A 57671-nucleotide genomic window follows, 5' to 3' on the forward strand; every position below is an offset into this window, starting at 1 on the left:
CGATCTCCGGCTCGGTGAAGTCGTTGCGGTACGGCACGGAATCCTTGTCGCGCTGCTTGAACTTGATCAGCGTGTTGACGCCGTACAGGGCCACGCGGCGGTAGTCGCCGATGATGCGGCCGCGGCCGTAGGCATCCGGCAGACCGGTGAGGATCTTGTTGTGGCGGGCGATCTTGATCTGCTTGGTGTACACGCCGAAGACGCCGTCGTTATGGGTCTTGCGGTACTTGGTGAAGATCTTCTTGATCTCCGGATCCGGCTCCTTGCCGGCCTCCTTGATGGCCTGCTCGACCATGCGCCAGCCGCCGTTCGGCATCATGGCGCGCTTGCACGGCTCATCGGTCTGCAGGCCGACGATCACGTTGTCGACCTCCGGGGACTCGATGTAGCCGGCCGGGAAGGCGTCGATGTCGGCCGGGGTGTGAGTGTCCACGTCGTAGACGCGCTGCTTGCGCTCGACAGCCAGGTAGTTGTCGTCGAGGTACTTCCACAGGTGCTTGGTCTTCTCGGTGGCGTTGGCGAGGAACGACTCGTCGCCGGTGTACGGCGTGTAGTTCTTCTGGATGAAGTCGCGAACGTCAATGTCCTTCTGCCAGTTGCCCTCGGTGAAGCCGGCCCACGCCTGGGCTTCGAGTTCCTTCTGAGAGACTGCATTCTCAACTGCTGTCATGTCACTCCTTGGTGTCGTGGCGGTGCAACGCATCCTTGTCGTTGCTGTTTCATTTATGCATTGTAGTTGAACGAATCTGGGAAAGCGCTGGAATCAGCAGTGAGCTATCTCACATTCCATCGTGGCCGCTCTTGTCATAACCGTCAGGCCGCCGAAGCGGATGAGGCGGAATGCCGGAATATGCAAGGGGGAAGGCCGCATTCCTGCCAGCCTTCCCCCTTGCATGGGATCTCATCAATCCCCGTCATCCGCGGACGAGCCGGATCCCCATTTGTTCCATTCGCGGGTCTGCTCGTCCCACACGGTGTTGCGCTCCTTGACGATCTTCCATGCATCGAGCGCGTCCTGACGGGTCTTGTACGGTCCCATCCGCTGTCCGATGGGCGAGAGCTTGCCCAGTTCCGGCTGTTCGGTGACAGTGTTGAAATACCATTCCTTGTCGCTCATATGTGTTCCCCTTCTTGTCGCCAAACGGCCGCGCACATGCCCAAGGTCAGGAACGCGCGCGGCCGAATCATGCTGCGATCGTTCTATTCGCGGAACGCGTTCGTCACCGGCAGACGGCGGTCGCGGCCGAACGCCAGCGCGGTGACCTTCGGCCCCAACGGATACTGGCGGCGCTTCCATTCGGCACGGTCTACGAGCCGCATCACGGTGTCCACGGTCTTCTCGTCGAAGCCGTCGGCCAACAGGTCGGCGCGGCCGTGCGCGTGCTCGATGTATGCGGCAAGCACCTTGTCGAGCAGCTCGTATTCGGGCAGCGAATCGGAGTCCTTCTGGCCGGGGCGTAGTTCGGCGCTCGGCGCCTTCTCGATCGAGTTGACCGGGATCATCACGCCGCCGGGCAACGGCTTGCCGGGGTCGCCCTGCTCGTTGCCGACGACGTGCAGACCGCCGATGCCCATGCCGGCCGCGGCCGCGCGGTTGCGCCAGCGGCTCAGCTCCCACACGCGCGTCTTGAGCAGATCCTTGATGGGCGCGTAGCCGCCGACCGCGTCGCCGTAGATCGTCGAATAACCGCACGCCAGTTCGGACTTGTTGCCGGTGGCCACCGCAAGCAGTCCCTTCGAATTCGAGTAGGCCATGACGATGACGCCGCGGATGCGCGCCTGCAGGTTCTCGGCGGACACGCCTTCGAGATGGAGCTGCCGCTGGTAGGCGTTGAACAGCGGTTCGATCGGCTGGATGTCGTATTTCGCGCCGATGTTGGCCGCAAGGTCGGCCGCGTCATCCTTCGAACCGTCGGACGAATACATGGACGGCATGGAGATGCCCTGCACGTGTTCGCCGCCTACCGCGTCGGCGGCCATCGCGGCCACGAGCGCGGAGTCGATGCCGCCGGACAGGCCGAGACACACGCCGTGGAAATGGTTCTTGGCCATGTAGTCCTTGAGTCCGAGCACGCAGGCCGTGTACACCTCCTCGTCCGGATCCATCGCCGGCACGATCTCGCCCGCCTGCTGGCGTTCGGCGGTCGTGTCGAGGTCGAAGAAGGCGAGATGCTCCATGAACATCGGCGAGCGCACGAGCATCGTGCCGTCGGCGTCGACGACGAAGCTGCCGCCGTCGAAGACGAGGTCGTCCTGGCCGCCGACCTGATTGACGTAGATCACGGGCGCATGCACTTCGGCGGCGCGGCGCACGGCGAGTTCGTGGCGCACGTGCGTCTTGCCCTCCTCGTACGGCGAGCCGTTCATGGTCATGAGCACGTCGATATCGCGGCCGGCGAGTTCGGCGACCGGGCCGCCGTCCTGCCAGATGTCCTCGCAGATGGCCACGCCGACGCGCGCGCCATCCACGTCGAGCACGACGGATCGGTCGCCGGCCGCGAAGATGCGGAATTCGTCGAACACGCCGTAGTTGGGCAGGAAGTGCTTGTCGTATCCGGCCCAGACCACGCCGTCGTGCAGAACGACCATGCGGTTGCGCGGCTTGTCGGAGGCGTGGTCGGTGCCGACGGTGCCGACCGCCACATACAGGTCGCCGAGTCCGTCGGCGGCGAGTTCGGTGGCGAGCCAGTTGGCCTTGTCCCATGCGGCCTTGCGGAAGGTGCGGCGCAGGGCGAGGTCTTCGATCGGATAGCCGGTGAGGGTCATTTCGGGGAAGACGACGACCTGCGCGTGGTGCTGCGCGGCGCGGTGGGCGTATTGCATGATCTTGTCGGCGTTGGCGTCGAGGTCGCCGACGCAGGTGTCGATCTGGGCGAGTGCGAAACGAATCTGTGTCATGGTGCCTAGTGTAATGCGCGTGTTTTACCGCAACGCGATGGATGCCGGCTTTATCGTTTCCGCTATGTCCGACGCGGCTGTTTCGTCTGTCGTCATCGCAGTTCGTCAAGCACGCGCAGTGCGGCGTTGACGTAGAAGTTCATGGCCGGTTCGATCGCCCCGTCCAGTCCGACGAAATGCGGGCTATGCCAGTCGGCGCATCCGGGTTGCCCGTTCGAGCCGATGAACGCGAAGACCAGCCGCGATTTGACGCCGAACTCCACGAAATCCTCTCCTGCCATGCTGGCGCGGATCGGCTTGAGCGTGGCGTACTGCGGCACGTCGGCGGCGACCGCCTCGGCGAGCGACGTGTCGTTGACCAGCGGGATCTGGATGCAGTCCCAGTCCACGTCCGCGTCGATGCCGTACGCTTCGGCCGTGTGCTTGACCTCGGCCTCGAAGCGGCGGTGGACCAGTTGCTCGTCGCCGGTGTCGAAGAAGCGTACGGTGCCTTGGAATCCGGCTTCGGCGGGCACCACGTTCCATACGTGGCCGCCGTGCACTTCGGTGATGGACAGCACGACCGCGTGGAACGGCGATATGTTGCGGCTGACGATGGTCTGCAGCGACAGGATCATCGTGGCGAGCGCCTCGATCGGGCCGGTGCCCTTCTGCGGGTAGCCGGCGTGGGTGCCCTGCGCGTGCAGGGTGACCTTGAATTTGACGCAGCCGGCCATCATCGGCTCAGCTCCGATGGCGATCTGGCCGGGCGCGTAGTTCGGGTTGTTGTGCGTGCCGATGATCGCCTCGACGTCATCGGCCACGCCTGCGGCGATGACCCTGCGCGCGCCCATGCCGAGCTCTTCGGCCGGTTGGAATACGATTTTGATGCTGCCGGCGATCTTGTCCCGGTGGTCGGCGAGCCAGAATGCGGCGCCAAGCAGGCCGCTCATGTGCAGGTCGTGTCCGCAGCCGTGCATCACGCCGTCGTTGAGCGAAGTGAATGGCAGTCCACTCTCCTCATTGATCGGCAATCCGTCGATGTCGGCGCGCAGCGCGATACGCGGACCGGGGCGTTCCCCTTCGATCAGGCCGACGCAGCCGGTTTCGAGCGATGTGTCGAGCACGGTGATGCCGTGGTCCTCGAGCTGCCGTTTGAGATACGCGGTGGTGTCGTGTTCCTCGAAGCTGCGTTCGGGATGCTCGTGCAGGTAGTGGCGGATGGCGATCAGGTCGTCGCCGATGGTGATGTGTTCGGTCATAATGCCCCCTATGACTTGGCAGCCGTCCATTGCCCTTGTCGGCTGCGGATTGGCGTTTGCCGCAACGCCCCCATCATACGACGTGCCGCCGCATCTCATCTCGGGACGGCTGGACCGTACACTGGACGGTAGGTTTTTCGTTACGTGAGGCGGAGGTGTGCCATGACCATGATCGATCCGACTGTCGGTGTTCGGCTTCCCGATGGCGGCGGCATCCGCGCCGCATTCTTCGACATCGACGGCACATTGACGAGCTTTATCACGCACATCGTGCCGCAGTCGACCATCGACGCACTGCATCAGCTACAGGAACGCGGCGTGAAGGTGTTCATCTGCACCGGCCGCGCGCCCTCGCATATGACGGTCGTGCTCGACACGATCCCGGTGAAGTTCGACGGCATCGTCGGCCTGAACGGCCAGTACTGCTTCGACGACCACGGTTTTCTGGAGAAGCAGTCGCTGGATAGGCCTGACATCGCGACGATCATCCGCTGGCTGGATGCGCATCCGGACGTGGTGGCGAACTTCTGCGAGAAGGACTACGTGTACTTCAACCAGATCACCGATGCGATGCGCCGCACATGGGCGCAGCTGGGCAAGACCGCGCCGGCCGTGCATGTGGACGATCCGCACGAGCGGGCGATGAGCATTGAGACGTTCCAGATCAGTCCGTACATCACGCCGGAGCAGGAGGCCGAGGTGACCGCCCTGTGCCGCAATGTCAAGGGCGTGCGATGGCATCCCGATTTCACCGACCTGATTCCCGCCGACGGAGGCAAGCCAGAGGGCATGAAACGGTTCATGCGTCATTACGGATGGACCCGCGAGCAGACGATCGCGTTCGGAGACGGCGGCAACGATGCGACGATGCTCGAGTTCGCGGGCATCGGCGTGGCGATGGGCAATGCCACCGAGCCGGCCAAGCAGGCCGCCGACTACATCACCGACGACGTCGACCACGACGGCATCCTCAATGCCCTGCTTCATTTCGGCGTGCTCTGATAGCGCCCCTCACCGTCGTTGACACGCGGCTGCGGAAGCCAGTCGCCCATCCGTACGTTTTCGTCTAACTCGTCAGCAAGAACGTACATTGCGCGCGTCCCCATGTACGTTCTTGCTGAGGTACCGGCGGAAACGTACGCACAATTCTTTCTCATATACGCTTTTGCCGACTTTTGCCGACAGTTTCTGCAAAAGCGTACGCTACGGGAGGCTGTCTGTACGGTTTTGCAGATGATTTCGCATAACCGTACAGACATCCTTGCCGCCTGTACGGTTATGCAGACGCCGAGGATGGGCATTGAATTGTATGTGGAGGCGAGTTATCCACATAAAACGGTTTACCTAACAGCGTTCGACCACAGTGGTCGAATATCGCTCTTTCTCCCTGCCGTATGCCGTATCGTCCAATGCATGAGAATGAATCGACGAATCGAAGACATAATGGACGCGGCGCAACAGGAGCGGCGATGCGCCGTCGGCCTCACCGACCGGGATCGTCGTGCCCTGCTACGGCGAGCGCGTGAAGGATCGCTGGAACGTCCGCATCGCAACGTATATGTCAAGAGCGGCTACTGGCGTTCCTTGACGCCCCACCAGCAGCATTTGCACACGGCGCGCGCATTGGCCAAGTTGCATCCCCGATGGGTGTTCGCCGGGTTGACGGCGGTCTGCGCCCACGGATTCGAACATCAGTACGCACTGCATCGGAATGCATCCGTATTCGTAGCCGACCCGTACGTCGGACCAAGACGTTCATCCGGCATGGTGCATCGCCTGTACATGCCGGACGTCCCGTCAACCGTCGTCGATGGATTGTGCGTGACCGGCGCGCGGCGCACGCTGATCGACTGCGCGCAGCGATATTCGTTCCGAGAGATGCTGCCGATATTCGACTCGGCCGCGCGGCACGGCGTGGACCTAAGCGGACTGCCGGAGCTATGCCGTGAGATGGGACAGGACAGCGCAACGGTTGTCCGACTCTGCAGATATGCCGATCCCCTCAGCGAGAACGGCGGCGAATCGCTGGCGAGGGCGGTGATGGTCGACCATGGGTTCATGGTGCCGCAGTTGCAGCGGGAGTTTCCCAATCCCACGAACTTGGAAGCACCGTATCGCGTGGATTTCCTGTGGGAGTTACCGGACGGCTCAACGATCGTCGGCGAATACGATGGCATGGGCAAGTATGTGCTGAGCGACGCGCGACGCCGCACCATTCAGGCAAAAGTGCACGCCGAGCGGGAACGAGAAACCCACCTGCTGGCTCAAGGAGTGACTCGTATCGTACGGTTCGAATACGAAGATCTGATGCACCCGGAACGTCTGGAACGCAAACTCGTGGATGCCGGAGTGCCGAAGCGACGCTAGGAGCGTGTATTCCCGTCATTCCGCAGGATGACGTTCAATACCCACACGCATGTGACCGACGCGGAAGATCACCCATGCGGATGAGGGCGGCCGGCCTTGATTCAGGGAAGAATGGGGAATGTCCCCGATGGTGTGTCACGACCGAATCGGCCATGATGAAAACCGTTGGAAGACGAACGATCTTTAAGGAATCGAGGCAATCATGTGGTTCGCACATAAACGACGCCCCGCATTGGCTCAGGTGGCACGCACCAGCAACGCACGACGCTACGACCGCAACGGCAACGTCACCTCGCAGACGACAATGGAAGGCATCGTCAGGCAGTTTCGATCCATTCCGCAGTCGGCACGCGAACGGCTGACCGGCTCCCCCACGGTGTACGCCCGCTGACGGCGTGAATTGGTTCTGATATGCGACAAGCTCCCGACGGGCGGGAGCTTGCATGGTAGTCGGCCGCCGGAAAGTGGCCATCCGACGACTTACAGTACTTCGACTGATTCGATCATGGCCGGTTCGAGCGGGGCGTCGGAACGGTCGGTCGGCACGGCCTCGAGCTTGTCGACGACCTTCTTGGACTCATCGTCGGCGACCTCGCCGAAGATCGTGTGATGGCCGTCGAGCCACGGGGTCGGCACGGTGGTGATGAAGAACTGCGAGCCGTTGGTGCCGTGGATCTTGCCGTCGCGGCCGCGGCGCAGACCGGCGTTCGCCATGGCGAGCAGGTACGGGCGATCGAACTTGAGACCGGGGACGATCTCGTCGTCGAAGTCGTAGCCCGGGCCGCCGGTGCCGGTGCCAAGCGGGCAGCCGCCCTGGATCATGAAGTCCTTGATGATGCGGTGGAAGGTAAGACCGTTGTAGAACGGCTCGTGCGAGGGCTGTCCGGTGAACGGGTCCGCCCACTCCTTCTCGCCGGTGGCCAGGCCGAGGAAGTTCTTGACGGTGACCGGGGTCTCGTCGTCGAACAGGTTGATCTTGATGTCACCTTCTGAGGTATGCATGACGATAGTACTCATAGCGATACAGTGTCCCAGATGCCACCGACCGATGTTCGTCACAGATGGTCGGCAGCATCCGGGACGCGGACACCAGCGTCAGACACGCTACTCCTGCATCTTGCGCAGTCTCGGCTCCTGCGAGTCCTTGGCGCCGGTGATGCGGTACACATCGAACACGCCGTCGATCTTGCGCACGGCGGCCAGCAGCCGGTTCAGATGCTGCGGATCAGCCATTTCGAAGCTGAACTGGCTGATCGCCACACGGTCTCGGCCGGTGGCCTGCGCGCCGGAGATGATGTTCACGCCGTGATCGGCAAGCACGCGGGTCACGTCGCTCAGCAGATGCTGACGATCCAACGCCTCCACCTGGATCTTGACCATGAACAGGCCCTTGGTGCTGGTCCATTGCACGTCCACGACGCGTTCGGGCTGGCGTTTTTTCAGGTCTATCATGTTCTGGCAGTCGACGCGGTGCACCGACACGCCCTGGTTGCGCGTGATGAAGCCGATGATCGGATCTCCGGGCACCGGCATGCAGCAGCGTGCGAGCTTGACCCAGACGTCGCCCACGCCCTTGACCGAGATGCCGAGGGAGCTGGTGGTCTTCTTCGTGGATTCGACCTGCCGCAGCGGCAGCGCCTCCTGCTCGACCTCCTCGTCCACCTCGTCGCTGCCCGCGTCCTTGACAAGGTGCGCGATGACGTTCTGCGTGGAGATCTGGCCGTCGCCGATCGCGGCGAACAGGTTGTCTGGGTTGGAGAAGTTCAGCTCGTCGGACACGCCGACCAATGCACTCGGCGTCAGCAGTGTGGCGATCGGCAGATTGCGCTTGCGCATGGCACGCGTCAGCTCATCGCGCCCCTCCTCGATCGCCTCGGTGCGGCGTTCCTTGGAGAACCACTGGCGGATCTTGTTACGTGCTTTCGGGCTTTTGACGAAGCTCAGCCAGTCGCGCGACGGGCCGGCGGTCTCGGACTTCGAGGTGAGCACCTCGACGGTGTCGCCGTTCTCGAGCTTCGTATCGAGCGGCACGAGCCTGCCGTTGACGCGTGCGCCCATCGTACGGTGACCGACCTCGGTGTGCACGGCGTATGCGAAGTCGACCGGTGTGGCGTCGGCCGGCAGGGAGACGATCTTGCCTTTCGGCGTGAACACGTACACTTCGGCCGCGCCGAGATCCTCCTTGAGCGAGCCGAGGAACTCATTGGAGTCGGGGGTTTCGGAGGTCCAGTCGGCGAGCTGCTGGATCCACTTGAGGTTGTCGGCCTCGCTCAGCTCCTGGTTCTCGCCGCCGCCCCGCTTGAGATCGGACTTGTCCGGCGAGCTCAGGGCACGGCCGGCCTGACCGTTCTCCTTGTACTTCCAATGGGCGGCGATGCCGAATTCGGCGCGCCGGTGCATGTCCCAGGTGCGGATCTGGATCTCGACGGGTTTGCCTCCCGGCCCCACGACCGTCGTGTGCAACGACTGGTACATGTTGAGCTTCGGCATGGCGATGTAGTCCTTGAACCGGCCGGGAACCGGGCTCCATCGCGCGTGCACGGCGCCAAGCGCCGCATAGCAGTCCTGGATCGTGTCGACGATGATGCGCACGCCGACCAGATCGTAGATGTTGGAGAAATCGTGGCCACGCACGATCATCTTCTGGTAGATCGAGAAGTAGTCCTTCGGACGGCCGGTCACATATGCCTTGATGTGCTGCGCGTCGAGATCCTCGTTGATCTCGGCGAGGATCTGCTTGAGATACACGTCACGCTGGCCGGCACGACGCGCCACGAGCACGACGATCTCGTTATAGATCTTCGGATAGAGCACCTTGAAGCTGAGTTCCTCGAGCTCGGTCTTGATCGCGTTCATGCCGAGTCGGTTGGCGAGCGGGGCATAGACGTCGAGCGTCTCGCGCGCCTTCTTCTGCGCGCCCGAGGTCTTCACGTACCGCCATGTGCGCGCGTTGTGGACACGGTCGGCGAGTTTGACGACGAGCACGCGCACGTCTCGGCTCATCGCGACGACCATCTTGCGGATCGTCTCGGCCTGGGCCGAATCGCCGTATTCCATCTTGGAAAGCTTGGTGACGCCGTCGACCAGTCCGGTGACCGTGTCGCCGAATTCGGCGCGGCATTCATCGAGCGTGTAGTCGGTGTCCTCCACGGTGTCGTGCAGCAGACCGGCCGCCACAACAAGCGGGCCCATGCCCAGATCGGCGAGGATCTGGGCTACGGCCAGCGGATGAATGATGTACGGTTCGCCCGACTTGCGGCGCTGCGGCGCATGCTGGGTCACGGCGCGGCGGTAGGCGCGTTCGAGAATCGACAGATCCTCACCCGGGTGGTGGAATCGGCACGCCTCCATGATCGGCTTGAGCGGGTTGACGGGATCATCGCTGATTTCGCAACCCAGCTTGCGCGCCGCCGCGTAATCGTTCTCTGCGTTTGCCATACTCCCACCTGCCCTCGTGTATGTGCCTATCCTACCGTGTTCTTCGCGCGCCGTCGCGCCATGGGGTCACGACGACACGCCAGTCGATCCGAAGCCCTTCTCGGCCCTGTCCGACCCCGGCAGCACGTCCGCCGGAATGAACCTCGCCTCGGCGTAACGCTGGATGACCATCTGGGCGATGCGGTCACCGGGCTTGAATTCAACGGTGTGCTCGGGATCGAGATTGATCAGCGGCACCTTGATTTCGCCGCGATAGCCCGCGTCCACGGTACCCGGCGCGTTGAGCACCGTGACCCCCTGCTTGGCCGCCAGGCCGGAACGCGGGTGCACGAGCGCCACGTACCCGGCGGGCAGCGCGATGGCCACGCCCGTGGGCACGAGCGCCCGCTGGAACGGCTTGAGCGTCACCGCCTCGGTGGTGATGAGATCCGCGCCGGCGTCGCCGGCATGGGCGTAAAACAGTTCCGCCGGATGCTCCGGGTCGAGGGACTTGACCAGCACCTCGACGGTTTCCGGCTCGTTGTAGGTCTCGTCAATCGCCATCAGGCGGCGCACTCCTTGCAGACGGGCTGTCCGTCCTCGTTGGTGTACGCCAGCTGGCTGCGGTGCTTGACCATCCAGCATTCGGAGCAGAGGAACTCGTCGCTCTGCATCGGGATGACGGTCACCGAAGCGTCCTCGTTGCTCAGATCGGCGCCGGGCAGCTCATAGTCCTCGGCGATGGCGTTCTCATCGTCGTCGATGTCGCTGGAGGAGTTCTGCGATCCCTTGCCGAGCTCCTGCAGAGACTCCTCGTCCTCGTCCTTGTTACGAGGGGAATCGTAATCCTGAGCCATCGTGATCCTTTCGTCGAAGTGACTTCTTCTGCGCCATAGAATACATGACTTTTACGTGGCATAGGATACACGATTCGAAATACTCGTAAAATACGACACGTAGGGCACAATAGAAACGAGATGCCCGTTGAACGAGGAAAGTGGTGCGAATGCCTGAGAATCCGCTGGAGCAAGCCAGTTTCGACCATGTCGACAGCGCGGGCAACCTCGTGTTCGCGGTCGACGACGCGCGTTTTTCCGTCGCCGTGGACGACACGCTGGAACGGGCCATCCTCGAAGCCAAGCAGATCCGCTCCGAATCGCGGCCCGCGCAGCCGCAGGCTACGGCCACGCTGCCGATATCGCAGATCCAGTCGCTGATCCGGGCCGGCGCGGATCCGGCGAAGGTCGCGGAACGCTATCACCTGAGCGAAGCGTTGGTGAGGCGGTTTTCGGCGGCCGTCGAAACCGAAAAGCAGTACGCGATCGAACAGTTCCTGGCGGTTCCGGCGCCGAAGAGCAGCCGGCTGCATTCACTTGCCGACCTGATCGAGCATACGCTGGCCACGGCACGCATCGGCATGGAGTCGATCACCTGGCAGGCGACCCGTCGCGGTCTGGAACCATGGCGGATCGTGGCGAGGTTCATGTCCGCCAACCGCGAACTGACCGCCGAATGGACATGGAACATGCACGACAACGCGGTGACCTGCGTGAACGCGACCGCCAAACAGCTGCTGGGAGAACGTCCCGAGCCGAGGCGGACCGAGCCGCGCGGCGAAGCGGCCGTCCCCTCGGACGGCACGCGCGCGGCGAATTTGCCGGGTGATTCGATCCGATCGGCACGCATCGAACGTACCGTATCGCAGTGGAGCATGGCGCATCAGCCGTCTGTCTCCCCATTCGCGCATCCGTCGGACGACGCGAGCAAGGCAACGGCGCAATCCACAGCAGCCGCGTCGGGCGACGCCAGCCACGCTGATGCCGCATCCCAGTCGCAGGCCGACGCATCGGCTGTCCGTCATACGAATGAGGACGGCGACGAGACGACCGTGGAATCTGCCGCGGCGAGCGATGATCAGGCCGAGATATCGTCCGATGAGCAGTCCCGTCCGCAAACGCCGTCCGACGTTCCGCCGGCGTTTGCCAAACCGGAGAAGCGCAAGTCCGGCCGCTCCCCCATGCCCAGCTGGGACGAGATCCTGTTCGGCGACTGAAACTGCCAGCCCAACGGATCACGACGCGTGGGACCGAACCGAGTCACATGGGCAGAAGATCCGGCTACGCCACGTCGATCAGGCAGGGGATGTCCGATTCCAGCCAGCTGTGCGAGCCATGCACGCTCGGTAGCTGCATGGCCTTGTCCGATTGGATGCGCGAGTCCACGATCGTGACGGCCTGCCGGGCCGAAACGATCACATCGCCGAGCATCGGGCGGATGCGATCGTCCACCGGGCCGAACAGTCCCTGACCGATCGCCTCGTCCTTGGTACGCACCAGTGCGAGATCACCGAGACGGTTTCGCCATCGGGCCGCGATGCCGGTGGGATGCTCTCCGTCCTGCGCGTACAGCATCAGCGAGCGTGGCTCTCCCCCGACCACGGCGACGCCACGACTGAGTTCGGGTTCCGCGGCGATGTCGATCCGCTGGCCGGGGTCGGCCGTGATCATGCCATGGTCGGCGGTGATGACGATCAGGGTGCCGGCCGGCGCGCTGCGTTTGAGCAGGGCGAGCTGCGCGTCGATGCGCTCGAACACGGCGATCCACTTGTCGGAATCCCAGCCATGGCCGTGGCCGATCTTGTCAGCGTCGCGGATGTACAGGTAGGTCAGTCCCGGCGTCTTCGCCGCGTTGCAGGCCGCCATGACGCGGTCGCGCGGGGTGACGGAGCCGATGTAATCGCTGCCGCGCAATGCGGCTTCGGTCAGCGGCGAGTTCTTGAATTTCGGCAGACCCGAACTGGTGACGCGTACGTTTTGCGCGCGCAGCCGCTCGAAGACGGTGGGCTGGCGTTGCAGGTCGGCCGGGTCGGGCGCGTCGGTGAATTGGATGAGCTGGCAGAGCTTGCCGTTGTAGGGATTGAGTTGCGTGTAGCCGGCCATGCCGGTAAGTCCCGGACAGGTACCGGTGCCGAACGCGGCCATCGCGGCGGTCGTGGTGCTGGGGGCGCAGGTGGCGATGGACCGCTGGTTGGCCGGCTCGTTCATCAGCGAGCGCAGGTAGGGTGCGTGGCCGAGCCGCATGGCGATGTTCCAGTATCCGAGTCCGTCGACGAGCACCACGATCGCGGACGTCGCGTCGGGCAGTCCGAGCGCGCGTTGCGCCGCAGTGGGATCATGGTGGATGGCTGTGGCGATGGGGTGGCCGATGGCGGCGCTGACGGCGGGCAGCACGGCCGACAGGTGCAGTGCTCCTCCGCGCGTGCCCTCGCCGCCGTCATGACCATTCGCGGCATCGGCCGGGCCGGTTCGGCCGGGGTCGTGATCGTCGTATCGTGCGACCGGCGCGAATCGCAAGAGTTCTTCCATGTCCGGGACTTCCACACTCATGGCTCCCATTCAATCACTGCGGGGTGAATTTCTCGCGGCTTGGCGTGCGGGTCCGATATTATGGTGCGGTTGGCCGGTGTGAATCCGGCCTGTTCGGGACCATCGACATCCATCGACACAGTGGGGAGCACGTACGCATGGCATCGCATCGCAAGCCGGCACAGCCCGCCTATGATCTGCGCAAGGTCAAGGAGCATATCGTCGAAACGCCGTTGAACGAAGAGATGAGCAAGTCGTTCCTCGAATACGCGTATTCGGTGATCTACGCACGTGCGCTGCCCGATGCGCGAGACGGCATGAAGCCGGTGCAGCGGCGCATCGTCTATCAGATGGGCCAGATGAACCTTAATCCGGATCGTCCGTACATGAAGTCGGCGCGTGTCGTCGGCGAAGTGATGGGCAAGCTGCATCCGCATGGCGATTCGGCGATCTACGAGGCGATGGTGCGTCTTGCCCAGCCGTTCGCGATGCGGCTGCCGCTGGTGGACGGCCATGGCAATTTCGGTTCGCTGGACGACGGCCCGGCCGCATCGCGTTACACGGAGGCGCGTCTTGCGCCGGCGGCGCTCGGTATGAACGCGGACATCGACGAGGATACGGTCGATTTCACGCCGAACTACGACAACAAGCTCAAGGAGCCGACCGTGCTGCCGTCGGCGATCCCGAACCTGCTGGTCAACGGCGGTTCGGGCATCGCGGTGGGTATGGCCACGAACATGGCGACGCATAATCTCGGCGAGGTGGTCGCGGCCGCGAAGCATCTCATGAAGTATCCGACGGCGTCGCTTGAGGAGCTGATGCGCTACGTGCCGGGCCCGGATTGGCCGGGCGGCGGCATCATCATCGGCCGTGACGGCATCCGTGAGGCGTACGAGACGGGCCGCGGGTCGCTGACGACCCGTTCCAAGACGCATATCGAGAACGTGACGGCCCGCAAAAAGGCGATCGTGGTGACCGAACTGCCGTACATGGTCGGCCCCGAACGCGTGCTCGAGCGCATTTCGGAAGGCGTGAAGAACCATAAGCTGGAGGGCATTTCGGGCGCGATCGACCTGACGGACCGGCATAACGGCACGCGGCTCGTGATCGAGGTGAAGACCGGGTTCGATCCGAACGCAGTGCTCGCGCAGCTGTTCCGCAACACGCCGTTGCAGGACAACTTCACGATGAACAACGTGGCGCTGGTGGACGGTCGCCCTCACACGATGGGCTTGAAGGAGATGCTCTCAGTGTGGATCGACCATCGTCGCGTGGTGGTGCGCCGGCGCAGCGAGTTCCGTCGCAAGAAGGCGCTGGAACGGCTGCATCTGGTCGAGGGACTGCTGCTGGCGCTGCTCGACATCGACGAGGTGATCCAAGTGATCCGCACGTCCGAGGATGCGGATGCGGCGAAGAATCGCCTGATTGCGGTGTTCGACCTCGACGACATCCAGGCGCAGTACATTCTCGACCTGCGTCTGCGGCGTTTGACGAAGATGAGCCGCATTGAGCTTGAGGCGGAGCGCGACGATCTCAAGCAGCGCATCGAGGAGCTGGAGCGCATCCTCGCGTCCAGTGAAGAATTGGACCGCGTGGTGGTTCGCGAGATGGACGAGGCCGTGGCGGCGTACGGTTCGCCACGGCGCACGGTGCTGCTGGACGAGGGGCCGGACGGGACGCTGACGCCGGTGACGGCTCATGGCGATGACGCGGCATCGTCCGCCGCGCTGGAGGCCGCGCGTACCGCAACGAGGCTATCGAGCGCCGCGGCCGATGTGGCGGCGGCCGCGGCGGCCGCGAAGAAGGCCGGCGAGGACGGCGCCGCACTGACGGCGGCCGCGTTGCAGATCGACGACGAGCCGTGCGTGGTGATGCTGAGCGCATCCGGACTGATCGCACGCATGTCTCCGACCGCATGGGATGTGTGGGAGTCGCGTTCACTATCCGATCCGCGCAAGCCGGATGATCAGATCGTGTCGATCATCCGCACGTCCACACGTTCCTCGTATGGCCTGGTCACGTCGGCCGGCCGACTGGTGCTGGCGCATGTGGTGGAGTTGCCGAACCTGCCCGCGGCGGAATCGTTGAGCGTGACCGGCGGCGTGCGCGCGGACGAGCTGATCGGCATGACCGAAAGCACCGAGCCGGTGCATGGCGAGCATGTAGTGGCGGCTGTGGCATTGACCGGCACGCTGAACGGGGTGGAACAGCCCGAGTTCGCGGCCGGGCGCGACGCGTCGGGCAATGCGGTGACCGATCTGCCGCCGCTGGCGATCGGCACTCGCGGAGGCGTAGTGAAACGTTGGAACCGCGAGGCGCCGACCACGATGGATTCGTGGAACGTGATCGATCTGAAAGACGGGGATCGTGTGTTGACCGCCGCGGATGCCGCGGACGATGACCGGCTCGTGTTCGTTTCGTCCGATTCCTCGCTGCTGACGTTCGAAGCGAAGAACGTGCGTCCGCAAGGACGTACGGCGGCCGGTATGGCAGGCATCCGTCTGGCCGACGAGTGCGTGGCATTGTCGTTCAACGTGGTGCCGGCCGGCAAGATCGCATGGACCGGCGGTGATGGTGACGACGATGCGGCGGCCGGTTCCGGCACGGTGGTACTGACGGTGGCGGGAGACAAGGACGCGTTGGCCGGTACGGAGAACGGTTCGGCAAAGGTCACGCCGTTCGAACTGTATCCGACCAAGGGCCGCGGCACGGGCGGCGTGCGCTCGCAGCGGTTCCTCAAGGGACAGAACACGCTGATCCTCGCCTGGGTTGGCGCCTATCCGCTGCACGCCTCCACCGAATCCGGTTCCCCGGTGGCGCTGCCTGCTCCCGACATGCGTCGTGACGGTTCGGGAGTCGATCTGCCGGCCCCGATCACGTTTATCGCATAAACGCAGGTGCGCCGCATATGAAGGGAGGGATGACCGATTGGCCATCCCTCCCTTCATATGCGGCGGCTTTTGGCTGGTCTCGTGTCATGGACGGCATTCCCCTATGATCGTTTCCGCCATGCTGGTGGTTTACCGGTAGAGCTTCATGCCCTGAGGGCATGGCACGAATCCAGCGGCGTGCAGAATACGGGCGGTATCGCCGCGCTGGGTCAACGGCTCGCCGTTGAGGTCGGCGAAGGTGACGCCACCCGATATGGCACCGGGCACGCCCATTTGCCGTTGCAGGGTGTAGGCGAGTTCGGCGCAGGCGGGCCGCAACGTGTCTTCGTTTCGGTCAAAGGCGAGCAGATGGTGGGATCGCGGCGTTGCGTACAGTACCGGTTTGCCGTGGCAGAGCGTGATCATGGTGCCGGCCCTGCGGGTCGGTCTGCCGGTATTGGCGGGCCACGGAATGGCCGATCCGGTGAGGTTGGCAGGATCGGTAACGTCTAGCGCGACATCGGACTGGCTGTGCCATTGGCCGTTGTCTTCACGGAGCATGTTCACTGTGTCGGAGGCGGCAAACTGGGCGGCGCCGAAACCGGTAATGAACATGCCACGCGTCAGCAGACCGTGTTCCTCCATGCGTTTGAGCACCGGGTACAGTGCGGAGAATCCTCCTTCGATGCCGTCCTGTTCGATCAATGGCTGTGCGATGACGCCGTATCGGTCGAGCAGTATCTCCACCTGGGCGATGGCACGGCGTTCTGGCGTGATCGCCTCGCTGCCCATCGGCGCGGTGTCCCCTGCCATCAATGACGACGGCGACACGGCATCCTCTTCGGGAGCGGGTTGCGCGACGAGCGACCATAGCCCGCCAAGCGTCATGGGAATACGTGCCTGCACGCGGATGTGTCGTCGGACCGCTCGCGCCGGGGTGCGTACCGGCTTGTTTCCCGCCACCAACGCCCGTATCGGGTTCAGGGAGCTGTTGGTGACCTTGCCTTGCCAGACGAGCGACCAGAGGGCCTCCTCGAACTGGTGTTGCGACCATGCTTGAGGAACGATTTCACCGGTGTGCGGGTCAACGATATCCGTGCCAGCATCGTTCCACCGTTCCCGCGCGATCTGAGCCAACTGGTCGGCCCGGTAGGCGCCTCCGGACGACAATGCCGCAAGAATCGCCTCGGGGATGGTCAGTGATTCGCTGTCCTGCCGCGTTCCATTCCGATCGACGCATGGGCCGACCCCTTCCTGCGATTCCCGGCCGTACAGAATCGAATCCGCAGGATGGAAGATGATCCGTCCCGGTTCGCCGGCTTTGGTGTCCGAGCTTTTGTTTCCCTCCCATATGATTTCCCCGTCGGAGATTAGCTCGTCCAGCATGGCCGGCGCGTAGTCGCCCACCCGCGCGGGGAGCACCGAGGATTCCCACACCGTCAGCGGCAAGGCCACGCCCTCGAGCTGTTCGATGACGCGCATCAGCCCGTCCTGACCACGCCAGTGTGCTCCCCCGACCGGGCCGACGCCTTGCCGGTCAAGCAGGAATGCCTGGAACACGGCCGGTTCTACCGGTCGGATCGCCTTGCGTGCTTTGACCAGCGACTTGGCGCGAATACGACGGAAGACGCCCCGGTGCAGCCATTGCGTTCTCCCAAGGCCGCTCACGAACGTGCCGGTCAGCAGTTCGCCCCGCTGTTTGAGCCGGTCCAGCGCGTGCACGGCGTCGTCGGCCGCAACATGCAGATCGGCGATCATCCGGTCGGCGGTGAACGGCCCGTGGGTTTTGGCGTAGCGGGCGGCCCGGCCGTCGATGTCATGCTCGTCCAGTTCGTTCCAGAACGTGCGCTCGGCAAGCTGTTGTTCGACTTCTGCGATCACCTCCGGGTCGAGCACTGTGGACATGTCGGTGGTGCCGAGCAGTCGTTCCAGCACGTCCGGGTCCATCGACAGCATCTGCGTGCTGCGTTCGGCCTGAGGCACGTCGTACTGGTACATGACCGCGCCGACGAATCCGAACAGCAGGTTTTCCGCCAGCGGCGACGGTACCTGCGTATCCGTGACGTGCAGGGTGATGGTGCCGTCATTGAGTGAGGTCATGATCTCGCGCAGGGCCGGTAGATCGTAGACGTCCTGCAGACATTCGCGCGCGGTTTCCAAGAGGAGCGGGAAGTTCCGTCGCATTCTGGCGGCGTTGAGCAGCTGAGCGGCGCGAAGCCGCTGCTGCCAGAGGGGTACGCGCTTGCCGGGTTCGGTGCGTGGCAGGAACAGGGATCGCGCCGCGCATTCGCGGAACCGCGCGGCGAACAGCACGCTCTCCCCCACCTGCGTTTCGATGATGCGTTGCAGCTCGTCGGGGTCGAACCTGACGAGCTCCTGAACGGGTATGGCTCCTTCCCCGTCGGGCAGACGGATGATGATGCCGTCGTCGGCCGCATACACCTGCCCGTCGAATCCGTACTGCTGCTTCAACCGGTTGGTGATGGCCATCGCCCATGGTTCGTGCACGCGCCGGCCGAATGGCGAGTGCACGATGATGCGCCAATCGCCTTCCTCGTCGGGGCATCGTTCGATGACGATATCCCGGTCGCCGGGCAGGACGCCGGTTGCGGCCTGCTGCTCGGCGAGCAGTGCCGCGAGATTGTCGATGGCGTTGCCGTCAAGGCCGTCTTCACGCAGCCGACGCTCTGTGCCTTTGTCGAAGCGTGGCTTGCTTTCCGCCGATACGCTCCCGTTCATATCGCCGGCGCGTATCGAGGATCGCGTCGTGTCGGACAGCCCTCGAGCGATGTCGCGGATGAACCGGCCTTTGGCTTTGCCGAACCCGTAGTCGCGGCCGTTGCCTTCCCCGTGCCAGAACGGCAACCGTGCGGTGCGCCCCGGCGCGGGGGTGACGACGACCCGGTCGCGGGTGATTTCCTGGATCTGCCATGTGGAGGTGCCGAGGGTGATCACGTCGCCGACACGTGATTCGTAGACCATCTCCTCGTCGAGTTCGCCGACGCGTCGCGGTCCTGTGCCGGCGTCCGCTTCGGGAAGAACGACCGTGTAGAGCCCGCGGTCGGGAATGGTGCCGCCGCTGGTGACAGCGAGTCGCTGCGCGCCGGGCCGAGCGGAGATGATGTCATCCTCGCGGTTCCACATGAGCGGTGGGCGGAACGCGGAGAAGTCCTCGCTGTTATAGGCGCCGGTCATCATGCCCATGACCGCATCGAACATGTCACGTCCAAGGTCGGCGAACGGTGCGGCCTTGCGTACCGTCGCATACCAATCGTCCGGTTTAAGGTCATCCATCGCCACGGCGGCGACGGTCTGCTGGGCGAGGATGTCGAGCGGGTTGCGCGGTATGGTCAGCGGCTCGAGCGCTCCGGCCTTCATGCTTTCGAGACTGGCAGCGACGCCGATGATCTGTTCGCGGGTCAACGGATAGAACAGCGCATGGGAGACGCCTCCGACACGGTGATCGGCACGGCCCACACGCTGCAGACCGGATGCGACCGATAACGGCGGCGCGATTTGGATGACCAGATCTACCGATCCCATATCGATGCCGAGTTCAAGGCTGCTGGTGGCCACCACACAGCGCAGTTGGCCTCGTTTGAGCTGCTCCTCGATCTGCTTGCGCCGATCCTTGGAGACGGAACCATGATGGGCCATCGCGATCACGTCGCCCGGTTCATGCGATTGCACGAGCATGGTGGTCGACCCGACCACCGCGTCGTAATGACCGGCGAATCCTTCACGCCCTTCCGGAGAAGTAATGGGATGAGCGGTGCCACGCCGCTCGGCGTAGAGGTCGTTGAGCCGCGCGGTGAGTTTTTCCGCCAATCCTCTCGAATTGACGAACACCAGCGTGGTGTGGTGAGTGAGGATCTCGTCGAGCACGCTGCGTTCCACGACCGGCCATATGGAACCGGAGGTCCGGTCGCCGTTCGCGCCGACAAGATCGACGGTGTCGCCGGAGTCTTCCCGCGCAGCGGACGACGGTGCATGCCCGTCATGCGCAGGTCCCGCATCGGCCGTCAGTCCGCGTCGTTCGGCAAGCCGTCTCATGGCCGGCGTGACGCCGGAGATGGGCTGAGTACCGGCACGCTGGATATCCGAGCCTCCGGCGCGCGACGACGCGTTGGCGGATTGCAGGTCACGCATGTTAGCCAATGGTTCGATCACGCGCAGATCCATCGCCGGACTGGACGCGGGATTGACGATGTCGACCGGCTGCGCGCCGCCAAGGAACCGTGCCGCGGCTTCGGGCGGGTTAACGGTCGCGGATAGCCCGATGCGCTGCGCCGGTGAGCCGGTGAGCAGATCGAGCCGTTCGAGACTGAGCGCGAGGTGCGCGCCTCGTTTGGTGCCGGCGAGCGCGTGCACTTCGTCCACGATCACCGTATCGACCGTGTTCAGGATGCGCCTCGCCTTGGAGGTGAGCAGCAGGTACAAGGATTCCGGCGTGGTGACGAGGATGTCTGGCGGATGGGAGACGATGGCCCGCCGCTCCTGCGGTGTGGTGTCGCCGCTGCGGGTCGCTACGGCGATGTTCGGCGCATGCAACCCCATCGCCTCGCATTGGGCGGCAATGCTCTCAAGCGGCGTTTGCAGGTTTTTGGCCACATCGACGGCGAGCGCCTTCAATGGTGAGACGTACAGTACCGTGACGCCTCGGCGACCGTCCCGCCGCCTGCGGCCGGCCGCCGATGGACCGGATGGAGACAGCTTGGCGGCAAGAACCATCTCGGGCGCAGGACGTGCGGCCCGTTCCCCCATCAGCCGGTCGATGGCCGAAAGAAACGCGGACAAGGTCTTTCCCGAACCGGTGGGCGCGATGACCAGCACGTTCCTGCCTGATTGGATGGCCGGCCATGCCGCTTGCTGGGCATCGGTCGGCCTGCCGAACGCATGTTTGAACCATGCCTTGGTGGGCTCCGAGAACAGATTCAAGCATTCGTACATGCGTTCGATTATGCCCGAGGCTGCGGACGATGCGACACGTGACGCCCTTGCCTACGACGCCCCGTCCGCGTCATCATCGTCGACCCATTCGAGCACATCGCCGGGCTGGCAGTCGAGCACCTCGCAGATGCGGTCGAGCGTAGAGAAACGAATGGCCTTGGCGCGGCCGTTCTTGAGCACGGCCACATTGGCCGGCGTGATGTCGATGCGTTCGGCGAACTCGCCCACGCTCATCTTGCGTCTGGCGAGCATCACGTCGAGGTTCACGCGAATCGTCATCAGATCACCGCCTCAAGCTCGTCGCGCTGGGCGATGGCCGCCGCAAGCAGCGAACGCATGACGAGCATGAGCAGGATGAAGGCGACGATAAGCAGCAGCGCGACGACGCAGGCGAGGCTCAATGCAAACGCACCCATCGCCACGTCCGTCATCGCACCTTGATACGCATCGTAGTAGGCGTTATGGGCGAACGAGTTGTACAGCAGCACGAACAGCACCAGCACGCCTTCCGCGCCGGCGCATCCGATGATGACGTTGTCCCACAGGATCGCCTTGCCGGAGAATACGTCTCGCCGCTTCACCAGCGTCAGCAGGTTCCACAGTGGCACCAGCGCAACCTCGAAGCATGCGACGCCGAGCAGCCCGGCAACGGTGTACGGCCATCTCGCGGCCGCAAATTCCGGGTATGTCGTCACGAAATCGCCGGCCGCAACATACATGACGACCTGCCCCCATAGGCAGATCAGCTCGAACAATACGATCAGCACCTTGAGCGCGGCGATCGCCCGCGGATGGAATTCCCTCCACGTCCGCACATCGTCATCCACCGGAGGCACGGCGGATGCCATGCGACCTCGCAGCCGACTGACGTCTCCCATATCAGCACCGCCTTTCCACTCGGCAATCACTATCGACAATCGATTATCACTAATCGTAACTCGATAGTAATCTATCGTTTTTCGATATGCAAGTTTGGTGAAGAACCAGACGCCAGACAGCTGCCGACCCACAACGCGACCTTACGCTGGCGACATGAGCACTTCACGTCATGAATCAGCCGAGACCCAACCCGGCGACATGGTCGACACCCGGCCGGAGTCCGACATCACGTCAACGGGAAAAACCTCCGGACCGCAGCCATCCGACACGGCCTCAGTATCTTCCGACGCTCGGCCCACAGCAACGACCGGACAATCGCTCGAGCCGCGCACCATCCTGCTGTTCGCCGTATCGTTCGCCATTCCAATGCTGTTCGACCGCATAGTACTGGCCGGGCTGCAGTCGACCTACGGACGCCCCCGTATGACGAGTCTGCTGTTCGCCGCGTTCTGGCTGTCCTGCGTCGTCATCGTCACCGCGCTGCACTGGCGAGCCGCACGCCGACGTCCGCTGACGTGGTTCACCGCCGCCGCCATCGCCGCGCTTGCCGCTTGGCTGGTCATGTCGGAACGCGGCATCTTTTCGGATAATCCCGAGTATGGGTTCATTACCGCCCTATGCGCCATTCCGTCGCTGCTGATGCTGCATGCGCAGCTGGTCAACGGACGTTACGACGTCCGCCACCCGTTCGGTATCATGCTGCGCTGGCTGACGGGCTGGCTCATCCAGCCGTTCGCCGGGCTTGGGCGGTTCGGCCGGGCCGTATCGTCGGCGGTCCACGTCGCAGCCAACAGCAGACAACGCCCCATTATGCGCCGCATCGGCATCGCGTTGCTGATCGCGGTTCCCGTATTGGCCGTACTGGTCGCGCTGTTGTCAAGCGCCGACATGGTGGTGTCGTACGGCATCTCGCGTCTGTTCGGCGACCTTGATCTCACGTCGTTGCTCATGCATGCACTCGCGGTGCTGCTGCCGATGCCGTTCCTGTTTTCGCTGCTGGACAATCAGGAGCGTTCCGATGGCGAGATGGCGGCATGGTACGGCAGGTCCGTGTCGCTGTCGTTGGACACGCTGGTGACGGCCATCGTGCTGGGTCTGGTGCTGGTCGTGTACGCGATGTTCTGCGCGGTGCAGTTTACGTTCCTGTTCGCGGGTGAGGGATTGCCGGGCGGTCTGACATACGCCGAGTACGCGCGCAGCGGATTCTTCCAGCTGCTGTTCGTCGCTGCGGTGAATCTGGCGGTGTTCGGCCTTGTGCTGACGTATGCGAGGCGCACGCGCGCGATCGAGGCGATGTTGGTCGGCCTGATCGCGGCGACCGGCGTGATGCTGGCGTCGGCGGCGACGCGACTGGGCCTGTACGTGGACGCGTATGGGCTGACGTGGCTGCGGTTCGTATCGTTGACGTTCATCGGACTGCTGGCCGTGATGCTGGCGCTGTGTCTGGTGCGGATGCGAACCGCGCGGCTGCCGTTGATCGCGACGTGTTTCGCGCTGTTCGTGGTCTGGTATGTCGCATTGGGATATTGCGATCCGACGGCACTGATCGAGCGGTACAACATGACACACGGGTTCTCGCCGTTCATGTAGCCGATTGCTGACGAGTCGTTTCACCCTGCCACCCTGCCTTCGCACTGCCGTCGACGCCCCATCGCGAGGGTGCAGCCGGCGAACGCATTAGCCGCGCTTCCTGCGCAGGGATTCGTGCATGAAGACCATGAGCGCGAGGAAGACGAACAGGTAGGCCGGCAGCAGACGGATGGTCACGTATTGGGCGATGAGCCCGAACAGCGGCGGCATGAGCATGGAGCCGATGTAGGCGCAGGCCATCTGCACGCCGACGATGGCCTGCGAGTTCTCCTCGCCGAAATAGTCGGGCGTCGAATGGATGATGCACGGGTAGACGGGGGCACAGCCGAGGCCGAGCACGGCAAGTCCGGCGTAGACGCCGAAATGGTTCGGCAACGGCAGCAGCATGACGATGATGCCGGCGAGGATGAGCGTCTGGCCGAGGCGGATCATGGCGGGGTCGGACAAGCGCATGGTGAGGAATCCGCTCAGGGCGCGGCCGATGGTGATGCCGAAGTAGAGGACGACGATGCGGCTGGCGGCGGTCACCTTGTCGACGCCGTCGGCGAGCACCATGTAGCTGCTGCCCCACAGCATGGCGGTCTGTTCGATGGCGCAGTAGCACAGGAACATCACGAGGATCTCCTTGGCGCCGCGGATGGCGAGCACGCCCTTGACACCCAGCGGCTCGCGCGGTTTGGTCGGCCCGGCATCGGCCGCAGCCGTCTCCTTGCGCGACTTCCACAGCGGCAGGCTGAACACCAGCATGACGGTGAGCACAATCTGCAGCATGCCGATGTACCGGTAGCCCCACGGCCAGCCCTGGCCGTTGGACAGCGCATAGCCCATGACATACGGCCCGACGAGCGTGCCTACGCCCCACATGCAGTGCAGCCAGCTCATGTGCTTGCTTTCGTAGTGGATGGCGACGTAGTTGTTGAGCGCCGCGTCCACGCCGCCCGCGCCGAGGCCGTACGGGATGGCCATCAGTATCAGCGCCCAGTAGTTCGGCGCGATGGAGAATCCGAGCAGTGCGGCGGCGGTCATGCCGACCGATACGGCGGTGACGCGGCCCGCGCCGAACCGCAGTGTCATACGGTCGCTCAGCAGCGCTGAGACGATGGTGCCGGCGGAGATCGTCATCGAAATGCCGCCCGCCCACGAGACCGGTGCGCCCAGATCCTGGCTCATGGTCGGCCATGCGGAGCCGAGCAGCGCATCGGGCAGACCAAGACTGATGAAGGCGATGTAGATCACGGCGAGCAGCAGATTGACCACAACGGTTCCTTTCACGATATCCGGTCGAAGGACTCGCCGCCATTCGACGAACCCAATATGTACGTTCGTACATACCATATCGGAACAACTCGATAATTACCAGTCGGTAAGCAGCGACACGCCGGTAATTGCGGAGGGATTTTTCGACCAGCAGCCACGTCAACGACCCTTCGCGCACGGCGAACGATGGCATGTCGTGCGCAAACCCGTCATGATGGTGACGGAGCATAAGGCCACAAGCCGAATAAAAGGAGCATACGATGACCACAAGCGATACGATGCGGCAGACCAGGATCGAACACGACTGCATCGGCACGATGGAGGTGCCGGCCGACGTCTACTGGGGCATCCACACGCAGCGCGCGATCGGCAACTTCACCGTCTCCGGCATCCCCGACTCCGCACACCCGCAGCTGGTGAAGGCGTACGCCACCGTCAAGCGCGCCTGCGCCGAAGCCAACGAGGAACTCGGCCTGATCGACCACGCCAAGGCGCGGGCGATCATCGCCGCATGTCTCGAGATCGAAGGCGGCAAGCTCGCCGACCAGTTCCCTGTCGACGTATTGCAGGGCGGGGCCGGCACCTCGACGAACATGAACATGAACGAGGTGATCGCCAACCGTGCGCTCGAGATCGCCGGACACGCCCGCGGCGACTATAAATACATCCATCCCAACGACGACGTGAACCACTGCCAGTCCACGAACGACACGTATCCGGCCGCGTGCAAGATCGCGCTGATCGACGCGCTCGGCCCGTTGGCCGAGGAGACGAAGAAGCTCGCCCGCGCGTTCCACGATCTGGCCGACAAGCACATCAACGACGTGACGATCGGCCGCACGCAGCTGCAGGACGCCGTGCCGATGACCTACGGACAGGAGTTCCACGCGTTCGCGAGCTTCATGAAGGCCGACACGCGCGAGCTCGAACGCGTCGTACCGCAGCTCATGTCGCTCAACCTCGGCGCGACGGCCATCGGCACCGGCATCTGCGCCGACCTGCGCTTCCGCAAGGCCGCCACCGAGCATCTGGCCCGCATCACCGGGCTGCCGATCACGGCCGCGCCCGACCCGATCGCGGCGATGACTGACATGAGCGCGCACATCGCCGTGTCGCAGACCGTGAAGAATCTGGCAATCCATTTGAAGAAGGCGGCCGACGATCTGCGGCTGCTCAACTCGGGACCGCACGACGGGTTCAACGATCTCAATGTACCGGCGCGTCAGGCCGGCAGTAGCATCATGCCCGGCAAGGTGAACCCGGTGATCCCTGAATGCGTGGACCAGTGCTGCTTCATGGTATTCGGCATGGACACGACCGTGACGTGGGCCGCGTCGGAAGGCCAGCTGCAGTTGAACGCGTTCGACCCGGTGATGATCCACGCGCTGCTCGGCGGCATCGACCTCATGACCCGGGCGATGGCAATGTTCCGCGAGCGTTGTGTGGACGGCATCACGATCAACGCCGCTGTGGGCCGCCGCTACGCCGAGTATTCGCCGTCGATCGCAGCCACGCTCAACGATGCGATCGGCTACGAGCATGCGGCCGACATCGCCAAGGAGGCGGCGGTCAGCGGTCGGAGCGTGCGCGAGGTCGCCGGAGAACGCACCGACCTGCCTGCGGAACAGTTGGATGCGTTGCTCGATCCGATCGCATTGTCCCGCCGGCTCGGGCAGACCTGCCGCGAACATCAGTAATTACAACGGACGATTCGGCCTCCCCGTCGTACAGGCGGGGAGGCCGAATGTCGTTCAGGATCAAGTGTCGATCTTGGAGCGGTCGAAGTCGTCGGCGTTGTCGACGATGAACGCCTTGCGCGGCGGCACGTCATCGCCCATGAGCAGGCTGAAGATGCCGGCAGCCTGTGCGGCATCCTCCATGCGGATGCGGCGCAGCATGCGCGTGCGCGGGTCCATCGTCGTGTCCGCCAACTGGTCGGCGTCCATCTCGCCCAGACCCTTGTACCGCTGGATGTCAGGGTTGTACGAGATCTTGCGCCTGTCGAGGTCGGCGAGCTTGCCGGCGAGTTCGTCGTCGGAATACGTATAGATGTACTCGCCCTTGTGCGAGCCGGCCAACGCGATGCGATGTAGGGGCGGGACGGCCGCATACACGTGCCCGGCTTCGATGAGCGGGCGCATGTACCGGTAGAACAGGGTGAGCAGCAGGATGCGGATGTGCGCGCCGTCGACGTCGGCATCGGTCATCATGATGATCTTGTTGTATCGTGCCTGTTCGATGTCGAAGCTTTGGCCGGAACCCGCGCCGACGACCTGGATGATCGCCGCGCATTCCTTGTTGGACAGCATCTGCGCGAGCGACGCCTTCTGCACATTGAGGATCTTGCCTCGAATCGGCAGGAGCGCCTGGAACGCGGAGTTGCGCGCGGCCTTGGCGGTGCCGAGTGCGGAGTCGCCCTCGACGATGAACAGTTCGGCCACGTCGTCGTTGCCCGGCTGGCAGTCGGACAGTTTCGGCGGCATGGATGCGGATTCGAGCGCGTTCTTGCGGCGCGTGACCTCTTTGGTCTTACGGGCCTGGATGCGCGCGTGCATCTCGCCGACGATCTTGTCGAGCACGCGGCCGGACTGCTCCTTGTAGCCGCGTTTCGATCCGGTGATCATCTCGCCGAACTGCCGGTCGGTCATCCTCGTGACGATCGGCTTGACCTGCGCGGTGCCGAGCACGTCCTTGGTCTGGCCTTGGAACTGCGGTTCGGCGATGCGCACGGTGACGACGGCCACGAGACCGGCCATGATGTCGTCGCGTTCGACCTTCTGCGCAGGATCCTTGAGGTTGACCTTGAGCTTGCGGGCGTTGTCCTCGACGGTTTTGCGGATCTGCTTGGTCAGGCTCAGCAGGAAACCGTCGACGTGCATGCCGCCGCCGGGAGTCTCGACCACGTTGACGAAGCTGCGGATCACCGTGTCGTAGCCGTTGACCCAGCGCAGCGCGATGTCGACGCCGCAGTCGCGCTTGACCTTCTGCGCGTGCAATTCGCCGTTCTCGCCGACGGCCTGCGTCTCCTCGACGTACGTGTCCTGGCCACTGATGCGCCAGATGTCGGACACCGGCTCGCCGTTCGACAGAAAGTCCACAAAGTCCTTGACGCCGCCGGTGTGGCAGAATTCCTCGACACGCCGGTGCGTATGACTGGCCGCGTCGGCCTTGGCGACGGCGACCGCGGCGGATTCGCCGGCTGCGGTCGCGGTCTCGACGCCATCATCCTGCGCCGATTCGGCCGTCGCTTCCGTCGCGGCGGTATCCTGCGCGTCGTCGATCTCGCGCAGTTCGTCGACGGTTTCGTCGCCGGTCGCCGGAATATGCTCGTCGATGACGGTGATCTTCAGGCCAGGTACGAGAAAGCTGGTCTGACGGACGCGGTCGATGAGCTGCTCGTAGCTGAACTGCGCGGTGTCGTTGAAGATCTCGGGGTCGGCCCAGTACCGGATGCGTGTGCCGGTGGTCTTGGGGCTGACCTTGCCGATGATCTCGAGTTCGGTCGGCTTGTTCTTGCGGGTGCGCTTGAACGGCGAGTCCGGCGAGGGATGCGCGAGGTCGGCATCCGAATACACGCCGGGATGACCTTGGTGGAACGCCATGTGGTGCGTTTTGCCGTCACGGTCGACTTCGACATCGAGCCGGGAGCTCAAGGCGTTGACGACGGACGAACCGACGCCGTGCAGACCGCCGGCCGCGTTGTAGGAGGCGTTGCCGAACTTCGCGCCGGCGTGCAATTTGGTGAGCACGACCTCGACGCCGGTAAGCTTGGTCTTCGGTTCGACGTCGACAGGGATGCCACGGCCGTTATCGGCCACTTCGACGGAACCGTCGGTGTGCAGGGTGACGGTGATATGGTCGCACGCGCCGGCCAGGGCCTCATCCACGGAGTTGTCGATGATCTCCCACAGGCAGTGCATGAGGCCCTGGCTGTCGGTCGTGCCGATGTACATGCCTGGGCGCTTGCGCACCGCGTCAAGGCCCTCGAGCACGGTAAGACTGTCGGCACCGTAGGATTCGGGCATAGTTCTCCTTACTCAGTCAACACGTGGGAAAAAACGTGCTCCCCGTTTGCCGGGGAGCACGAAAGTGGATCATTGATCCAGGAAGTCGCGCAGGGTCTGCGAACGCGAGGGGTGACGTAGCTTCGACATGGTCTTGGACTCGATCTGACGGATGCGCTCACGGGTCACGCCGTAGACGCGGCCGATGTCGTCGAGGGTCTTCGGCTGGCCGTCCTCAAGGCCGTAGCGCATCTTGATGACGCCGGCCTCGCGCGGAGACAGCGTCTCGAGCACCTGCTTGAACTGCTCCTGCAGCAGCGAGAACGCGACCGCGTCGGACGGCGCGATGGCGTCGGTGTCCTCGATGAGGTCGCCGAACTCGGAATCGCCGTCCTCGCCGAGCGGGGTGTGCAGCGAAATCGGCTCGCGGCCGTACTTCTGCACCTCCTGCACCTTCTCGACCGGCATGTCGAGCTCGCGCGCCAGCTCATCGGGCGTGGGCTCGCGGCCGAGATCCTGCAGCATCTGACGCTGCACGCGGCTCAGCTTGTTGATCACCTCGACCATGTGCACGGGCACGCGGATGGTGCGCGCCTGATCGGCCATGGCACGGGTGATGGCCTGACGGATCCACCACGTGGCGTACGTGGAGAACTTGAAGCCCTTCTTCCAGTCGAACTTCTCGACGGCGCGAATCAGGCCCAGGTTGCCTTCCTGGATAAGGTCGAGGAACAGCATGCCACGGCCCGTATAGCGCTTGGCGAGCGAGACGACGAGTCGCAGGTTGGCTTCGAGCAGGTGGTCCTTGGCCTTCTTGCCGTCGTTCGCGGCCCACTTGAGCTCGCGCTTGCGTTTAAAGTCCATTTTGTCGGACTCGGTGTCGAGCAGGTGCTGCGCGTACAGGCCTGCCTCGATTCGCTCCGACAGATCGACCTCCTGCTCGGCGTTCAGCAGGCTCACACGTCCGATCTGCTTCAGGTAATCTTTGACCGGATCTGCGGTGGCGCCGGCAGCGATGACGCGACGCTTCGGATTGCCCGACGGGGTTAGGTTGTCGTCGTCATCGTCGTCACGAACGACGAACGCGCCCTTCTCCTTCGGAGTCTCGATCTCCTTGGGTTTGGACTCCTCGTCGTCCTCGTCGTCGATCTCCTCGTCGTCCTCGGACTCGTCCTCGTCGTCCTCATCCAGATCATCGTCATCGTCGGTGACATCGTCCAGATCCTCGTCCAGATCGTCCAGATCGGCGTCGACGTCCTGATCCTCGTCGTCCTCGAGTTCGTCTTCGTCGGTGATGTCGGTCTCCTTGACGGGGGCCTCCTTGCGAGCCGTCTTGTGCTTCGTTCCGGCAGAGGCTTTCGTCGAAGACTTCTTCTTCGCCTTGGCTGCGGTCTTGCGTGTGGGCGTCGCCTTTTCGGTTTCCTCGGCGCCGTCCTGGGTTGCCGTCGCATCCTTCTTGGCCAAGCTTATCCTCCTACTGATCCTGCCGCCGCACGCTTATACCACATAAGGCGCACTTCTGGCAAGGGCAAATCGTCAACTATTGGAGTTAACCACCTTGCAAGGACGATTATTCCCGCCTTGTCGAGCGCGAAACGAAAAACACACCGGATCGATCCGTCACGAACCGCACCATGCCGGGCGGATGCCGCGTTCGATCAGCGACACCACAATGCCGGCAAGCGTGCAGTCCTCGTCCAGTGCGAGACATTCGAGCGCGCGTATCACGGCCAGGTCGTCGCCCATCCACCACAGTACGTAGGCGAGCGCCGCCAGCGGCTGCACCCTCCATCGTTCCGGCACCGCGTCGCCCATCCGTTTCAGCATCGCCGTCCCGCGTCGGCACCGTTCCGTATCCGGCCGAGCTCGCGCGTCATGGAAGGCGTTCGTCATCATGTCCGACATGCCGCACCGCACGCGATCGGAATGCGGTTGCGAGGCGATCTCGATCATCATGCGCTCGTCACAGGGGCGCCCGATGACCAGTGACACGATCGCGGCGTCCCGGATCGGCAGCGATTCGGTCATGCCCACGGCGAACGCGGCCATGCCTTCCCGATCGAGCATGGTTGCGGCAGCGTCGAACGATCGTGCGGATTCCAATGTCCGTATCCATTGCGCGAACGGATCGCGGACCCATTCGCGGTTCCCTTCCCTCGGGCCGACGGTGCGGCGCATGTCGCGGAACCGGCATGTCAGACGTTCCAGTTCGTTGTCGGCAAACGGCTCCTCGATCGGATCGCGGCGAGGCCCCGATGGCGGCGGGCCTTCGATGAAACGTTGCGTAAGCCGCGACGTCGATCGTGGCGGCGGGCCTGCCTGACGGCTGCGTCGGCAGGCGCCGCGCCCCGTCGTTCGGCCGTTCGTTGGCGTCGTGGTCATGATTGTCCTCCTTGACTATGCGGGCGGTCCGGCAAGCCGGTCACGCGCATCCGTGCGCGCTGACTATCAACTATGCACTATCCGCGTTCACCGGGTGACGTTTTTCGACCTATGTGGTCGAAAGGTCACAATCGTTGGAATGCCGCCACTCTTGTGTTCAACAACCTATGTGGATAACCTTAGAGGCATGACTCTTGACTTGGATAGGACCTCCATTGAAGCGCGGATCGCCCATCTGGTACGCGCCACCGTCGGCCCGCAGGACGGGCAGGGCACGATCGTCGCGTCGTGCCGCACCGTGCTGGACGAGGTTACCCGGCAGGCGCTGACCTCCAGTGAGGGCGGTAAACGGCTTCGCGCGCTGCTGTTGCTGGACGCGTTCGACGCGACCGCGCCGAACGTCGGACCGGCCGGATTCGGCGGTAACGGCGATGCGGCGGACGTGCGGGATCACGTACTGGATCTGGCCTGCGCGATCGAAGTGTTTCAGACCGCGGCGCTGGTGCATGACGACATCATCGACGATTCCGATCTGCGACGGGGCAAGCCGTCCGCACACCGCGCGCTGGCGGCGGCGACGCACTCCGACCCGATCGGCAACGGCTTGGGCATCATGCTGGGCGATCTGCTGGCCACCGCCAGCGTGGACATCGCCAACGCCGCGGCCCGCCATTTGCCATCGTCGGATGCGGTCGTGGCCGCGTTCCTGAACATGCATCGCGAGGTGGAGATCGGTCAGGTGCTTGATCTGGCCGTGGAGATGACGCCGTTGGACGATCCGCGAGCACTGGCCGAGGCGTCGCTGAACGTGTTCCGTTGGAAGACCGCGAGCTACACGACGATCGCGCCGATGGAGTTGGCTCTGATCGCCGCCGGCGTCTCCCCCGCCGACGCGCGCGGCAAGGCGTTGGCCGTCGGCAAGCCGCTGGGACTGGCGTTCCAGCTTGCGGACGATCTGCTGGATGTGATTGGCTCGAGCAAGAACACCGGTAAGCCGGTCGGCGGCGACATCCGGGAAGGCAAGCGCACCGTGCTGCTGGCGGATGCGCTCGAAGCGGCATCCACGTCCGACCGCGAGGAACTGGTGCATCTGTTCGAAGCCTCTCACCGCGACGACGATCAGGTTCGGCATGTTATCGAACTGTTCGGTTCGACCGGCGCGGTGGACCGTTCCAAGGAACGGATCGGCGAGCTGTGGCGGCAGTCGCGGACGGCGATCGAACAGCTCGAACTGCCGGATGATGCGACGACGACGTTGGCCGAGGCGTGCGCGCGGTTCGTGCCTCTTGACTAGAAGCGGCCGTACCACGTTCCCGGCATGCCACAGGGTAGACTGGCATGAGATTTCCATGACGATATGAGGGACCAGACATACAAGATGAGCGAAGCCGTGCACACCCCTGAAGATCCGTTGATCGGCCAGATGATCGAGGGACGATACCATGTCTCCCGCAAGATAGCCGAGGGTGGTATGGCCACGGTGTACGAGGCACTGGATACGCGTCTGGATCGCACGGTCGCCATCAAGGTCATGCATATGCAGCTGGCGCAGGGACCGCACCGGGCCCAGTTCGTGGAGCGTTTCCGCCGTGAGGCGAAGTCGGCGGCGGCGATTGCGAACCCTCACATCGTGCAGGTATACGATACCGGCGAGGTGAACGGGCTGGATTTCCTGGTGATGGAGTTCGTACACGGCGTGAACCTGCGCCGCGAAATGAACGAGCAGGGCACGTTCACGGTACGTGAGACGCTGCGCGTCGTGAATGAGACATTGGATGGTCTCGCTTCAGCCCATCGCGCGGGCGTGGTGCATCGCGACATCAAGCCGGAGAACATTCTGCTCAACGACCGCGGCCACGTACAGATTACCGATTTCGGACTGGCGAAGGCGGCTTCGCAGGCCACGCTCTCCTCGACGGGCATGTTGTTGGGCACCGCCGCGTACCTTGCCCCGGAAATGATCGAGAACAATCAGGCGACCCCGCAAGGGGATCTGTATTCCGTGGGCATCATGGCCTGGGAGATGCTGGCCGGCGAGGTGCCGTTCACATCCGATAATCCGGTGACGCTCGTATTCAAACATGTCCATGAGGACGTGCCACCCATTTCGACCGTGTGTCCGGGCATCAGCCCGCTGGTCTCGGCGTTTCTCACGCATCTGACGGCACGGGCCGTCGAGGCACGTCCCGCCGATGCGGCCGAGGCCGAGCAAGAGCTGCAACAGCTCACGGCGCAGCTGGATATTGCCGACTGGACGTACCGCCGGCCGCAAGGTGGCACGGAACAGACCATCGGCTCCGATGCGACCGCGGCGGCATCGGCGCTCGACGCGTTGTCCGGCACCTCGGACGGCACCATGCCCATCCCCGCTCCCCCATCCATCATCGCCGCGACAAGCATGTTGCCAGCGACGACCGAAGCCCGGACCGAGGCATTGCCGGACACGGCGATCGCGTCAGTGGCCGACATGGATGACGACCGGTCGGAGGCCGAAAAACAGCCGACCCGGCATATGGCCAAACGGCCCCGCTCCTCGGTTCCCGTGATCGCGGCCGCGGTGCTGCTGGTGGCCGCGATCGCGGGAGGCGGCGCCGCATGGTGGTATTTCCTCGGCCCCGGCAGCTATTGGACCGTGCCCAAGCCCGATGACGTGAACTGCTCGCAAGGCCAGGCATGTTCCGTGTCAGGCGCGCGATGGAGCGCCTACCGGAGCACGCTGAACGTGTCGAACATCCCATTTACCGTGTCCGAACGCAACGATGACGATGTGCCCGCCGGCGACATCATTTCAGCTTCTCCGGGCAATGTCGGCGACCGTATCAGCAAGCGGGGCGACGCCTCGATGAGCATCGTCGTCTCGAAGGGCGTGAAGACGGCGACCATTCCTTCGGATATCTTCGACACGTCGTCATCTCACGGCACCGATGTGGTCGCCGCGCTGGAATCGGCCGGATTCGATGCCGTTACCCACGACGGTTCGCAGGACGAGTATTCGCAGACGCTTCCCGAAGGCGCCGCGATCAGCATCGTCGACGCATCCACCGGCGATCCCATCAAAGCCGGCGCCGTGCTCAAGCACAACACGCCGATCACCGTCGTCCTGTCGAAGGGACCGATGCCGGTGACGATGCCCGACATCGTCGGCAAGACGCAGGACGAGGCCAAAACCGCGCTCGACGAGCTGAAGCTCACCATGAACGTCACCGAGGAATACGACGACAAGGTGCCGGCCGGTTCGGTTATATCCGCCTCCGTCGATGAAGGCTCCCAGCTGCATTGGGGGGACAGCGTCGACGTAGTCGTCTCGAAGGGCCCTGAGACCATCACCTTGGAGAACTACGTCGGTCAGAAGGCAAGTGCGGCGAAGGCCGCGCTCGAGAAGCTCGGGTTCAAGGTGACAGTCAAATCGACCATCACGCTCGACTCCAACAAGGACAAGCTGGTGGCGTCGCAGGATCCGACCGGGGGCACGGTAACCCGCATCCGCGACGAGAACGGAGATCCCATCACTGTCACGCTGACGATGTACTCCTCGCTGCTGTAGTCATTCGCCCATAATGTTGGAGGCCGGTTTCCCATTAGGAAACCGGCCTCCAACCATATACGAACCTTACGCGAACTATTGTGCGGATTGAGCCGTTTCAGCCTGCTCCTTCAGCCGTGCCTTCACCGTCTGCGCATACTCGTCCACATACTCCTGGCCGCTCATCGCCTGAATCTCGTGAGTGATCCTGTCGGTGAGCTCGCGCAGTTCGTCATGCGTCACATCCGTCTTCTTCTTGACGTTGATCGGCTTGCCGTAAATCACCTGTGTCTTGCCCTTGGCCGGGATCACCGTGCCCGGCTTCTGCAGTTCGCGCGTGCCGATGATCGCGGTCGGCACGATCGGACAGCCGGTTTCGAATGCGAGACGCGCCGCACCGGTGTGGCCCTTGTACAGGTTGCCGTCCGGGCTGCGGGTGCCCTCGATATGGATACCGAACAGGTGGCCATCCTCGATGATCTCACGCGCATGCTCCAACGCGCCCAGCGATTTGGAGCCGCCGGAACGGTCCACCGGGAACACGCCCACGGATGTGAACCACCACTTCTTGAACTTGCCTTTGATGCCCTTGCCTTCGAAGTATTCGGCCTTGCCCATGAAATGCACCATGCGCGGGCAGGTGATCGGGATGAGTGCGTCGTCGATCACGGCAAGATGGTTCGCGGCGATGATGGCGCCTCCCTCGCGAGGGATGTTGTTCAGCCCGGACACGGACGGCCCGAGATGACGGCGGGCGATGGGCCCGAACACTTTGACGAAGAACCAGTAGAGCATGGCGACGCTCCTTTCAGCCACTTGGCTTTGCCGCTGATTACAGTGGTGGATATGACTGACCTTAACAATAGCAATGGCGGTGAACTCCCGGACCAGTCACCGAACAGCAACCCTGATGGCGGGGATATCGACAGCGCATGGGCCGCGTTCGCCGAGGCTCACGCCGACGACCTGAAGGACGTGGAACATTCACGCAGCGCCAAGCGTTTCGAGAAGCACGCCCAGCGCAAGGAGAAGGAGGCGCTGTTGTCCGTCGGCGATCTGGACAACGGCGTATTCGTCGATGATCCGGTACCGCTGAACCGGCGCGGCCCGAGAGACAACACACGTTCCAGCTGGCTGGACACCGACAATGTGATGGACCGCTACGGTGACGATTTCGTGCCGCCGAATCCCGAGATCGGCCCAGTGAAGGCTTCGAAGCTGGTGTTCTGGGTCCTGCTGGTGGCCGGTATCATCGGTCTCATCGCCTCGGTATTCGTGCCGGCGCTGGCGGCGATGCTGGGCACGATCTTCGGTGTGTGCGCGTTGGTCGGAGCGGCGGGACTGATCGTCCAGCACAAAGGCCATACCGAGACACGAAACGGCTATACCGACGACGGCGCGCGCGTATAGCCGTTATACGGCAACAATGCATTGGGGCTGGTACCCCGCACGGATGCAGGAACCAGCCCCGGAGTTCATAGCATGCCGATATCTCAGGCCTTGGCCTGTGCGGTTTCGATCCACTTGGCGAACAGCGCTTCGGCCTTGCCGGAATCGACGGCGTCCTGTGCGGCCGCATACGCCTGCTTGAACCGCTCCCCCAGCGTGCCGTCGCCGACCAGATGCCCGTCTGCCACGATCGCGGAAGCCGCATTGAGCAACGCGGTGGTACGAGCGGGGATATTCTTGCCTGCGAGGAAGTCGCGGAATGCGGCGGCGTTGACCTCCGGCTCGCCTCCCTTGAGATCGGCGACGTTGACCGGAGCCAGTCCAAGTTCGACAGTCGGATCGAATTCGGTTTCCGTCACCTTGCCGTCGCGGATCTCCCACACGGACACCGGGCCGGTCGGAGCCAGCTCATCAAGGCCCTCATGCGAGGTGTACACCATGCCGGACTGGCCGTTGGCGGCATAAACCGCGGCCATGATCGGGCTCATCGCACGGTTGGCGCAACCGATGGCGACATGCGCCGGCTTGGCCGGGTTCGTCAGCGGGCCGAGCACGTTGAACACGCATGGGATGCCGAGCGCCGCACGGATCGGTCCGACGAAGCGCATGGCCGGGTGGAAGGTTCGGGCGAACGCGAAGGTGATGCCGACTTCGTCGCCGACCTCGCCCACCGCGTCCGGGGTAAGCGTCAGCGGAAGACCGAGCGCTTCGAGCACATCGGCTGCACCACACTTGGATGAGGCGGCACGGTTGCCGTGCTTGACGATCTTCACGCCGGCTGCCGCCGCGGCGACCGACCCCATCGTGGACAGGTTCACGGTGGCGAATCCGTCGCCGCCGGTGCCGACGATGTCGGTGGTCTCGCCGCTGACATGCAGAGGCACGGCATGGGCAACCATTGCCTTGGCCGCACCGGACACCTCGTCGGCGGTCAGGCCCAGCTGCTGCTGCATGGCCAGCGCCGCGCCGACCGCCGCCGGATTCGCGTTGCCCTGCATCAGGTCGTCCACGAACCACTCCGACTCCTCCGCGCTCAAATGGTCTCCCCCGACCAGCTTGGTGAGAATCGACTTCCATGTGATCTCGGCCATGATGCCCTCCTTGGCGCTAACGGCGCCGTTATGTGTGTATTCGCCGTTCATTGTAACGGTATGACGTTTCGCCCAGTCCGATCTTCCATATAGCAAAACGAAAAGGCCCCCGCAGGAGCCTTTTCGTCATGAGGTCACGGAACCGTGTGCCGTGTCACCGGTCACTGTTCGTTCTGTCCGTGGCACATCTTGTACTTGCGACCCGAACCGCACGGGCATTGCGCGTTCTTCGGGGTGCCCGGGAACGTGCGACCGTCGGCCCACGGCGTCTTGAGCTCTTCGCTCTTCGGACGCTTGTTGGCCGGCACCTTGCCCTCGGCGTGGCTGATCGGAGCCGGGCCGACGACGACCGGAGCGGACGCCTCTCCCGCTTCGGACGACTTCGCGGCCTCGGCGATCGCGGCGGCCTGCTCCTCATCCACTTCGTCGTTCTCGTCCTCGGACGGTCCGGAAGTGACTTCGGATTCGTCGTCTGCGGTTTCGGCGGACTGTTCGTCCTTGTCCAGCGCATGCTCGACCTGTGCGACCGCGGCATCCTCATCGGATTCGGTGGTCGTGTCCTCGGTACGGGCGACCTGCTCGACATCCACGTGGAAGAGCAGCTGGACGCTCTCCTCCTTGATCGCCTCGATCATGGAGTTGTACATCTGGTAGCCTTCGCGCTGGTATTCGACCAGCGGATCACGCTGACCCATACCGCGCAGACCGATGCCGTCCTTGAGGTAGTCCATCTCGTACAGATGCTCGCGCCACTTGCGGTCAAGCACGGCAAGCACGACACGACGTTCGAGCTGACGCAGTCCCTCCGCGCCGATCTTCTCTTCCAGCTTGGCGTATTCGGCCTTGATGGTTTCAGCGATCGCATCGCGGACGGCTTCGACGGCCTTCTCGCCCTTCGCCTTGCCGGCCGCATCCTTGGCGGCGTCGACGTCGAACGTGATCGGGAACACGGTCCGGAGCGCCTTGAACAGACCGTCCCAATCCCAGTCCTTCGGCTTCTCGGAACCGTTGTTGGCGCCCTTGATGTAGCTTTCGACGGTGTCCGCGAAGAAACGCTCGATATCCTCGTGTATATCCTCGCCCTTCAACACGGCCTGGCGTTCGGAGTAGATGACGGTGCGCTGCTTGTTCATCACGTCGTCGTACTTGAGCACGTTCTTGCGGATCTCGAAGTTGCGCGACTCGACGGCCTTCTGCGCGGTGCGCACGCCCTTGGAGACGCTCTTCGATTCGATCGGCTCGCCTTCGGGCATGCCCTTGGCCATGACGCGCGCGACGAGCTGCGTGTTGAACAGGCGCATCAGGTCGTCTTCCAGCGACAGGTAGAAGCGGGATTCGCCCGGGTCGCCCTGACGGCCGGAACGGCCGCGCAGCTGGTTGTCGATACGGCGGGACTCGTGGCGTTCGGTGCCGAGCACGTACAGGCCGCCGAGTTCGACGACCTCGTCATGCTCGTCCTTGACCTGTGCCTTGACCTCCTCGAGCACGCCCGGCCAGCGCTTCTCGTACTCGTCCGGCGTGTCGTCCGGGGAATAGCCTTCGGCCTTGAGCTTCTGGTCGGCGAGGAACTCGACGTTGCCGCCGAGCATGATATCGGTACCACGGCCGGCCATGTTGGTGGCCACGGTGACGGCGCCCTTGCGGCCGGCGACGGCCACGACGGCCGCTTCCTTCTCGTGCTGCTTCGCGTTGAGCACCTGGTGCGGAATCTTGGCGACGTCGAGCAGCGAGGAGACGACCTCGGAGGACTCGACGGACGCGGTGCCGAGCAGTACCGGCTGACCCTTGTGGTAGCGCTTGGCGACATCCTTGATGATGGCGGCCAGCTTCTCCTTCTTCGTGCGGAAGATGAGGTCGTCCTGGTCCTTGCGGATCATCGGCTTGTTGGTCGGGATCGGCAGCACGCCCAGCTTGTAGGTGCTCATGAACTCGGCCGCCTCGGTCTCGGCGGTACCGGTCATACCAGCGAGCTTGTCGTACATGCGGAAGTAGTTCTGCAGGGTGATGGTGGCGAAGGTCTGGTTCTCGGGCTTGACCTCGACGCCTTCCTTTGCCTCGATGGCCTGGTGCAGGCCCTCATTGTAGCGGCGGCCCGGCAGGATACGGCCCGTGTGCTCGTCGACGATGAGCACCTCGCCGTGCGTGACCACGTAATCGCGGTCCTTGAGGAACAGCTCCTTGGCCTTGATGGCATTGTTGAGGTAGCCGATCAGTGCGGTGTTGTTCGGCTCATACAGGTTGTCGATGCCGAGGAAGTCCTCCACCTTGGTGATGCCCGGATCAAGGATGCCGACGACCTTCTTCTTCTCGTCGACTTCATAGTCCTCGTCGCGGGTCAGCTTCGGCACAAGACGGGCGAACTGCATGTACCAGCGGGTCACGTCGCCCTCGGCCGGACCGGAGATGATCAGCGGGGTACGGGCCTCGTCGATGAGGATGGAGTCGACCTCGTCGACGATGGCGAAGTGGTGGCCGCGCTGCACGAGGTCGGACTTCTCCCACGCCATGTTGTCGCGCAGATAGTCGAAGCCGAACTCGTTGTTGGTGCCGTACGTGATGTCGGCGTTGTACTGCTTGCGGCGCTCCGGCGGCTTCTGGTCGGTGATGATGCAGCCGACCGACATGCCGAGGAAGCGGTAGATGCGGCCCATCAGCTCGCTCTGGTAGCTGGCGAGGTAGTCATTGACGGTGACGACGTGGACGCCCTTGCCTTCGAGCGCGTTGAGGTAGCTCGGCAGGGTGGCGACCAAGGTCTTGCCTTCACCGGTCTTCATTTCCGCGATGTTGCCCCAGTGCAGGGCGGCGCCGCCCATCAGCTGCACGTCGAAGTGACGCTGTCCGAGGATGCGCTTGGACGCCTCGCGCACGGTGGCGAACGCCTCCGGCATCAGGCTGTCTAGCTTTTCGCCGTTGTCAAGGCGCTGCTTGAACTTGGCGGTCTGGCCCTTGAGTTCCTCATCGCTGAGGGAGGAGATCTCATCCTCCAAAGCGTTCACGGCCTTGGCCACGTTCTCAAGCTTCTTGATCTGGCGGCCTTCGCCCATACGCAGGGCCTTGTCGACAATATCTACCACGTTTCGCTCCCTATAGAGTCGGTTACCGTAAACGAGCATAGCCCAACTTGTCCGGTTGGGCATAAACTTCGTCCATACTACGCGAACGCGGCGATTTTCACCGGTATTTCCGCCATCTTGCATAGAAAAAGGTCCGCGCGAACCATATTCGCGCGGACCTATGCCCTATCATGCGCCGTTACCACGCCGAACCAAGTCGCAGACCGGTATCGGATCGTGGACGGCAGATCAGCCTACTTGGCGACGTTCTCGGGAGTGTCGATCTCGAACACGCCGTAGCTCCAGCCATGACGGTGGTAGACGACGGACGGACGACCCGTCTCCTTGTTGACGAACAGGAAGAAGTCGTGGCCGATCAACTCCATCTCATACAGCGCCTCGTCGATGGTCATCGGTTCGGCGATGTGCAGCTTGCGGCGGATGACGATCGGAGTGTCGCCTACCTGGACCTCAACGGACTCGCCCGGGCCCAGATCCGACGCGACGGCGGCGGCAGGGCTGTTGTTCGGCTCCTCTTCCACGGTCTCCTCAGCCGGCGGCTCTACGACCCCCATGTCGACGGGAACGGGATCGGTATAGCCACGACGATGGTCCTTGCGGCGATCACGAGTGCGGCGCAGACGCAGCGTCAGCTTGTCCAGCGCCATGTCGAGCGCGCTGAATTCGTCGGTGCTCGACGCCTCGGCACGTACCACGGTGCGGCCCGCAATGACGGTGATCTCCACCCTCTTGGCGGTATCCGCCTGACGGGGATTGCCTTCGTGCGTCAGCACGATCTGCGCGCGTTGCGCATCCGGCGCGATAGCGGTCACACGATTCATCTTGCTTTCAACGACATCACGGAACCTCTGCTTGATCTGCGTGTGACGTCCGGTAACGACGATTTCCATGTGGACCTCCTAGACTCAAGCGGTGCTACCCGCTATTTGACGGGCCAACGGCGACTTCGCCGTCGGTATGTTTTATTGTAGCCGAACGAACGGTAAACGGTGGGAAACTCGCCCGAAGAAAAATGTTTCTTTTCTGCGTGTTGCGTTCACGTTTCCATGATTGCATAGGTGGTATGCGTGTGCGTTTACGGCATGCATGCCGGTTCGCGATATCCTGGCATCGTGTATGATGGTTCGCCTGAGACCCCTTGACGGCCGCGATTCGCATTGTAATGGTGCGAGTTGAGGAACTTCCGGGCTCCGCAGAGCACGATGGCGGATAACGTCCGCCCAGGGTGACCTGAGAGATAGCGCAGCAGAGAACAGACCGCCAGCCTCGGCTGGTAAGGGTGAAACGGCGGTGTAAGAGACCACCGGGCCGCTGGCAACAGTCGGCCGCATGGCAAGCCTCATCGGGAGCAAGGCCAAGCAGAAGGCGTTTGAGGGCTGCTCGCCCGATGCCTTCGGGTAGGCTGCTAGAGCCTGACGGCAACGTCAGGTCGAGATGGATGGCCGTCCGCACCGGTTCGCCGGCGCGACAGAACCCGGGGTATAAGGGGTCTCATCATCATTTTCCCGTCCATGGCGTGATGCAGACCGAGGACATTGCTTAGGCTTCCCGCATCACGCGCTTCCTCCACGCCGCATCAATGGAACAGTTCATACGCTATGCGGCTGAGATCCTGCGGATCATGGCCTTTCCGGCCTCCCGCAGACCAGAATCGCTGCCGACGCTTGTCGAGGTCAAGCCCTTCGGTCTTGGCCGCATATCGTCTTGCGAGCTCCCACGCCGCATCCTCGAAGACGCCCCGTTCACGTGCCTCATCGACGGCCCGTGCCGCGATCGGACGCGGCACGCCCTTGCGGGACAGCTCTGCCATCGTGCCGCGGGCTCCCATGAGCCGAGCCACGCAATAGCGCACCATCGATTCGGCGTAGGCCTCGTCATCGATCAGATGCACCTGCTCGAGCCGTTCCACCACTGCCTCGACCGTATCGGAAGCATAGCCCTTGCCGGCCAGACGCTCCCTCATGGCGCCCGAGGACCGCGGCGCGGCATCCAACAGACACAACGCCGCTTCACGGCATGCATCCACATCGTGAGGATCGTCGACCTGACGCGCCCCTGCCGCGCCGAACCGACTGCGTGCCGTATCGGAACGACCGTACTGCTCCGGGCGGCGTAACCGGCGTCCGCGCCGTCCGCCGGCTGTCATGCCGGATTCGCTCGATTCGACAGGATCCTGCCGCCCGAACGAATCCGGCATGACGGCCGGTGCATGCGCCGCTAGGAAAGCTCCAGCGTCAATCACAGGTCAGTCCTTCGCGGCGCTCTTGGCTTCTTTGGCGGCACCGGTCGCATCGCCGGCGCCGCCATCCTGCGGCGCGTCGTCGGCGCCGTTTTCTCCTTCGGCGAACTGATCCTCGGCGGGAATCAGGCCGAAGGCGATCTTGACCTTCTTCTCGATCTCCTCGGTGACGGCCGGGTTCTCCTTGAGGAACTTGCGCACGTTCTCACGCCCCTGACCAAGCTGGTCGCCCTCATAGGTGAACCAGGAACCGGATTTCTTGACCACGTTGCACTGCAGGGCCATGTCCAGCACCGAGCCTTCGGTCGAGATGCCCTCGCCGTACAGCACGTCGAACTCGGCGGACTTGAACGGCGGGGCCATCTTGTTCTTCACGACCTTCACCTTGGTGCGGTTGCCGACTGCCTCGTCGCCCACCTTGATGGTCTGGATGCGGCGGATGTCGAGACGCACGGACGCGTAGAACTTCAACGCCTTGCCGCCGGTAGTGGTTTCGGGACTGCCGAAGAAGACGCCGATCTTCTCGCGCAGCTGGTTGATGAAGATCGCGGTGGTGCCCGCCTGGGCCAGCGCGCCGGTCATCTTGCGCAGAGCCTGGCTCATGAGCCTGGCCTGCAAACCGACATGGCTGTCTCCCATGTCGCCGTCTATCTCAGCCTTCGGCACCAGGGCCGCGACCGAGTCGACCACAATCACGTCGAGGGCGCCCGACCGGATCAGCATGTCAGCGATCTCCAGCGCCTGCTCGCCATTGTCGGGCTGGGAGACGATAAGCGAATCGGTGTCAACGCCGAGCTTGCGCGCGTATACCGGATCGAGCGCATGTTCGGCGTCGATGAACGCGGCCACGCCGCCAGCCTTCTGCGCATTGGCGACCACATGAAGCGCCAGCGTCGTCTTGCCCGAGGATTCGGGACCGTAGATCTCGACGATGCGACCCTTCGGCAGACCGCCGATGCCCAAGGCCATGTCCAGCGCCAGCGAACCGGTCGGGATCACCTCGACGTCCTGTTCGGGCCGATCACCCAGACGCATCGCGGAACCTTTGCCGAAGCTTTTTTCCACCTGAGCCAGCGCGGTGTCCAGCGCGGCCTGGCGACGTGGATCAATGCCCGGCTTGCCGTTGTCCGGCTGCTTCGCCGGGGCGTTTGCCTGTTGTGCCATATTGGTTCTCCTTACCGTGTGTGTGCCGATGTGCCTTCACGCTACGGGACGGACCGCGACCGAGGCAAGCCGAACCGGCCCCTGTGGTCGAACGGTCGACCCGGGCGTGTCGGAATCCGGCAATCCCCTACTTATGCAAAGGATCTCTGCGTTTATGCACAACGCACGCCACATCCGTCGACGTTTCGTCACTGTGGACAACTATAACCCAATGCGCGAACATTTGTTCGAATTGGCGTGCCGCCGCCGGCTCAGGCATCGTTAGTCATGGAACCGAGCCGGCAGAGGCGGCGCCATATGCCGTTTGCCCCAGCGTTGCGAATCGGGAACGTCCATCTGATCGCACAGCACGTTCCACACAACGCGCGGCTCCTCACCCGATGCCAGAGCCTCGACCACGCTCATCCCGCCAAGTTCGACCAAACCCTGATCCTTGGCGAGACTACGCCCGTACCCGCGCCCGAACACCTCTTCAAGCAAAGCCCAGAATTCCCGTTCTCGCACGATCCACCAGTCTACAACACAACAATGGCGGCCTCCCGAAGAAGACCGCCATCCCATTCATTCGCCGCGGCGCAGACTACGCCTGAGTGGACTCCAGATAATCAGCCACCATACGCAGCATCTGCGGGGTACTCACCCCAAGGGACTCGGAAATGGAGCTAAGCAGTTCGGAGCTGGCCTCCTTCTGCCCACGCTCGACCTCCGAAAGGTAGCCGAGCGACACGCCGGCCTTCTCGCTCACCTCGCGCAGCGTCTTGCGGTCGCCAGTGCGCAGTTCGCGCAACACATGACCGATGGCCTCGCGCAACGACACGTCACGGGTCTCGCCAGCGGTCTCCTGTGCATGCGCAACGCCACGGGGACGGGCCTGGGCGGAATCCTCCTCCTGCCACATGCGATTCAGAGCGGCCTGACGTTCATCCTTGGCCTTCTTCGCGGCGCGGGCGGCCAGCACCTGCTGCTGGGCGAACATCACGGCACGGCGCTGCGCCGGCGTCAGATCGCGCATGCGCGCGCTCCCCGGGCGCGCGGCTATCGGGCTGAGCTGTTCCACATTCATCGTTTCGGCGGTGCGGGTCATCGTTTCCATCGCAACCCTCCTTAGGCGTTCGTCGGTGTTTCCACTTTGTTCAACCTGTCACGCACCCGTTTATTCCTGAAAAGTCCCTGTGAATACCCGCATGATTCACTGTATCTCGCCATCCGGGCCGGCAACGTCCGCGGTCAATGCTTCTTCCAACGTCTCCAGCAGACGCAGCACAGTCAGCCTGCGCACCTGCGGCCGATCCCCGTCAAGTCTGAGCTCGCGGGAGAACGTACGTCGCCCGTCCGGCCTGTCGGAAGACGGCAGCGACAGGCCGATATACACCAATCCGGCCGGTTTGTCCCCGTCCGGACCGGGACCGGCCACGCCCGTCGTCGCCAATCCGATCACCTGCCCGCGGTATTCGGGCTGCCCATACAGCCTCGCGGTCGACGCCGCCATCTGCCGAGCGACCTCGGGATGCACGGCGCCCTCGCGTTCCAGCAGATCACGGTCCACTCCAAGTATCGACGCCTTGGCCCGGATATCGTAGGTGACCGCCGAACCGAGAAATACGTTGGAAGCTCCCGGAATACGCACGAAGGCGTCTGCGAGCAGTCCACCCGTCAACGATTCGGCCGCCGCGATCTTCAGCTGCCGATCCTCGCATATGCGCAGTATCCGCGCGGCGATCCCGTCACAGCGCCCGGCAATGCCATCGGTCATGCTCTGTCTCCTTGTTTATGCGAAAGCTCCCCGCCCGACGCCATGTCCGGCAAGGGAGCCTCCTTATGAATGACTCTACGGGTTCGATCTACTTCTTACGTCCGTGGAACGTGTTGTAGAGATACACGCCGCCCGAATACAGGCACAGCACGAGCGCCACGTAGATCATCAGGTACGTGACGAACAGGTAGATGGTCAGCCACATCGGGTTCTCGCCGGTGCCGCCGGCAAACTGCCAGACCGGAAGCAGCAACATGGCCAGACCGATGCACTGGAACAAGGTCTTGAGCTTGCCGGGCCACTCGGCGGCGATGACCTTGCCGCCGGTGTCGATCACGAAGAAGCGCATCACGGTGATGCCGATCTCACGGATCAGGAACAGCGCGACGACGATCCATCCGAGCACCGCCGGCCCGAGTTCGCCGAACGCCGCGGCCACGATCAGCGTGGCGCAGGTCAGCAGCTTGTCGGCGATCGGATCCATGAGCTTGCCTAGCTCGGTGACCTGGTTGAACGTGCGGGCCATCCAGCCGTCGAGCTTGTCGGTGGACGCGGCGACGATGAACAGGATCGCGGCCGCCCAGCGCATCGCGTAGTTCTCGACGCCCCACGCGCCGGCAGCGATGTATAGGCCGAGGAAGATCACGACCAGCACGATACGCGAGTAGGTGACGAGGTTCGGCGGCGCGTTCCAACCGTCCAACAATGACGATTTGGAGGATTCCTTGCTTTCAGTCTTGCTGTTGTTCATGCCATTCACCATACCCTTACGTTGCTACCTTGGATGGATGTCTTCCGCCGACCCCTCGATCTTTTCGCGATGCGACGGCTGGATGCGGCTCATGCCGGATCGTTGCCGGAGGGATCGGCGGCCGTTTGCGCGCCGGACGATTGGATCGAGCTGGTTTCGCCCCGGATGAACGCGAGCACCGCCGGCAAATCCTGCGGCTGCACGAGCACCTGGCGCGCTTTGGATCCTTCGGACGGCCCCACCACGCCGCGCGATTCGAGCAGATCCATGAGGCGGCCAGCCTTGGCAAAGCCGACGCGCAGCTTGCGCTGCAGCATCGACGTGGATCCGAACTGCGTGGTGACGACCAGTTCGGCGGCTTGCAGCAGCACGTCCATGTCGTCGCCGATCTCCTCGTCCGGTTCGACGGCCGCCTTGTCCGCCTCCTTGGCCATCTGCTCGATGTCCTCGCGGTAGTGCGGCTTGCGCTGCGTACGCACGAATTCGACGGCCTTGCGGATCTCGGATTCGCTCACCCATGATCCCTGCACGCGCAGCGGCTTGGCCTGCCCCATCGGCAGGAACAGCGCGTCGCCCTGGCCGATCAGCGTCTCCGCGCCGGTGGTGTCGAGGATGACGCGCGAATCGGTGGCCGACGAGGTCGCGAACGCGAGGCGCGAGGGGATGTTCGCCTTGATGAGGCCGGTGACGACGTCGACGGACGGGCGCTGGGTGGCGAGCACGAGGTGCACGCCGGCGGCTCGTGCGAGCTGCGTGATGCGCTGGATGGAGCTTTCCACGTCGTTCTTGGCGACCATCATGAGGTCGGCCATCTCGTCGACGACCACGAGGATGTACGGGTATGGGGCGACCTTGCGCTGCGAGCCGGCGGGTGCGTGCACCTTGCCTTCTCGCACGGCCTTGTTGAAGTCCTTGATATGGCGGAATCCGAAGAATTCAAGGTCGGAGTAACGGGCATCCATCTCCTTGACGACCCATTCGAGCGCTTGCGCGGCCTTTTTCGGATCGGTGATGATCGGCGTGAGCAGGTGCGGGATGCCCGCATAGGCGGACAGTTCGACTCGTTTGGGGTCGACCATGATCATGCGCACCTGTTCGGGCGTGGCCCGCATGATGAGCGAGGTGAGCATCGAGTTGATGAAGCTCGACTTGCCGGAGCCGGTCGCGCCGGCCACGAGCAGGTGAGGCATTTTGGTCAGGTCGGCGGTCACGAAATGGCCTTCGACGTCCTTGCCCACGCCGGTGAGCATCGGGGTCGGATCGTTCATCGCCTTGTCGCTTCGCAGCACATCGCCAAGGTGTACGATCTCGCGGTCGACGTTCGGGATCTCGATGCCGATGGCGGACTTGCCCGGGATCGGAGACAGGATGCGCACGTCGGAGCTGGCCACCGCATAGGCGATGTTCTTCTGCAGGTTGGTGACCTTCTCGACCTTGACGCCGGGACCAAGCTCGACCTCGTACTGGGTGACGGACGGACCGCGCAGGAAGCCAACGACCTTCGCGTCGACGTTGAACTGCTGGAACGTGTTGGTCAAGGCCCGGATGACGTTGTCGTTGGCCGGGGTACGGACGGCATGGGGCTGGCCCTTGGCCAGGATGTTCAGATCCGGCAGCTGGTACGGACGGTCGGCGTCGGCCGGCACCGATCCCGATGCCGGCATGTCGTCCTGCGGTTCATCGACGATCTCCCCCGTGACGGGGTTGACGGTCGGCTGCGCAGGGGTCATGTCTGGTGTTGCCGAAGCGACGGGAACTGCCTGGAAGGATGCGGTACCGTCCCTGCCGATACCGGCCCACGGATCGGATCCGGCCGGCATCACGGGGGCGGCATCGGGCACGGCCGCCGTGCCACTCACCGTTCTGGCCGGCATGACCGTCGTGCCGTGCGCACCCATCGCAGCGGTCACGTCGGGATCATTGACGGCGGACGATACGACCCGCCCGCCGGATACGCCGTATTCGCGGGACGATCCGTCATCGTGGCTGCCAGACGACACCGTTCTGGTCGGCACGGCGGCGGCCGGATCGACCAGGGATGTTTCGGCAGCTTCGCCGTGACGGTCGGCGGCATGGTCGAAGGGATCGTCCCCGGCATAACGATCGAGCGTGTGGTTCTCGTCCCCGTGCCGCTCGAACAGATGCTTGAACCGCTCCCATATGGTCGGCTTCGCCGCCGCGCTCTCCTGCGCCGCGTCATCCGACCCATCATGAGAAGGTACGCCTTCGGCGAACGAGAGCGTGGAATCCCCCACACGCACCTCGTTGGGGAATTGCTCGCCGTCGGTCGTCTGGGATTTCGCCGGACGACCGGAACCGGACTGCAGGCGGTCACGCAACGCGCGCGCATTGTCCGGCAGGTCGGTCACGTGCGTGCGCGTGATCATCAGCAGCGAGAACAATCCCGCCACCACGAACACGATGATCGCGAACGCGTCGGAAAGCCCCCACGCCAGAGGCGAGCCGAGTACGAACCCGAACAGGCCACCGGCCCGCTGCAGCACCGTGATGTCGAATCCCGGCGTGTCCGCCGCGACGACGACATCGATGATCGAACAGATCGACCACAGCAACAGCACCCAGCCGGTCACCACACGCGGATTGTCGGAATGCTTGCCGGAATTGCGCATCAGCCGGATCGCCACCAGCGCAAGCAGCACCGGCACAATCACGCTCATCACTCCGAACAGGCCCGACGCCACCGCGTGCAGAATACGTCCCAGCACCCCATTGACGCGGAACCACTCCGAGGCGCAGAAGAACACCGCCAGCACCAGCATCAAGAAGCACAGGCCGTCACGCCGATACATCGGATCGTATTCGCCCACGCCGCTCACCGCGCGCACGGCGGATCCGAGCGCACGGGGAACGGCCAGCAGGATCTTCTTCCACCATGGTTCGTAAGGCTGTTCGACCGGCGTGTCGCCGTCGCGCGCCGGTCTGCCGGGTTTCGATGTTTTCTGCGATGAGGATGCTGTACGTGCCATAACGGTTCAGATTCTACCCAGACCCGGTTATTTTCCCTCCCATTGGCGCATACGGCCGGCCTCATCGGCTAGGATAGGCCTATGACTCCAGCTGAACGTGCGAGCGCAGTCGCATTTGCACTGAAGAACTGCGCGTTGGAAGCAATGAGGCCCGGCGATGCGACGATGCACGCGCTCGGCCGATACGAGCGCGGCGACATCGATGTTTCCGCGCTGATCGACGCCGCGGACGCGGAAACGTCCGGCATCGTGGGCGGAAGACTTGCCGACGGCAGCCTCGACGACCATGCGGCGGATCATGCGAGCAGCATCGTCGCCCGGACCGTGCTGCTGGTCGAACGCGGCTGGAAGGCCGAAGGAGATCTGGACGAGTTGACCGCGATCCATAAAGGTCTGTTCGAAGGTGTGTTCTCCGATGCAGGCCGGTTGCGCACGTCGAACACGACACGCGAAGTGACTTCGGACCGGGCACTTGCCAAGAATCCGGAGATGTTCTTCCCGGCCTCGCTGATCGGCACCGGCGCGCTCAACATCGCGACCGAGCTGGCCGACAAGCGCAATCTGGTCGCGTTGGATCGTGATGTATTCGTGCATGAGCTCGCGCATGTCTACGATGAGCTGGGATACCTGCATCCGTTCAAGGGCGGTAATGCGATGACGTTGCGCATCTTCGCGTCGAGGCTCGCGCATGACGCCGGATGGGACCTCGACTGGGGTTCGGTGAGCCGTGACGAGTACAAGGCAGCGAAACATGCGGCGTACCGCGGCGATACGAGCGGCTTCGAGCGGATGTTCGACAAGATCGCGCGGCCGGCGAATCCGACGCGTACGTTCCTGATCGCAGGCTGGGAGCAGGGGCCGGCGCACTGATTCGCGTGCTTGCGACCCCTGCTGTCTTCGTTTCCCGCTGATCGACAGTCGGGTCAGTCGATGTCGCCCAGATGATGCTGCACGTACTCGTCGGCGTGCGCGTCGATCGGATCGTACTGTCCCGCATCCGCGTGGGCGATGATCGCCAGCGCGTTGTCGACGAGGCTTGGGTTGAGCGCCTGCAGCCAGTGGATGCGCGGGTCGCGGCCGAACCAACCCATCTGCTTGCGGGCAAGTCGCTTGGTCTTCTGCGCGATGTCCATATACGTGTCGTTGAGATCGGCAAGGCCGTCGAGGTAGTCAATGACCTGCTGGTAGCCAAGCGCACGGCTGGCGGTGACGCCGAGCCGGGGACGCAGCCGTTCGACCTCCTCGACGAATCCGCCGGTGAGCATCTGCTTGGTGCGGATGTCGATGCGCCGGTCCAGTTCCTCGCGCGGCAGGTCGAGGCCGATCTGCACGGCGGGGATCACGTACCGGTAGCGCGGCAAGCTTGCCGAATACGGTTTGCCGGTCACTTCGATGACCTCAAGCGCACGGATCGTGCGTCGCGGGTTGCGCGGGTCCATACGAGCCGCCGCGGCAGGGTCCTTGGCCTTGAGCTCGTCGAACAACGCGCCCGCGCCTTCGGTTTTCTCTCGTTCTTCAAGCCGTTGACGCACCGCGGGATCGGTGCCGGGGAACGAGATGTCGTCGATCGCGGCACGCGCGTACAGGCCCGAGCCCCCGACCATGATCGGCCGAATGCCCTGCGATTGCAGGTCGCGGATGCAGTCACGCGCGATCTGTTGGAACCTCGCCACCGTCATCGTGTCGTCCGGTTCGATGATGTCGATGAGGTGATGCCGGACCGCAGCTTGCTCCTCGCTGGTGGCCTTGGCGGTGCCGATGTCCATGCCGCGGTACATCTGGTAGGCGTCGGCGTTGACGATTTCAGCTCGCTCGCCGCGCTCCTCGAGCGCCCTGGCGATGGCGATGCCAAGTCCGGTCTTGCCCGAGGCGGTAGGTCCGACGATCGAAACAACACGCGGTGTCATATGATGCTCCCCCTTGATCATGCGTGTGGCTCCCCTTCCGTGAAGAGAGCCACACGCGGCGTGTTTCAATGACGTACCGAATATGTCTGGCCCTTGGCCGGATCGGGATCGGCGATGAGATTGTGCCGTCCGGCATGGGTGACGGTCGCGGTCACGAAATCACCGATCTCGGGCATCGGCTCGCCTTCGGGCACGCCGATATGCACGAGCACACCGGTCCTCTCGCGACCAGTCACGCGGTGCGTGGCCGAGTCCTTCTTGCCGGCGGCACCGGTGATCATCACCTCGACGTCACGACCTTCAAACTTCGCCAGCTCCTCGGCCGTGATCTGCTCCTGCAGCGCCACGAGCCGCTCGAACCGCTCCTGCACCACCTCATGCGGCACCTGTTCCATCGCGGCGGCCGGCGTGCCGGGGCGCGGCGAGTATTCGAACGTGAACGCGGAGGAGAACCGGGCCTCACGCACCACGCGCATCGTCTCCTCGAAGTCCTCATCGGTCTCGCCCGGGAAGCCGACGATGATGTCGGTGGAGATCTGTGCATCCGGCATGGCCTCGCGGATCTTGCGCAGGATGTCGAGGAATTTCGCGGAACGGTACGAGCGGCGCATCGCGCGCAGGATGCGGTCGGAACCGGACTGCAGCGGGAAGTGCAGCTGGTGCATGATGTTCGGTGTCTCGGCCATCGCGGCGATCACGTCGTCGGTGAACGCGGCCGGATGCGGCGACGTGAACCGCACACGCTCCAGTCCGTCGATCTCGCCGCACGCGCGCAGCAGCTTGCTGAACGCGTACCGGTCGCCGATGCCGTAACCGAATGAGTTCACATTCTGACCGAGCAGCGTGACCTCCTTCGCGCCGTTGTCGACGCACTGGCGGATCTCGGCGAGAATGTCGCCCGGCCGGCGATCGTGCTCCTTGCCGCGCGTTGTCGGCACGATGCAGAACGTGCACGTGTTGTTGCAGCCGATCGAGATCGACACCCAGCTCGAGACGCGCGACGCGCGCGCAGTCGGCAGCTGGCTTGGGAAATAGTCGAGTTTGTCGACCACGTCGACCTGCGGTTCGCCGATCACGCGCGCCTGATCGAGCAGACGCGGCAGGGAGCCGATGCTCTTCGTGCCGAACACCGCATCTACCCACGGTGCCTTCTTCGCGATCTTCTGCCGGTCGAGCTGCGCCATGCAGCCGCCGACCGCGATCTGCAAGTTCGGACGCTCGCGCTTCATCTTCGCCCACAGGCCGATCGTACCGTACATGCGTTCGGCCGCGTTCTCACGCACCGCGCATGTGTTCATGACGATCAGGTCGATGTCCTTGTCGATCACCTGCTCTTCGGTGGCGGGCACGTAACCGTCCTGTTCGAGCACACCGGCGATGCGCTCGGAATCGTGCACGTTCATCTGGCATCCAAGCGTGTGCACGTAATACACACCCTTGCCGCGGTTGGGGGTCTCGGCAACGCCGTCGACCGCCGGTTCGGCCAGTTTCGAGGCACGCTCCGCCTCGGTCATCATGTCTTCGTTCATAACCGTCCATCGTAACGATTGCCCCCGCCAGACGGCGCGGCATGGCACGTCCAGCGCACCGTTGAGGAGTTTTTCAGTTCCTTCGCACATGTGACGCTATGATTATTGACCGTGATACTTGACCGACAAAGCCGCATCAACACGAACGATCTCAAGGCGCGACTCAAGGCCCTCGGCCCGAACAACGCGCCGTTCCCCACCGAGGAGATCACCGAATTCGTCAACCTCATGCAGGTGTACGAGGGCGCGATGTACGAGATCAGCACCAAACTAGAGATCCTCGATTCCGAATTCCAGGTACGGTTCGCGCATGATCCGATCCACCACATGGAACGCCGTCTCAAATCGGTCAATTCGATCCTCGGCAAGCTGGAACGCAAGGGTCTGCCGCTTCAGGTCTCTTCGATTCGCGACAATCTGTTCGACGTGGCCGGCGTGCGCGTAATCTGCAACTACCGAGACGACGTGTACTCCGTGTCGAACTATCTGTCGGCGCAGAACGACATTTCGGTGCTGCGTGTCAAGGACTATATCAAGAACCCGAAGCAGAACGGGTATCGTTCGCTGCACGTGATCTATGCGGTGCCGGTGTTCCTGTCGTCGGGCGCGCACTACACGCCGGTCGAGGTGCAGTTTCGCACGATCGCGATGGACTACTGGGCGAGCCTCGAGCATGCGTTGCGATACAAGACCGATCTGCCGGACGTGAAGTTGAGCGAGCATTCGCAGACGCTGCTCGACTGCGCGCGCTCGTTGCAGAACATCGAGACGCAGATGCAGAACATCCACCGCGACATCAACGGCGCGCCTCAGGTCGGCGAAGCGCCGAAAGCGGATTAGCAGGGAGCTGTGCGAGTAGGGTGCCGGCGAAGATGAGGGCACAACCAAGATAGCCGCGCGGGGTCATGACCTCGCCGAGGAGCAGCGCGCCGCCGATCACTGAGAAGAACGATTCGAGCGACATGATGAGGCTGGCGCGCGTCGGAGGCACCCACTGCTGGCCGACCACTTGCAGCGTATAGGCGATGCCCACCGAGCCGATGCCGGCGTAGACCACCGCCTCCCATGCCTGTGCCGCGCCCGCCCAGTCGATCGACCCCTCGATCAGCGAGCCGATCCAGCTCAACGCGGCCGTCGTCACGAACTGGCCGAACGACAACGTCAGCGCGTCGATGCGCGCGCCAAGCGTATCGATCACGAGAATGTGCGCGGCGAACAGCACGGCCGTGAACAACAGCAGCAGATCGGCCAGAGTCAACGAACCGAATCCGTCGGTGATACACAGGAAATAGAATCCGACGACCGCGATCACGACCGCGGCAATCGTCATCAGGTGCACGCGACGATGCAGGAACACGAACGCGAGCAGCGGCACCATGACGATGTACAGCGCGGTGATGAACCCCGCGCGTCCAGCCGAACGGCCGTAGAGGATACCGTACTGCTGCAAGGTGCTGGCGGTGAACAGGAATAGACCGCAGATCATGCCGATGATGGCCGGGTTGGCGAGCAGACGCACGTATCGCTGCGGCCGTGGTTCGTCGGGCGAGGTGGCAACGGTGAGAGACTCCTCCCCCGTCTCGGCAGCCTTCTTGCCACGTCGGCCATTGCGCCAGATCAGCAGCGGTACGAGCGATATCGCGCCGAGCGTGAAGCGGGTCGCGTTGAAGAACAGCGGAGTCATCGAATCCATGCCCTGCACTTGGGAGACGAACGCGAATCCCCAGATCAACGCGGTCAGCAGCAGGCATGCCATGCCCATCGGTTCCTGTCTCTTCATGAGGCACTACGGTAGCCGCGGCGCGCGCCGGCATGCAAAAAGCCCGGCCATATCGTGGCCGGGCTTGTCAAGCGTGTAACCGTCCGTCATCGATCGGCGTCGGTCATCATCGGATAGCGTCAGTCCCTGTTGCCGAACAGCTGCAGCAGGTACAGGAACATGTTCACGAAGTCGAGGTACAGGTTGAGTGCGCAGATGATCGACACCTTCTTGATCATCTCCGGGCCCTGCGCCTCATACTGGGAGAACAGCGCACGCGCGACCTGCGCATCGTACATCGTCATGCCGGCGAAGATGATCAGGCCGACCACGCACACGATCTGCGTCATGCCGCTCACGCCCGGGATGAACGCGAGGATGACCTGCGCGATGATGAGCGCGATCAGCGCGGCCATGAGGATCGGACCGGCCTTGAGCATGTTCATCTTGGTGGTCAGGCCGAACATGGTGAGCACGAAGAAGAACAGGGCTGTCATGCCGAGCGCGAGGCCGATCGAGCCGAGATCGTAGATCATGAAGATCGAGCTCAGCGTGAAGCCCATGAGCGCGGCGTACACGTAGAACATGACACGCGCGGTGCCGGATTTGATGGTCATGATGCGCGCGCCGAGGTAGACGGCCATGCCGATCTGGATCGCGGCGAACAGGAACACGCCGATCAGGCCGGTCGCCTGCAGGAAGCCGATGTAGGCGCCGGTCATCTGCGCGATGACGGCGACGGCCGCGGTGATGAGCAAGCCGATCGTCATTTCGCCGTACGCGCGGGTGATGGACACGCGCTCGGCCTGCTGCACCTGCTCGTACGAGTACGCGGTCTGCGCGTTCATCGCGGCGGCGCCGTTGGGTGCGTAAGCGTACTGCGACTGGCCGTACGGGTTCTGCGCATACTGGTATTGCGGCTGGCCATACTGCTGCTGGCCATTGGGATTGCCGTATTGGTTATTGTTGCCTTGCGGCTGCTGGCCGAATGTCATGATGACTCCTTGTTTTGTTTTCCTAGAGATATCCTACGGGAGATAACCTTGGAATTCCATGAATTTCAGCCTGTAGCGTCGCGTATTCACCGAACAGCCACGTCCGGGGCCGCCTGCCGGCCCGAACGTGGCTTGGGAACAGTCATCGAGCGTCAGTCATTCAGATGGTCGATGGCGTAATTGGCTTCGTCCGCGGTGAATTTTTCGCCGTACTCGCTGGTCAGCTGGTCGCGTATCGCCTCAGGCGACATTGCCATATCGTTCTGGTAGCTTTTCGCCTTGGCCAGCGCATTCGCATTCCAATCGGCTTTCACGTTATCAATGGCGTATTGTGCCGCTTCGGCTGAGAATTTGCCACCGTATTCGCTGACGAGCTGGTCGTAGACCCCTTGTTTGGACATGTGCATGACGTTGGCGTAGGTGTCGGCTTGCTTGAGCGCAGACTTGTATTCCGTCGGAACCTTGGTTTCCTCCTCCTGCTTCGAAGTATCGTCCGGCTGATCCACCGTGTCGCTCTTCGCCGAATCAGACTGCTGGCTTTGACCGGTTGACGACTGCGACGTTCCGGATTGCGATCCATTGCCACTGTTGCCGTTCATGCTTGCAGAGATCGCGATGACGACGATGACGGAGACGATCCAGAACCACAACCGTTTCCAGATCGGTTTCTTGCCGGGTTTCTGCGCGGACTGCTGCGAATGGACCGGCGGCTGCTGCACGTTGGGCGCTGACATGATGTTCCTTCTTTCTCGTTCGTAGGTGACATGTTCGACGCTACAGAACACGATGGCGGGACGTCAGTGGACGAACGGCCATAGTTCGTTGCCCGTTCGGGCATCTGCCGGACGGCGATGTCGCCCGCATGTCCAATGGCGTGGCATCGCGTTCGGCAATACAGTGGGAGACATGCCTTCCTTGACTGCGATCACTGCCCTGCTGCGTCCGACGAATGACGATGACGAAGTGCCGGTGCGCACGCGACGCTGGCTGACCGTGCCGATGGTCGCCGGATCGATGTTCATGTGCCTGATTCAGGTGTCGGTGATGGCGCAGCCGCAACGGGATGATCCGCACGGGGCCATCTACGTGTGGTACCTGTTCAGCACGTTCGCGGCGTTCGCCTTCCCGTTTCTGCTGTTGCGCCGCGGCCGGCATCCCGAACCGACGTTCTGGATGTGCCTGGCGATCGTGGCCGTATTCCCGTATGACCCGTTGCTCATGCTGATGGCGTTGACCGCCCTGGTCGCCCGGCGGTCGGATACCATGCGCACCGTGCGCGCGGTCGCGGCGGCCGTTCCGGTGGCCGTCTGGGCGCAGGTGCGCGATGCGCTGCAACCAGCGGACGCCTCGTTTTGGCATATGCTGTTCGCCAAGCCGAAGACCGGGGTCAGAGGCGAACCGATCGTGTTGTTGACCGGCGAGTCCACGATCATCGCCACCGCCGCGGTCGTCGCGGCGATCAGCGTCGCGGTCGCCACGCTGATCGGTCTGCATATCCGTTCGCGGGCACGGCTTACGCAGGCGGACGCGCAGACGCAAGCGGCGCAACATCATGTGCAGCACCTGCAAAACGATCTGGACGACCAGAAGCTTGCGGATGCGATCGCCGCCGAAGCGCACGATACGCTCGCGCATTCATTGTCGTTGATCGCGTTAAATGCGAGCGCCCTACAGGCCGAGGCGAACAGGCTGGCCGCATCATCATCCGATGCCGATACGGCCGACGTAGACATTGCATCCGTGGCGGCCAAGGCGGACGAGATCCGCCGGCAGGCGGCGGGTGCGTTGGATGAGGCGCATGCGATCATCGACATGTTGCGTCATCCGCAACAGGCATGGGATCAGCTCGCGCCCACCGACGACACCGCGTTGACCCGCGAATCGTTGGATGCACTGATCGCGGACGCCCGCCAGGCCGGCGCCCAAGTCAATACGTGGATCGACATCCGTCAGTTGGGCGATCTGGACGAATCGGTCGGCAAGGTCGCCTATCGGGCCATTCAGGAAAGTCTGACGAACGCGCTGCGCCATGCGGCGGGCATGCCGATATCGTTGGAGGTGACCGTCAATCCGCAGACCGGCGTGCATGTGCATGCCAGCAATCCTGTGGTGCCCGCATCGCCGCGAGCCTCGATCGTATCCGCCGATTTCGCCGACGCCCGTGTCGATCGGCCCGCATCGTCGGATCCGCGGATCGGCTCCGGACTTCCCGGGCTCACAGCACGGGTGC

General features: G+C 63.4%; 44 protein-coding genes, 1 other RNA gene and 2 pseudogenes (2 of these 47 running past the window's edge). 14 read left to right on the plus strand and 33 right to left on the minus strand.

Annotation, left to right across the window (positions count from 1 at the left end; all coding sequences use genetic code 11):
• The 4 genes from pflB to KIH76_RS06185 form a co-directional block, all read right to left on the minus strand.
• Positions 1-670, minus strand: the beginning of a protein-coding gene (pflB, locus tag KIH76_RS06170) for a formate C-acetyltransferase (protein ID WP_219069850.1). It extends 1703 nt beyond the left edge of the window; only the first 670 of its 2373 coding nucleotides appear in the window; its start codon is at positions 668-670; its stop codon lies off the left edge, out of view.
• A 234-nt stretch (positions 671-904) separates the two neighbouring features.
• Positions 905-1117, minus strand: coding sequence for a hypothetical protein (locus KIH76_RS06175; RefSeq protein WP_214374541.1), 213 nt, complete (start codon positions 1115-1117; stop codon positions 905-907).
• A gap of 83 nt (positions 1118-1200) precedes the next feature.
• Complete coding sequence (locus KIH76_RS06180; RefSeq protein ID WP_214374540.1) at positions 1201-2898, minus strand: NAD+ synthase; 1698 nt, start codon at positions 2896-2898, stop codon at positions 1201-1203.
• Between the two features lie 92 nt (positions 2899-2990).
• Positions 2991-4139 carry an amidohydrolase gene (locus KIH76_RS06185; protein WP_214374539.1) on the minus strand — a complete coding sequence of 383 codons (1149 nt, stop codon included), beginning with the start codon at positions 4137-4139 and terminating at the stop codon, positions 2991-2993.
• 168 nt (positions 4140-4307) lie between these two features.
• Between KIH76_RS06185 and KIH76_RS06190 the strand changes: the two genes are divergently transcribed.
• The 3 genes from KIH76_RS06190 to KIH76_RS06200 all read left to right on the plus strand — a co-directional run bounded on the left by KIH76_RS06190 (position 4308) and on the right by KIH76_RS06200 (position 6897).
• A complete protein-coding gene (locus KIH76_RS06190) occupies positions 4308-5141 on the plus strand; it encodes a Cof-type HAD-IIB family hydrolase (RefSeq protein ID WP_214374557.1) in 834 nt (277 codons plus the stop codon).
• Positions 5142-5432: 291 nt separating this feature from the next.
• Positions 5433-6506, plus strand: a complete 1074-nt coding sequence (locus tag KIH76_RS06195; protein WP_214374538.1) for a hypothetical protein — start codon at positions 5433-5435, stop codon at positions 6504-6506.
• 202 nt (positions 6507-6708) lie between these two features.
• Positions 6709-6897, plus strand: a complete 189-nt coding sequence (locus KIH76_RS06200) for a hypothetical protein (RefSeq protein WP_219069852.1) — start codon at positions 6709-6711, stop codon at positions 6895-6897.
• An 89-nt stretch (positions 6898-6986) separates the two neighbouring features.
• On the opposite strand, the gene KIH76_RS06205 is transcribed toward KIH76_RS06200, so the two are convergent.
• The 4 genes from KIH76_RS06205 to KIH76_RS06220 form a co-directional block, all read right to left on the minus strand.
• Complete coding sequence (locus KIH76_RS06205) at positions 6987-7523, minus strand: peptidylprolyl isomerase (protein WP_214374536.1); 537 nt, start codon at positions 7521-7523, stop codon at positions 6987-6989.
• An 87-nt stretch (positions 7524-7610) separates the two neighbouring features.
• Positions 7611-9944, minus strand: coding sequence for a RelA/SpoT family protein (locus tag KIH76_RS06210; RefSeq protein ID WP_214374535.1), 2334 nt, complete (start codon positions 9942-9944; stop codon positions 7611-7613).
• A 66-nt stretch (positions 9945-10010) separates the two neighbouring features.
• Positions 10011-10487 carry a dUTP diphosphatase gene (gene dut / locus KIH76_RS06215; protein WP_219069855.1) on the minus strand — a complete coding sequence of 159 codons (477 nt, stop codon included), beginning with the start codon at positions 10485-10487 and terminating at the stop codon, positions 10011-10013.
• A complete protein-coding gene (locus tag KIH76_RS06220; RefSeq protein WP_214374533.1) occupies positions 10487-10780 on the minus strand; it encodes a DUF4193 domain-containing protein in 294 nt (97 codons plus the stop codon). The genes dut and KIH76_RS06220 overlap by 1 nt, the downstream gene beginning before the upstream one ends.
• Positions 10781-10929: 149 nt before the next feature.
• On the opposite strand from KIH76_RS06220, the gene sepH reads away from it, so the two are divergent.
• A complete protein-coding gene (gene sepH / locus KIH76_RS06225) occupies positions 10930-11976 on the plus strand; it encodes a septation protein SepH (RefSeq protein WP_219069857.1) in 1047 nt (348 codons plus the stop codon).
• A gap of 64 nt (positions 11977-12040) precedes the next feature.
• Here sepH and KIH76_RS06230 read toward each other — a convergent pair whose 3' ends face one another.
• Positions 12041-13309 (minus strand): alkaline phosphatase family protein, encoded by a 1269-nt coding sequence (locus KIH76_RS06230; protein WP_214374531.1) that lies wholly within the window; start codon positions 13307-13309, stop codon positions 12041-12043.
• Between the two features lie 137 nt (positions 13310-13446).
• Here KIH76_RS06230 and KIH76_RS06235 point away from each other — a divergent pair, with 137 nt between their 5' ends.
• Positions 13447-16179 carry a DNA gyrase/topoisomerase IV subunit A gene (locus KIH76_RS06235; RefSeq protein ID WP_214374530.1) on the plus strand — a complete coding sequence of 911 codons (2733 nt, stop codon included), beginning with the start codon at positions 13447-13449 and terminating at the stop codon, positions 16177-16179.
• 129 nt (positions 16180-16308) lie between these two features.
• Here KIH76_RS06235 and KIH76_RS06240 read toward each other — a convergent pair whose 3' ends face one another.
• Genes KIH76_RS06240 through KIH76_RS06250 form a run of 3 tightly spaced genes read right to left on the minus strand, consistent with a single transcriptional unit; the run spans position 16309 to position 21986 of the window.
• The gene (locus KIH76_RS06240) at positions 16309-21108 is read right to left on the minus strand and encodes an Lhr family helicase (protein WP_214374529.1); all 4800 of its coding nucleotides are present in this window, start codon (positions 21106-21108) and stop codon (positions 16309-16311) included.
• Positions 21109-21159: 51 nt separating this feature from the next.
• The gene (locus KIH76_RS06245) at positions 21160-21387 is read right to left on the minus strand and encodes a helix-turn-helix domain-containing protein (protein ID WP_214374528.1); all 228 of its coding nucleotides are present in this window, start codon (positions 21385-21387) and stop codon (positions 21160-21162) included.
• Positions 21387-21986, minus strand: a complete 600-nt coding sequence (locus tag KIH76_RS06250; protein WP_236036865.1) for a DUF2975 domain-containing protein — start codon at positions 21984-21986, stop codon at positions 21387-21389. Before KIH76_RS06250 ends, KIH76_RS06245 begins: the two co-directional genes overlap by 1 nt.
• 154 nt (positions 21987-22140) lie before the next feature.
• Between KIH76_RS06250 and KIH76_RS06255 the strand changes: the two genes are divergently transcribed.
• Entirely contained in the window at positions 22141-23577 is a 1437-nt protein-coding gene (locus KIH76_RS06255) for a DUF4153 domain-containing protein (protein ID WP_214374527.1), read from the plus strand.
• 87 nt (positions 23578-23664) lie between these two features.
• Here the strand turns inward: KIH76_RS06255 and KIH76_RS06260 are convergent, their stop codons facing one another.
• The gene (locus KIH76_RS06260) at positions 23665-24834 is read right to left on the minus strand and encodes an MFS transporter (protein WP_219069859.1); all 1170 of its coding nucleotides are present in this window, start codon (positions 24832-24834) and stop codon (positions 23665-23667) included.
• Positions 24835-25094: 260 nt separating this feature from the next.
• Here KIH76_RS06260 and KIH76_RS06265 point away from each other — a divergent pair, with 260 nt between their 5' ends.
• Positions 25095-26531 (plus strand): aspartate ammonia-lyase, encoded by a 1437-nt coding sequence (locus KIH76_RS06265; RefSeq protein ID WP_219069860.1) that lies wholly within the window; start codon positions 25095-25097, stop codon positions 26529-26531.
• Between the two features lie 60 nt (positions 26532-26591).
• On the opposite strand, the gene KIH76_RS06270 is transcribed toward KIH76_RS06265, so the two are convergent.
• The 3 genes from KIH76_RS06270 to KIH76_RS06280 all read right to left on the minus strand — a co-directional run bounded on the left by KIH76_RS06270 (position 26592) and on the right by KIH76_RS06280 (position 31220).
• Positions 26592-28859 carry a DNA gyrase/topoisomerase IV subunit B gene (locus KIH76_RS06270; protein WP_214374524.1) on the minus strand — a complete coding sequence of 756 codons (2268 nt, stop codon included), beginning with the start codon at positions 28857-28859 and terminating at the stop codon, positions 26592-26594.
• A gap of 69 nt (positions 28860-28928) precedes the next feature.
• The gene (locus tag KIH76_RS06275) at positions 28929-30302 is read right to left on the minus strand and encodes an RNA polymerase sigma factor (protein WP_214374523.1); all 1374 of its coding nucleotides are present in this window, start codon (positions 30300-30302) and stop codon (positions 28929-28931) included.
• Positions 30303-30458: 156 nt separating this feature from the next.
• Complete coding sequence (locus KIH76_RS06280) at positions 30459-31220, minus strand: DUF4192 domain-containing protein (protein WP_219069862.1); 762 nt, start codon at positions 31218-31220, stop codon at positions 30459-30461.
• 187 nt (positions 31221-31407) lie between these two features.
• Here KIH76_RS06280 and KIH76_RS06285 point away from each other — a divergent pair, with 187 nt between their 5' ends.
• Entirely contained in the window at positions 31408-32514 is a 1107-nt protein-coding gene (locus KIH76_RS06285; protein WP_219069864.1) for a polyprenyl synthetase family protein, read from the plus strand.
• Between the two features lie 84 nt (positions 32515-32598).
• A complete protein-coding gene (locus tag KIH76_RS06290; protein WP_214374555.1) occupies positions 32599-34764 on the plus strand; it encodes a Stk1 family PASTA domain-containing Ser/Thr kinase in 2166 nt (721 codons plus the stop codon).
• Between the two features lie 75 nt (positions 34765-34839).
• Here KIH76_RS06290 and KIH76_RS06295 read toward each other — a convergent pair whose 3' ends face one another.
• Entirely contained in the window at positions 34840-35538 is a 699-nt protein-coding gene (locus KIH76_RS06295; protein ID WP_214374520.1) for a lysophospholipid acyltransferase family protein, read from the minus strand.
• 51 nt (positions 35539-35589) lie between these two features.
• Here KIH76_RS06295 and KIH76_RS06300 point away from each other — a divergent pair, with 51 nt between their 5' ends.
• Positions 35590-36153, plus strand: coding sequence for a hypothetical protein (locus tag KIH76_RS06300; protein WP_214374519.1), 564 nt, complete (start codon positions 35590-35592; stop codon positions 36151-36153).
• Between the two features lie 83 nt (positions 36154-36236).
• On the opposite strand, the gene trpD is transcribed toward KIH76_RS06300, so the two are convergent.
• The 4 genes and pseudogenes from trpD to hpf form a co-directional block, all read right to left on the minus strand.
• Positions 36237-37283, minus strand: a complete 1047-nt coding sequence (gene trpD / locus KIH76_RS06305; protein WP_214374518.1) for an anthranilate phosphoribosyltransferase — start codon at positions 37281-37283, stop codon at positions 36237-36239.
• A 161-nt stretch (positions 37284-37444) separates the two neighbouring features.
• Positions 37445-37684 (minus strand): annotated as a pseudogene (locus KIH76_RS11810) (SEC-C metal-binding domain-containing protein); the annotation flags it as partial.
• 155 nt (positions 37685-37839) lie between these two features.
• A pseudogene (gene secA / locus KIH76_RS06310) lies at positions 37840-40357 on the minus strand (preprotein translocase subunit SecA); the annotation flags it as partial.
• Positions 40358-40590: 233 nt separating this feature from the next.
• On the minus strand, positions 40591-41247 hold the full coding sequence (hpf, locus tag KIH76_RS06315; RefSeq protein WP_214374516.1) for a ribosome hibernation-promoting factor, HPF/YfiA family: 657 nt from the start codon (positions 41245-41247) through the stop codon (positions 40591-40593).
• Between the two features lie 239 nt (positions 41248-41486).
• Between hpf and rnpB the strand changes: the two genes are divergently transcribed.
• Positions 41487-41855: RNase P RNA component class A (gene rnpB, locus KIH76_RS06320), an RNA gene on the plus strand.
• Positions 41856-41933: 78 nt separating this feature from the next.
• On the opposite strand, the gene KIH76_RS06325 is transcribed toward rnpB, so the two are convergent.
• From KIH76_RS06325 to KIH76_RS06355, 7 genes are all read right to left on the minus strand, one after another.
• On the minus strand, positions 41934-42599 hold the full coding sequence (locus KIH76_RS06325) for a regulatory protein RecX (protein ID WP_338023598.1): 666 nt from the start codon (positions 42597-42599) through the stop codon (positions 41934-41936).
• Positions 42600-42602: 3 nt separating this feature from the next.
• Positions 42603-43760, minus strand: coding sequence for a recombinase RecA (recA, locus tag KIH76_RS06330; RefSeq protein ID WP_219069868.1), 1158 nt, complete (start codon positions 43758-43760; stop codon positions 42603-42605).
• Positions 43761-44021: 261 nt separating this feature from the next.
• Entirely contained in the window at positions 44022-44264 is a 243-nt protein-coding gene (locus KIH76_RS06335; RefSeq protein ID WP_420829256.1) for a DUF3046 domain-containing protein, read from the minus strand.
• Between the two features lie 76 nt (positions 44265-44340).
• Positions 44341-44853 (minus strand): helix-turn-helix domain-containing protein, encoded by a 513-nt coding sequence (locus KIH76_RS06340; RefSeq protein ID WP_219069870.1) that lies wholly within the window; start codon positions 44851-44853, stop codon positions 44341-44343.
• Between the two features lie 96 nt (positions 44854-44949).
• Complete coding sequence (locus tag KIH76_RS06345; RefSeq protein WP_219069872.1) at positions 44950-45513, minus strand: CinA family protein; 564 nt, start codon at positions 45511-45513, stop codon at positions 44950-44952.
• Between the two features lie 88 nt (positions 45514-45601).
• The gene (pgsA, locus tag KIH76_RS06350; protein WP_420829257.1) at positions 45602-46276 is read right to left on the minus strand and encodes a CDP-diacylglycerol--glycerol-3-phosphate 3-phosphatidyltransferase; all 675 of its coding nucleotides are present in this window, start codon (positions 46274-46276) and stop codon (positions 45602-45604) included.
• Positions 46277-46353: 77 nt separating this feature from the next.
• Positions 46354-49251, minus strand: a complete 2898-nt coding sequence (locus KIH76_RS06355; RefSeq protein WP_219069876.1) for an FtsK/SpoIIIE family DNA translocase — start codon at positions 49249-49251, stop codon at positions 46354-46356.
• An 81-nt stretch (positions 49252-49332) separates the two neighbouring features.
• Here KIH76_RS06355 and KIH76_RS06360 point away from each other — a divergent pair, with 81 nt between their 5' ends.
• A complete protein-coding gene (locus tag KIH76_RS06360; RefSeq protein ID WP_219069878.1) occupies positions 49333-50121 on the plus strand; it encodes a Fic family protein in 789 nt (262 codons plus the stop codon).
• Positions 50122-50174: 53 nt separating this feature from the next.
• Here the strand turns inward: KIH76_RS06360 and miaA are convergent, their stop codons facing one another.
• Together miaA and miaB are read right to left on the minus strand one after the other, a co-directional pair.
• Positions 50175-51158 (minus strand): tRNA (adenosine(37)-N6)-dimethylallyltransferase MiaA, encoded by a 984-nt coding sequence (miaA, locus tag KIH76_RS06365; RefSeq protein WP_219069880.1) that lies wholly within the window; start codon positions 51156-51158, stop codon positions 50175-50177.
• Positions 51159-51223: 65 nt separating this feature from the next.
• Entirely contained in the window at positions 51224-52687 is a 1464-nt protein-coding gene (gene miaB, locus KIH76_RS06370) for a tRNA (N6-isopentenyl adenosine(37)-C2)-methylthiotransferase MiaB (RefSeq protein WP_219069882.1), read from the minus strand.
• Between the two features lie 111 nt (positions 52688-52798).
• Here miaB and KIH76_RS06375 point away from each other — a divergent pair, with 111 nt between their 5' ends.
• The gene (locus tag KIH76_RS06375) at positions 52799-53527 is read left to right on the plus strand and encodes a GTP pyrophosphokinase (RefSeq protein WP_219069884.1); all 729 of its coding nucleotides are present in this window, start codon (positions 52799-52801) and stop codon (positions 53525-53527) included.
• Here KIH76_RS06375 and KIH76_RS06380 read toward each other — a convergent pair.
• From KIH76_RS06380 to KIH76_RS06390, 3 genes are all read right to left on the minus strand, one after another.
• Positions 53484-54443 carry a DMT family transporter gene (locus tag KIH76_RS06380; protein ID WP_219069904.1) on the minus strand — a complete coding sequence of 320 codons (960 nt, stop codon included), beginning with the start codon at positions 54441-54443 and terminating at the stop codon, positions 53484-53486. The two genes, KIH76_RS06375 and KIH76_RS06380, sit on opposite strands and share 44 nt — an antisense overlap.
• 143 nt (positions 54444-54586) lie before the next feature.
• Positions 54587-55441, minus strand: a complete 855-nt coding sequence (locus KIH76_RS06385) for a Bax inhibitor-1/YccA family protein (protein ID WP_219069886.1) — start codon at positions 55439-55441, stop codon at positions 54587-54589.
• Positions 55442-55593: 152 nt separating this feature from the next.
• Positions 55594-56175, minus strand: a complete 582-nt coding sequence (locus tag KIH76_RS06390) for an Ltp family lipoprotein (RefSeq protein ID WP_219069888.1) — start codon at positions 56173-56175, stop codon at positions 55594-55596.
• 265 nt (positions 56176-56440) lie between these two features.
• Between KIH76_RS06390 and KIH76_RS06395 the strand changes: the two genes are divergently transcribed.
• A protein-coding gene (locus KIH76_RS06395; RefSeq protein ID WP_214374552.1) for a sensor histidine kinase crosses the window boundary here: on the plus strand, positions 56441-57671 show its 5' portion. 122 nt of this gene lie beyond the right edge of the window; only the first 1231 of its 1353 coding nucleotides appear in the window; it begins with the start codon at positions 56441-56443; its stop codon lies beyond the right edge, outside the window.

The sequence above is a fragment of the Bifidobacterium simiiventris genome (assembly GCF_019331715.1).
Taxonomy (GTDB): Bacteria; Actinomycetota; Actinomycetes; order Actinomycetales; family Bifidobacteriaceae; genus Bifidobacterium; species Bifidobacterium simiiventris.

Coding starts and splice junctions, on each gene's coding strand:
- KIH76_RS06175 (WP_214374541.1), bottom strand. CDS start 1,117: ATGAGCGACAAGGAATGGTATTTCAACACTGTCACCGAACAGCCGGAA.
- hpf (WP_214374516.1), bottom strand. CDS start 41,247: ATGGAAATCGTCGTTACCGGACGTCACACGCAGATCAAGCAGAGGTTC.
- KIH76_RS06290 (WP_214374555.1), top strand. CDS start 32,599: ATGAGCGAAGCCGTGCACACCCCTGAAGATCCGTTGATCGGCCAGATG.
- KIH76_RS06285 (WP_219069864.1), top strand. CDS start 31,408: ATGACTCTTGACTTGGATAGGACCTCCATTGAAGCGCGGATCGCCCAT.
- KIH76_RS06300 (WP_214374519.1), top strand. CDS start 35,590: ATGACTGACCTTAACAATAGCAATGGCGGTGAACTCCCGGACCAGTCA.
- KIH76_RS06180 (WP_214374540.1), bottom strand. CDS start 2,898: ATGACACAGATTCGTTTCGCACTCGCCCAGATCGACACCTGCGTCGGC.
- KIH76_RS06390 (WP_219069888.1), bottom strand. CDS start 56,175: ATGTCAGCGCCCAACGTGCAGCAGCCGCCGGTCCATTCGCAGCAGTCC.
- pgsA (WP_420829257.1), bottom strand. CDS start 46,276: ATGGTGAATGGCATGAACAACAGCAAGACTGAAAGCAAGGAATCCTCC.
- KIH76_RS06255 (WP_214374527.1), top strand. CDS start 22,141: ATGAGCACTTCACGTCATGAATCAGCCGAGACCCAACCCGGCGACATG.
- KIH76_RS06295 (WP_214374520.1), bottom strand. CDS start 35,538: ATGCTCTACTGGTTCTTCGTCAAAGTGTTCGGGCCCATCGCCCGCCGT.
- KIH76_RS06220 (WP_214374533.1), bottom strand. CDS start 10,780: ATGGCTCAGGATTACGATTCCCCTCGTAACAAGGACGAGGACGAGGAG.
- KIH76_RS06200 (WP_219069852.1), top strand. CDS start 6,709: ATGTGGTTCGCACATAAACGACGCCCCGCATTGGCTCAGGTGGCACGC.
- trpD (WP_214374518.1), bottom strand. CDS start 37,283: ATGGCCGAGATCACATGGAAGTCGATTCTCACCAAGCTGGTCGGGGGA.
- KIH76_RS06340 (WP_219069870.1), bottom strand. CDS start 44,853: ATGGAAACGATGACCCGCACCGCCGAAACGATGAATGTGGAACAGCTC.
- KIH76_RS06280 (WP_219069862.1), bottom strand. CDS start 31,220: ATGACCACGACGCCAACGAACGGCCGAACGACGGGGCGCGGCGCCTGC.
- KIH76_RS06385 (WP_219069886.1), bottom strand. CDS start 55,441: ATGACATTCGGCCAGCAGCCGCAAGGCAACAATAACCAATACGGCAAT.
- KIH76_RS06185 (WP_214374539.1), bottom strand. CDS start 4,139: ATGACCGAACACATCACCATCGGCGACGACCTGATCGCCATCCGCCAC.
- miaA (WP_219069880.1), bottom strand. CDS start 51,158: ATGACACCGCGTGTTGTTTCGATCGTCGGACCTACCGCCTCGGGCAAG.
- KIH76_RS06190 (WP_214374557.1), top strand. CDS start 4,308: ATGATCGATCCGACTGTCGGTGTTCGGCTTCCCGATGGCGGCGGCATC.
- KIH76_RS06240 (WP_214374529.1), bottom strand. CDS start 21,108: ATGTACGAATGCTTGAATCTGTTCTCGGAGCCCACCAAGGCATGGTTC.
- dut (WP_219069855.1), bottom strand. CDS start 10,487: ATGGCGATTGACGAGACCTACAACGAGCCGGAAACCGTCGAGGTGCTG.
- KIH76_RS06345 (WP_219069872.1), bottom strand. CDS start 45,513: ATGACCGATGGCATTGCCGGGCGCTGTGACGGGATCGCCGCGCGGATA.
- sepH (WP_219069857.1), top strand. CDS start 10,930: ATGCCTGAGAATCCGCTGGAGCAAGCCAGTTTCGACCATGTCGACAGC.
- KIH76_RS06210 (WP_214374535.1), bottom strand. CDS start 9,944: ATGGCAAACGCAGAGAACGATTACGCGGCGGCGCGCAAGCTGGGTTGC.
- KIH76_RS06235 (WP_214374530.1), top strand. CDS start 13,447: ATGGCATCGCATCGCAAGCCGGCACAGCCCGCCTATGATCTGCGCAAG.
- miaB (WP_219069882.1), bottom strand. CDS start 52,687: ATGAACGAAGACATGATGACCGAGGCGGAGCGTGCCTCGAAACTGGCC.
- KIH76_RS06355 (WP_219069876.1), bottom strand. CDS start 49,251: ATGGCACGTACAGCATCCTCATCGCAGAAAACATCGAAACCCGGCAGA.
- KIH76_RS06205 (WP_214374536.1), bottom strand. CDS start 7,523: ATGAGTACTATCGTCATGCATACCTCAGAAGGTGACATCAAGATCAAC.
- KIH76_RS06265 (WP_219069860.1), top strand. CDS start 25,095: ATGACCACAAGCGATACGATGCGGCAGACCAGGATCGAACACGACTGC.
- KIH76_RS06360 (WP_219069878.1), top strand. CDS start 49,333: ATGACTCCAGCTGAACGTGCGAGCGCAGTCGCATTTGCACTGAAGAAC.
- KIH76_RS06195 (WP_214374538.1), top strand. CDS start 5,433: ATGGGCATTGAATTGTATGTGGAGGCGAGTTATCCACATAAAACGGTT.
- KIH76_RS06380 (WP_219069904.1), bottom strand. CDS start 54,443: ATGGCATGCCTGCTGCTGACCGCGTTGATCTGGGGATTCGCGTTCGTC.
- KIH76_RS06245 (WP_214374528.1), bottom strand. CDS start 21,387: ATGACGATTCGCGTGAACCTCGACGTGATGCTCGCCAGACGCAAGATG.
- KIH76_RS06270 (WP_214374524.1), bottom strand. CDS start 28,859: ATGCCCGAATCCTACGGTGCCGACAGTCTTACCGTGCTCGAGGGCCTT.
- KIH76_RS06230 (WP_214374531.1), bottom strand. CDS start 13,309: ATGAGTGTGGAAGTCCCGGACATGGAAGAACTCTTGCGATTCGCGCCG.
- recA (WP_219069868.1), bottom strand. CDS start 43,760: ATGGCACAACAGGCAAACGCCCCGGCGAAGCAGCCGGACAACGGCAAG.
- KIH76_RS06250 (WP_236036865.1), bottom strand. CDS start 21,986: ATGGGAGACGTCAGTCGGCTGCGAGGTCGCATGGCATCCGCCGTGCCT.